Genomic DNA, 57,671 nt, shown 5'->3' with positions numbered 1-57,671 from the left:
GTTGGCGGAACAATCTGATCGCACAATGACAAAATGGTAAAAATTGACTCAATAGCACCCGCAGCACCAAGTAAGTGGCCTGTCATTGATTTGGTTGAGCTGACTAATACATCTGTGCCTTCACCAAATACATTAACAACCGCTTGTGCTTCTGCCAAATCACCGGCAGGAGTTGAAGTACCGTGAGCATTGATATACCCCACGTCACTGGCTTTAATGCCTGCATCTTTCAGTGCATTTTCCATCGCAAGTGCAGCACCCGCACCATTTTCAGGTGGTGATGTCATATGATAAGCATCACTGCTCATCCCAAACCCTGCAATTTCAGCATAAATTTTTGCACCGCGCGCTTTCGCATGTTCATATTCTTCAAGAATAATAATACCTGCGCCATCTCCCAGAACAAAACCATCACGGTCTTTATCCCATGGGCGACTTGCCGCATGCGGGTCATCGTTGCGAGTCGATAATGCACGCGCTGCACCAAAACCGGCCACACCGAGTGGTGTTGTCGCTTTTTCAGCACCGCCTGCAACCATTACATCGGCGTCACCGTAAGCAATCATACGTGCTGCATGGCCAATATTATGCACACCTGATGTACAGGCTGTTGCAATTGAAATACTTGGGCCACGAAAACCGTACATAATGCTTAAATGACCAGCCACCATATTAATGATGGTCGATGGTACGAAGAATGGGCTTACCTTGCGAGGTCCACCGTGCAGTAATGACTCACAGTTGTCCTGAATTAAGCCTAACCCACCAATACCAGAACCAATCGCTGCACCAATTCGAGTAGCATTGGCTTCTGTTACTTCCAATCCAGCATCTTTAAAGGCTTGAAAGCCAGCGGCGATACCATATTGGATAAATGGGTCCATTTTCTTAGCATCTTTACGGGAGATGCCAAATTCTTCGTAATTGAAATCTTTTACTAAGCCAGCAAATTTAGTTGCGTGGTTAGTAGTATCAAAATGATCGATTAGGCTGATACCACTCTGTCCGTCACAAACAGCTTTCCATGATGACTCAACTGTGTTGCCGACAGGAGATAACATGCCCAGTCCGGTTACGACTACACGACGCTTAGACACGTATTTCCTCCAAGGAGGGAAAAGTTACAAAAGGAACATAGGCGATCGAGTGATCGCCTAGATAAGTTTTTCGTACAATTATTTAGATGCGTTCTCGACGTAGTCAATCGCAGCCTGTACTGTTGTGATCTTTTCAGCTTCTTCGTCAGGGATTTCGCAATCGAACTCTTCTTCCAGAGCCATAACCAGCTCAACTGTGTCAAGAGAATCAGCGCCCAAGTCATCAACAAATGAAGCTGTATTTACAACTTCTTCCTCTTTAACACCCAGTTGTTCAACGATGATTTTCTTAACGCGTTCTTCGATAGTGCTCATACTATTAAAATTCCTATCAAAACTCGCTTTCGCGATGGTTTTCGTAGTTTATGAAATACAGGAAAAGATACAACCCAATCCCGGCTGTTGGAACTATTATTTTGCATTATTTAGCGTTAGATAACACTAATAATGCAAATAGTTCCATCATTTCTTTAGATCATGTACATGCCACCATTGACATGCAATGTTTCACCTGTGATGTAAGCAGCTTCATCAGAAGCTAAAAACGCTACAGCACTGGCAATTTCTTGTGCATCACCCAGTCTATCCGCAGGAACCTGAGATAAAATGCCTGCACGCTGTTCATCTGTCAATGCTTTAGTCATATCAGTTTCGATAAAACCAGGTGCAACGACGTTGACAGTGATACCACGAGAAGCGACTTCACGAGCCAATGATTTACTAAAACCAATTAACCCTGCTTTCGCTGCTGCATAGTTAGTTTGCCCCGCATTTCCCATCACACCAACAACGGATGCAATTGAAATAATACGTCCACAACGTTTTTTCATCATGGCACGCAAAACGGATTTAGACAAACGGTAAACGGATGAAAGATTAGTGTCAATAATATCTTGCCATTCATCTTCTTTCATACGCATCAATAGGTTATCACGAGTGATACCTGCATTATTAATCAAAATATCAATTTCACCAAATTCTTCGCGAATCTTGGTCAAAGTTTCTTCGATTGATGCTGCATCAGTCACGTTTAACGCTAAACCTTTACCTTTACCATCAAGATAAGCGGTAATGGCTTCTGCGCCTTTTTCGCTGGTTGCTGTTCCGATAACGGTAGCACCACGAGCGATTAATGTTAAAGCAATAGCTTTACCAATTCCACGACTCGCGCCTGTTACCAGTGCAATTTTTCCTTCAAAGCTCATGTCGTCCTCAGCTATTTTCTAAAGCAGTGCTTAATGATACAGGATCATTGACTGCGACGGCAGTTAAATTAGAGACAATTCGCTTGGTAAGACCAGTCAATACTTTTCCTGGACCTACTTCAATAAGATGTTCAACACCTTGATCTGCCATTAATTCTACTGTTTCCGTCCAGCGTACTGGATTATACAGTTGACGGACTAAAGCATCACGAATATTTTGTGCCGACTTCTCAATTTTAACATCAACATTGTTAATAACTGGATAGCCTGGCTCACAAAAATCAATTTTTTCTAACGCTTCGGCTAATTTATCAGCAGCAGGCTTCATTAATGCACAATGAGACGGGACGCTAACGGATAATGGCAACGCGCGTTTAGCACCCGCTTCTTTACATGCGATACCCGCACGTTCGACTGCTGCTTTTTCACCCGCAATCACAACTTGACCCGGTGAGTTAAAATTAACGGGTGAAACAACTTGGCCTTGAGAAGCTTCTTGGCAGGCTTTTTCAATTGATTCGTTATCTAAACCAATAATGGCATACATCGCACCAGTGCCTTCAGGAACAGCTTCTTGCATGAGTTTTCCACGCAATTCAACCAGTTTAATCGCTTGTTTAAAGTCGATAACACCCGCACAGACTAAAGCAGAATATTCACCAAGGCTGTGACCTGCCATAATCGTCGGCATCGCGCCATTTTGGTCTTTCCAAACACGGAAAATAGCCACAGAAGCTGCCAATAAAGCAGGCTGCGTTTGCCATGTTTTGTTTAATTCTTCTTCTGGCCCATTTTGTACTAACGCCCAGAGATCGTAACCCAATGCTTCCGATGCTTCAGCGAATGTTTGCTCAACCAGCTGATTTTCTTCAGCTAATGCCGCTAACATCCCTAAAGACTGAGAACCCTGTCCGGGAAATACCATAGCAAATTGTGTCATGTCTATTTTCTCAGTTAATTAAAAACGAACCAATGCAGAGCCCCAAGTGAAACCGCCACCGAAGGCTTCTAACAGCACAAGTTGACCACGCTGAATACGACCATCGCGCACCGCTTCATCCAACGCTGTAGGAACTGATGCTGCTGAAGTATTACCGTGACGGTCTAATGTGACAACGACTTTATCCATTGTCATATCTAATTTTTTCGCCGTCGCAGAGATAATTCTTAAATTTGCCTGATGTGGAACCAACCAATCAAGTTCTTCTTTGGCAATACCGCTTTGTGCCAGTGTCTCATCAACAATATGTGCTAATTCGCGCACTGCAACTTTAAATACTTCGTTACCTGTCATCGTTAAATATGCAGGGTCTTCAGAACAACGGCTACGATTAGGTAATGTGAGTAAATCCCCATAACGGCCATCAGCATGTAAATGCGTCGAAATAATACCCGGCTCTTCAGATTCGCCTATAACAACAGCCCCTGCTGCATCACCAAATAAAATAATCGTGCCACGGTCTGCTGGGTCTAATGTTTTAGACAAAGCATCAGCACCAATAATTAATGCTTTTTTGGTCATACCCGTTTTGACGAATTGATCAGCAATACTAATCGCATAGGTAAAACCTGCACATGCGGCTGCGACATCAAATGCCGCGCAATCTTGAATACCAAGCATCTGTTGAATTTGGCAAGCCGCGCTAGGAAAAGCGTGAGTTGCTGATGTGGTTGCAACGATAATCAAACCAATGTCAGTTGCATCGACTTGCGCCATGTCTAACGCATTTTTGGCAGCATGAAAACCCATCACTGAGACACTTTCATCTTCGTTAGCAATTCTTCTTTCATGTATGCCAGTGCGTGTCACAATCCACTCATCAGAAGTATCAACCATTTTTTCCAGATCAGCATTGGTACGTACTTGTGCTGGTAAGTAGCTGCCTGTTCCTAAGATTTTACTGTACATAGCCATAGGTTATTGATCACTCCTGGGTAAAACAATATTTAGTCGCGCTGTTATTCTTTCTGGGACTTGTTTTTCAACAGCTTGTACTGCGCGGTCAATAGCCGCTTTGAAAGCGCCTTCATTCGCTGCACCATGACTCTTGATGACAATACCTTTTAATCCTAACAGAGTCGCACCGTTATACTGGTCGGGGTTCATGTCCCCAAAACGTTTCATTAAACGTTTTTTTAACCATTTTTTCGCCAGTTGCATAAACCAACTGCTTTTTTTATGTTGATCACCGGTCGATTTTATCAATGAAAGGATGACGCGTATTACGCCTTCCATCGTCTTCAATGAGACATTACCTGCGAAGCCGTCACACACTAACACATCGGTTTTACCTGTCAGTAATTCGTTACCTTCTACATAACCAATGTAATTAATTGATGACGTTTCTTTTAATACTGAGGCGGCTTCGCGGATATTATCCAGACCTTTACTCTCTTCTTCGCCAATATTCAGTAACGCGACTCTCGGTTTAGAAATGTTAACCACTTCTTCGGCCATCACGGAACCCATTACTGCAAATTGGACTAGCATATCACTACTACAGTTAACATTAGCGCCTAAATCTAGCACAACTGTTTGGCTTTTTTGCTGATTAGGTAAGATGGTCATTAGCGCTGGGCGCTCAATCCCCTCTATAGATTTTAGCATTAATTTTGCTAGTCCCATCAGCGCACCCGTATTCCCTGCACTCACGCACGCTTGTGCCTGCCCTGTCTTCACTAACTCTAAGGCCACTCGCATCGAGGTTCCTTTGCTTTGTCTTATCGCATTTGATGGTTTTGCATCGTTTGCGATAACGCCGTCCGCAGGAATAATTTCGACACGCGAAATTTGCTCAGCACTTTGATGTGCAAGCAAAGGTTGAATGGCTTCGGGTTGACCGACAAGCAGTAATTTGAGTGCTGGATTAGATGCCAGTGCCTGCAATGCAGCAGGCACCGTGACGCGGGGACCAACATCCCCGCCCATAGCATCTAACGCAATGGTTAGATTAGCCAAGGTAACAACAAATTACTTGTTGATAACCTTACGGCCACGGTAGTAACCATCTGCTGTCACATGGTGACGCAGGTGAGTTTCACCGGAAGTTTTATCTACAGAAACTAGGGTAGCAGTCAGTGCATCATGTGAACGACGCATACCGCGTTTTGAACGAGTTGGTTTATTCTGTTGTACGGCCATTGACCTTACTCCTTAAGTACTTTTCTTTAAACTGGCTAATACGGCAAATGGGTTTGGTTTTTCTGCCTCGGGAGGCAGTTCACCAAACACCATGTCCGCTACGGACACTTCACAGTGTTCAGAATCATGAACCGGAACAACTGGTAAGGATAGAATTATTTCATCTTCTATCATTCCCAGCAAATCTATTTCACCAAATTCATCAATTTGAATCGGTTCGTAGAGCTCCGGTAATGCTTCGGCCTTTTCGTCATTGACGACAGGACTAAAACAATACGATACGTAGGCATGATGCTTGAAATTTTTTCCGCAACGTTGGCATTGGAGGGTGAGATCCACATCGGATTTCCCTTCGATAACCGTGAGACGTTGTTTATCAATATTAAATGATAATTCGGTTTCTACATCACTGTCTACACTGACTACTGATTCTGCAAGACGTGCAACTTGCTCAGGTGTATAACTCCCGACATAGTCGAGGTTTTTCTGAGCTGCACGCTGCGCATCGATAGTCAGGGGTAATTTTACCTTTTGCATAAGGCGCGCATATTAACTTTGTAATGAGCTATAGTCAAAGAAAAAGGCGGGGTAAACTCGCCTTTTCACCAAAAAATCGCAGGTTTTGCGTTTTATAGTTTAAAATGAGTTAACCCTTTTGGCTACGAGTTTCGAGAAAAATCATGAAATCGATTATTTTGGCGTCAACTTCTGAGTACCGACATGCCCTACTAAAAAAATTAGGCTTACCTTTTTTAGCTGCTGCCCCAAATATTGATGAGTCGCCTGTATTGAATGAATCTGCCCAAGCTTTAGTCATGCGTTTATCTCATGCGAAAGCACAAGCACTCGCCGCTCAATACCAGCAACATCTGGTCATCGGTTCTGACCAAGTTTGTGTTATCAACAATAAGATTGTCGGAAAACCGCATAATTTTGATAATGCTTTTCAACAATTAAAATCTGCGTCAGGCAATAAGGTTACTTTTTATACTGGATTGTGCTTGCTGGATACCGAAACGGGTAAATTTGATGTGCAATGTGAATTATTTCATGTGCATTTCAGACTACTATCTGATGCGGAAATAACGAATTACCTATTGAAAGATGAACCTTATCAATGCGCTGGGAGCTTTAAATCAGAAGGACTAGGAATTAGTTTATTTGAGCGATTAGAAGGGCGTGACCCCAATACGTTAGTTGGGCTTCCACTTATTTTATTACTCGAGATGTTACGTCCACATCAAGTTAGCCCATTATTTGATAATTAATCCTTCATACTGGCAGGGAAAACCTGCCAGTTAATCAAATGGCTTACTTTTCTGCTTTACGACTACGTAATATTTTTAGGCAGTGATTTAATTGGTTATCTAATGGAGCTTGCAAACGCATCTCTTCACCCGTTTTAGGGTGCGTAAATTTCAATGCACTCGCATGCAAAAATAAGCGGTTTAAACCTGTCCCTGCCAGTTGGCTATCAAATTGCTTGTCACCGTACCTGTCATCAAATGCAATAGGATGCCCTGCATAAAGTGTATGAACACGTATTTGATGTGTCCGCCCCGTGACAGGGCTCGCTTTTACCAAGGTTGCATTATCAAACCGTTCTTCCACTTTAAAACGCGTCTCTGACGGTTTTCCTTCACTGCTCACTTTAACGACTCGCTCGCCACTTTGTAGAATGTTTTTAAGTAAAGGGGCTTGAACAACTTTCATGTGCGACTGCCAGTTGCCTCTTACGAGAGCTAAATAATCCTTTTGCATTTGTTTCAAACGCAATTGTTCATGTAACGCTCGAAGTGCTGAGCGTTTTTTCGCCACCAATAAAATACCTGATGTGTCTCTGTCAAGACGATGAACCAATTCAAGGAAACGCGCTTCTGGTCGTAAGGCTCTTAAACCTTCGATAACACCAAAACTTAAACCACTTCCACCATGAACAGCAGTACCCGATGGTTTATTCAGCACTAAGAGAACGTCATCTTCAAATAAAATGCAATTCGCTAATGCAGCGACTTTATCCAGTTTGGCCGAAACCGGTGCGGTTTCACGCTCAGCAACCCTAACGGGAGGAACGCGTACTTGGTCCCCTTCGACCAATTTATATTCAGGCTTTATCCGCCCCTTGTTAACACGCACTTCCCCTTTGCGGATAATGCGATAAATCATACTTTTCGGCACACCTTTAAGTTTAGTGAGCAAAAAGTTATCGATACGTTGCCCAGCTTCGTCATCGCTGATGTCAATAAATTGAACTTGATTTTGTGTATTCATTCGAGAATGCGTTAACTCTAATTGATTAAAATATGCGCTTATTTGCTTTCCCTATCATACCGACTCCACAAAATTTTTTATGTTTTTTTTTAATTTGGTTATTTTCTGCATGATTTATCCTATTTCTAAATAAAATTTCCATATAACTTCCGTATCGACTTGCTATAATGGCTATGGCAATGGAATAATATGAAGTTGCTGAGATGTTTAAAAAACGAAAGTTAACGTTTTATAGGATTTCTTATTTGATGGCGTAACAATGCAGCAATGGCGTAAGACATTTAGCAACATCAAATAAATTAGCGAGCAACGAATTTTGGCTTATTGGGTTAGGAACTTCCGTTTTCTTTAATAACTTACGGCATCCTGATTAAGAACGCTGAATTTTTAATCTAAAAATCAGGTTCACCGAATACTGCGCGTCTCTATACGAACGACTGCCGCGAGGCAGACGGTTTTGTAAAAATCACGAGGCCATCGGTTTACAGTAGCTCTTTCTTTCGCTGCTCTTTATTTAAAAGAAAATAATGAGTAAGTAATAACATGAAAAGAATGCTAATAAACGCAACTCAACAGGAAGAGTTGCGTGTTGCCCTTGTTGACGGGCAACGTCTCTATGATTTGGATATTGAAAGTCCCGGTCATGAGCAAAAAAAGGCCAATATCTACAAAGGTAAAATCACTCGTATCGAACCTAGTCTTGAAGCCGCTTTTGTAGACTACGGCGCTGAAAGACACGGTTTCCTTCCTATCAAAGAAATCGCTCGTGAATACTTCCCAAGCAACTATCACTCTCAAGGTCGTCCTAACATCAAAGATGTGTTAAAAGAAGGCCAAGAAGTTATCGTTCAAGTGGATAAAGAAGAGCGTGGCAATAAAGGTGCGGCACTAACTACCTTCATTAGCTTGGCTGGAAGTTACCTCGTTTTAATGCCAAATAACCCACGTGCGGGGGGTATTTCACGTCGCATCGAAGGGGAAGATCGAACTGAACTAAAAGAAGCGCTGTCTTCTTTACAAATTCCTGACGGCATGGGCTTAATCGTTCGTACCGCAGGTGTGGGTAAATCTGCAGAATCGCTGCAACAAGATTTACTCTACCGTTTACGTCACTGGGAAGCTATCCAAAAAGCCGCTGAAAATCGCCCTGCACCTTTCTTGATTCACCAAGAAAGTAACGTTATTGTCCGCGCATTCCGCGATTATCTGCGCCCAGATATCGGCGAAATTCTGATCGACAACCCAAAAGTTGTCGAAATGGCACGCAACCATATCGAAGCTATCGGCCGTGGTGATTTTGCAAGCAAAATCAAACACTACAGTGGTGATGTTCCTCTGTTTAGCCACTACCAAATTGAATCACAAATCGAATCTGCGTTCCAACGTGAAGTTCGCTTGCCATCAGGCGGCGCATTAGTTATTGATACTACTGAAGCATTGACCGCTATCGATATCAACTCTTCACGTTCAACACGTGGTGGTGATATCGAAGAAACTGCATTCAACACTAACTTAGAAGCGGCTGATGAAATTGCACGTCAATTACGTCTACGCGACTTGGGTGGTTTGATTGTTATCGATTTTATCGACATGACACCCGTTAGGCACCAACGTGAAGTTGAAAACCGCCTACGTGAAGCAGTACGTCAAGACCGCGCACGCATTCAAATTGCACGCATCTCGCGCTTTGGGTTATTGGAAATGTCACGTCAACGTTTGAGCCCTTCTTTAGGTGAGTCAAGCCACCATGTGTGCCCTCGCTGTACAGGAACGGGAACTATTCGTGACAACGAATCACTTTCTCTGTCTGTTCTTCGTCTTATTGAAGAAGAAGCACTGAAAGAAAATACTCATGAAGTGCATGCCATTGTCCCCGTACAAATTGCCTCTTACCTGCTGAACGAAAAACGCAAAGCGGTCAGTGATATCGAACAACGCCAAAGCCATGTCCGTGTTGTTGTTGTTCCTAATGACCAAATGCAAACGCCTCACTTCCATGTGATCCGCATTCGTAAAGGTGAAGAAGTCAATACGTTAAGTTATAACTTAGCGCAATATCACGAAACAGAAACTTTAACGCAAAGTGATGAAACTACCGCTGAGCGTAAAGTCCCTGAGCAACCTGCAATTTCAGCTTTTGCGTTGCAAGACCCTGTAGATGTGTCTACGGCCGTTAAACCGAAAGAAACATCAACTAAAGCGCCTGTTAAACCAACAACCGCAGAACCGGCAACACCGGGCTTGTTCAGCAAAATTGCAGCTTTCTTCAAGAACCTATTCGGTGAAGAAGAAAAAGTGGTTGAGAAACCTGCACCAAAAAATCGTAATAATAATGATCGCCGCCGGAATAATGACCGTCGCAATAATAATCGCCGTAATAATAATCGTCGTGATCGCGATGAGAATGAAACACGCGATAACCGCGATAATCGCGACAATCGCAATAACCGTAATGCGCCATCGGATGATACGAACACTCGCAATAAAGGTCGCAACAATAAGAATGCGAACACGCAAGACGAGCAAACAACTGACAATGCGAATCGTGATAATCAGCAACAACGTCGCGAACAACGCGCTGAACGCCGCCGTCGCCAAGATGAAAAACGTCAACAGCAAGCGGTTAAAACTCAGCAAGATACTCAGCAAAGTCATGTCGAAGATGCGGTGGAAAAGGAAGAAGAACAACGTCCGGTTGCTCCACGTCGTCAGCGTCGTCAATTAGCACAAAAAATCCGAGTTACTGATAACGAGCAGGTTGTTACACCTGTTGAAACAGTACCTGAAATGACCTCTGAGCCAGTGGCTGCATTACCTGCACCAGCTGCACCTATGAGCCCAATTGAAGGTGAAGTACAAACTGAAGAGCGCCAAGAATCAGTAGCTCAAGTTGATGGCGAAGAAAAGCAAGACACCATCATTCCACGACGCTCACGTCGTTCACCACGTCACTTACGTGTCAGTGGGCAACGTCGTCGTCGTTATCGTGATGAGCGCCATTTAACTAAATCACCAATGCCATTAATCGCTGCCGTTGCCTCACCTGAGCTGGCGTCTGGCAAAGTATTTATTCATTACCCAATTGCCCAGCCTCAACAAGAAAGCATGGCAATCATCACTAATGAAGAAATGCTTGAACAACAAAGTATTAATGATGCTCCTGTAGCAGAAGCGACAAATGTTACCCCGTCACAAAGTAGCGTGATAGTCACTCCTGTCGTGGCTGAGGAAGTTAAACAAGAGTCGCATGACACTCCTGTGGAAACCGTTAATGCTGAAGCAACGTCTTTAGTTAACAAAGCAACCGCTGCCGAACACATTATTGAATCAACACCGATTGTCGCTGATGAAGCTAACGTTACGCAGGAAGTTGAAACCGTCGAAGTAGTAAAAGAGACTGTAGAAATAGTGGCTGAGGTTATTGAGCCACAAGTTGAAATAGCTCAAACAGAAACGGTTGAAAGCGTTACTATCGTAGACGAACAAACTGCACCTGTTATTGCCAATGACGTGGTTAATGACGTCGTTGAAGAAACGCAACTTCCTCAAGTTACTGTCACAGCTTCAACCGAGGCAGTCAGTGTCGAAGAAGTTATCGAGCCTGTTGCTGTAGCTGAACGCGCGACGGTAGCAAGCAGCCCAGCGGTCAGCTTACATAAACGTCATGCTTATTCTCCAATGACAAAAGCACCAGCCCCTGCAGTTGCTGCTGCGCCATTTGAAATAACAGAATTTCAGCGTGAAGCCTCTACCTTTGAAGGTAAAGGTGGCGCAGGTGGCCACGTAGCTTCAAACGTCGCAACCTCTGAAATGGCAAAACCTGCTGATTTCTAGCAACTCGCTAGCTGTAAACATAAAAGCCTTGATAGGAAACTATCAAGGCTTTTTTATTACAATACAATTCATGAATAATAAATTTTTTAATTAAAAAAATTCATCATCTCGCCAGTTTTTTACATTGAGCTCTCAATGAATTTATGCTTATATTACTGTGTTTTTATACAGCCATATTATAAAGAAAAGGGAAATATATGTTAAAAGTCATTGCGGAAGATTTCATTCAAAGTGAAGCGATTGAGATTGTTATGCCGTTATATCGTGAATTGGTCGCTGCGACTAAACTAGAACCATTGTGTATCAGTTATGACCTTTACGTTGACCAAAAAGATCCTGGGCACTTTATTTTTATCGAGGAGTGGCCAAATCAAGAAGCACTCGATATTCACTGTGCCAGCGAACACTTCAAACGCCTCGTCCCCCTAATCAACAGTTATAAGCGTTCTGACCCTATTATCAAACTGATGAATGGTGCTTTTGAATAAGCACATTAGCTAAACATGCCCCCAATCATATAACTAGAACCCGTGCACAACACTACAGGCCGAACTCTGATATCGACAAACCTACATAATCCTCTAAATAGTTCGACCTGTCGCTAGGCGGCGAGCTAAACAAGACCCTAGGAGCATACACAAGTATGTGACTAGGGCGAGTGTGCGACGCCAACAACGCGACAGGCCGAAATATGACGAGGATTTTTAGAACCAAGGAGCTTGGGTCATCACCGAACCATAAAACAAGGCTCTGCCAGCTAACTCTCCGCTAAACATCGCCAACATTATCAATACAAGTAAGACTGCGGATGGTCGCTCCTTGTATGCTTTTATCACCATAATGCAAGGCAATATCATACTCATCACTACTTGCCACCACAGCAAGTAGCTCCCGCCTTGGCTTGCAGGTAATTGTAAGCGAATAATCTGTGCAATTAATACCAATGCAACACCTATCAGCACGCCGACTTTAATTGTCGAGGGTAATAACTTGCCTTGCCCAATAACAAATAAGGCCACTAGACTAAAACCAAGGACAATTGCACTACCTATAAACGCAATTTGTGTTGCTGGTGTATGCCATAATGGGTGAGCAACCATTTGATAATAGACTTGTGCCGTGACAAGTATAGCGGCTAATCCACCAATCCCACTGATCCAGCCTAATATCGTGTTGCGTGTGTTTACTGTAGGTTGCAGCCAGCAAGATAGAGCCCACAAAGTGATAACACCATTTAATAATACAAATGTCACTGCTTCGCGACTTAGCCATGAATGACTTAACCCCAGAACGGAACGGTATGCTTCAAGAGGCACACCTAAATGCCCCATTGACATCGAAGAACCAATAACTTCAATCAGCCATATCAATAGCACTGCACGACGTAATACAGCGCCTGATAATAGGGATTCCTGACTAGCTTTCATTTGGTAAATGGTTAATGCGAGAACAGCACCAATCCCCCACTGGCTCATCACTGTAAAAAATACCAGAGGGAGTTCCATATGTTTAATATCCATGATTAGTCCTCCATCCCAATAATCACAATGTTTGGATTGCTGATCGTGTGGTCTGGCATATTATAACGCTGTTCCAGTACCGCCCAGTTTGTCGTGTGCTTCTTACGCAATTCGGTAATGTCGCCAAACTCAATGGCACCCGTAGGGCAAGACTCCACACACCTTGGCTGTAGGCCTTCATCTAACCGCTCCGCACACATATTACACTTGCTGGTTTTCCCTTCTGCGGGGTCAAACACAGGGGCATGATATGGGCAGGCCATAATACACATCTGGCAACCAATACATTTTTCATGATCTTGAACGACAATACCGTCCGCCCGTTTAGTATAGGTGTCTGCTGGGCAAACTTTTAAACATTGTGGGTCATCACAATGGTTACAAGACATCGTAATAAATGCTTGAGTATTCGGTGAATCATCGTTGAATTCGCGAACTCGACGCCACAAGACACCCGGCGGGGTCACATTCTCAGATTTACAAGCCATTGAACAAGTGCGGCAACCATAGCAATCTTTTGTATTTATTAAGAAACCATATTGCTTGACCATGATTAAGCCTCCCTTCTTACATCAACTAACGTACTATTACAGCAGTGCCCCGTTCCCAAATGTTCAACTTGGTCATTCGTGACATGACTGCTACTTCCCCCTTGTTGTTCCCACCAGCCGTTATCCAGTGAAATTACGCCTTTTTTAATATGCGTTGTCACAACAGCAATGGCTCGGTGTTCTCCTCGGTCATTAAAGGTGACTGCCCATTCCCCATTCTTAATACCTCTAGATTTGGCATCTTCTGGGTGAATCAAGACATTCGGCTGGTTTCGTTGTACTTCGAGGATCCATTCATTCATTCCATGACTTGAGTGCACACTACGCGCTAACTTGCGCTGAACTGCCATCAAAGGATACTTTTTGGCTAATTCAGGTGAACCTTTAACAGACTCGGTCACTTGGTAGTATGCGACGACAGGTGAGAAATTTTTCTTTTGCCAATCTTCAACAAACAAGTGTGCTTTTTTGGTTGATGTCCTAAAAATACCGTCTTTGAATGGTATCCAATCCCCTTCTACCGGCCGTACGGGGCCTTTTTCCAACATTTGGCGAGTAATACCAGAGCCGACTAAACAAGCATCAATATAGTGCTCTATTGGCTTATTAAATACGTCGCCAAAGCCGAAACGTTCTGCTAATCGAGCAAAAATCCAATAGTCTGGTTTTGCTTCACCTGCTGGCTCAACCGCCTTTTCCATTAATTGGACATATTGGCTACGAACGCCCGCCATCAAGCTGGTATCTTCAAAAATAGTGGTCACAGGTAAAACTAAATCAGCATATAAGGCGGTTGAGCTCATGAGATTATCTGCTACCACAACAAATGGAACTTTTTTTAGTGCTTCGCGAACCTTGTTGGTATTCGGCAATTGGGTCATAACCCCCATCGTCATAATCCACCAGAAATTAATCGGATGTGGCTTTTCATTGACGATAAAGTCGCCAACTTTCGCAACAGGAATGGGAGGAATATTTTTCACATTCGGTGCTGGTGGCACTATTGGGCTAAAGTTAGCCATTTGCCGAGCTCCACCAGCATCACAAACACCCGCCCCTCGTTTACCTATATTTCCAGTCAATAAGGCGAGATAGAACTGGCTTCCTGCAACATAAGCACCATGTTCGGTTCGTTGTGCTCCTGACATATTTTGCACAATCATTGACGGTGTTATTGAGGAGTAATCCCGAGCAAGACGTACAATAGTTTCCACTGGAATATCCGTTTCTTCACTGACTCGGGCAATATCCCAACCTTTTGCTTGTTGATAAATTTGTTCAAAAACAGTGGTATAACTCAAATCTTCAGGAAGTTCATGTTGGAAAAGTGCCGGTTTAATGCCCGGTGAATCATGGCGAACTAACTGTTTGCTTAATGTGTCGAAAACTAAATAGCTGTCCTTATCATCTTTGTTCTGCCTAACTTGTTTTTGGTCCGCATCAACCAAATAAACCGCGCCAGTATGAGCCCTCAAGAAATTTTCATCTATCCGGTTTTCTTCAATAATGATTTTAATCATCCCTAAAGCAAGCGCGGTATCTGTCCCTGGAATAATCGGTATCCATTCGTCTGCTTTTGCCGCAGTTTCACTAAAGCGCGGGTCGATAACCACTAATCGAGCGCCATTTTTTCTCGCTTGGTTATAATTTTTAAAATAGGCTTGCATCGTAACAGCTGGGTTATTGCCCCAACACAGGATATAACGGCTATCCGCTATCGTATCGCGGGTATCTGCATACCTCAGCCCGAGCATCGGGATCATCGCAGCTGTTACAGCAGAGCAACAAAGTGAACCCGCTTGTTTCGTTGACCCGCCTAAATAATCAAAGAAGGCCTTCCCCATATCATTTTTAATTGAGTCCATATTTCCAGCATGAGTGGAAATAAACAACCCTTCATTGCCATATTTATCAATGGTCTCTCTGATATTTTTTTCAATAAGATCCAGCGCCTCATCCCAACTTATCGGTTTGAATTCAGCTTTACCTTTTTCGCCTACTCGTAGTAATGGTGTTTTGATGCGTTGATCATGATAGACCCATTTAGTTCGGCTGATTCCTCGCAAGCAACATTTGACATTAAACCCTTCCGTCGCCTGAATTTTCATCAGCTTACCTTGGTAGGTATATGCGGTTAGGTTGCAATGCAAACACTCCATTGCACAGGTTGACCGAAATGTTTTGTAGTCCGACAGTTTGAGTCGCACTTTAGGTAAGGGTTGATTGCTGTTTCCTTGTGCATAAGAACAGGGTGCGATACTCGCCAACCCCACAACGCCAAGCCCTTTGAGTAGAGTTCGGCGTTTTAAACGTAGTGAATTTATCGTTTTCATTATAGTAAACCTCGACATTGCCTTTATAAGTACACTATATATATACTCCATTCACCAAAGATGAACTTGAGTGGCATCAATAATTCTATCTATTTATAGGTAATAACGTACTACTGCTTTCGGGTTACTTTTTTGCTTTGTCGGGTCGTTAGCAGCACAAGGCAACTCATGGTAAAATTTCAGGACTTGTTAAACTGAGGTTTATGTATGTCTACTCTGCAAGGTGTTAATTCTGTTGATATAGCCGTAAGCATTTTAAATTATATTGCTCAAAATGGGGGCATTGCTCGCGCAGCGGATATTTCAAAAGGTTGTGAGATATCAAAAAGCCGTCTACATAAATATCTGGTTTCACTGTGCCGTACACAAATGCTGTACCAAGATTCTCAAACTAGCCGTTATGGTTTAGGCCGCAATTTAACCTTCTTAGCTAATTTTGTTAAACCTGAAGACTCTTACATCGAAACCATTAACAATAGTTTGATTCAATTTCGTGATGAACAGAACGTCTCAACAGGTATAGCCACGCGTCTAGGGAAGGCTCTTTCTTTAGTGAAATATAATCGTAGCTTCAAAAATATTGAAATTGACTTTTTACCTAATACGCCATTACCTGTCGTAAAAAGTGCAGCTGGGTTGGTTTATTCCGCATTTGATAACCAATTTGGCTCGAATTCCTATTCGCAAGACGAAATTAATAAAGTTATCCAACAAGGTTATGCCATCCGTTACCAACCAACTGAAGGTATTCCCGGAGCGCAATCTATTGCGTGCCCTGTATTTAATGGTGAAGGCCAGCTTGTCGCAGCAGCAGTGACGATGGGATTTATTGCAGAAAATGAAATGGAAAGGTTAGCAACCGCATTAATCAAACAAGTTAATCGGTTAAATTTATAATAACTACGCGTGGTCAATGTTATCTATCGACTCAAGCCAAAAACAGTAAAGCCGAGATGACCTCGGCTTTACACGGTAATTATTTCACATCAATACGCGGTAATTCACCCATCTCTTTGAGCTTTTTCGATATTTCACGACGTTCTTTGGAGAGTTCAGCGTTCTTGATAATATAATCATCAACACGATCATCATAATCACTACGCATATTCGCAATAATTGCCTGAATATCTTCAATCGACATACCTGGTTTTATATATTCACTCAAGTTATCCAGCAGCAAAACACGCTTCTGGTTATCACGAATTTTTTTCTCATTGTCGGTGATTTCACGACGAATTTTATTTTTGCGACGAAACATACGCACAAATTCCAGAACATTTTGGAAAGACGGCTTGTTAGCGTTGTCCATGTTTAAAACCCTCTAGTCAATATTCAAAACGCATTATCTATTAACACAATACAATCTAATCCTATTGAGTTACAAGCCCGTTTCGCATATTTATCAAATTATTCCGCTGAAAATTGATTTCACTTTATACTTTAACGACCAAATTTTCGGAGTGATCTTCATTACATTTATTTGTTTGATCTTTTTCTCTGATTTCTTGATTGCCTGCCCCATCACCTCTGAGACAAAATGCAGATAATATCGTCGTAATAATAACAAATATCCCCATGACCAGATAGGTATCAGCAAAACCAATTTTATCATACCCCCAACCCGCTAATGGCGATAAAATACTTGCAACGACAGAGCTCATGCAACTAAAGCCAACCAAATAAAGTGTCGATGACAAACGTTTATCGAAATGAAGACTGTTATATTTAAAAATCGCGACTAACAGAATCGGGAGCTCAACGGCATGCAGTAATTTCATTATCGATATCATAATCGCGCCATCAACTAACCCTGAACCAATAATGCGTAGTGCCATTACAGAACTCGCAAACAACAATCCATTTTTAGCACCAATTCGGTTGACGACAAATGGCGCTAAAAACATGCCTCCTGCCTCCAAGAAAACCTGCAATGAATTTAGATAACCGTACATCTCATTACCTAATTGCTCACTTTGAAACTGATGGGCAAAATACACCATAAATTGCTGGTCATACACACTGTATATACAGGTTCCTAATACAAACAATATCAAAGCCCAAAAATGGGGTTGTACAAACAATTGCAAAGCATCTTTCACCGTGATGGCTGAAGGTTTACCATGTTCAAGGCTATTATACGCATCTGCGTTTGCCGTTTTTAAATTCAATAAAATAACTAAAAATAATAAGCCTGAAACGGTTGCCATGATAAAATTGTAATCAGGGTTCAGGTTAATATTACGCCCAGCAAAAAACGTTGCGCTTGCCCACCCCAATGAGCCCCACATCCTCGCTTTTCCATATTCAAAATTACGTAATCGGCTGACTCGCTCTGTATAAGATTCAAGAACACCAATGCCCGCATGAAAAGTCATGCCAATAAACAAGCCACCAATAACACTGCCTAAAAATACATTCCATCTTAGCAGCGTACCGAAAACCATAAAAAATGGGCCAGATGAAATCAGTAGTACTGCAATAAATAACAGTAAATTTTTTCGTAATCCTAATTTATCTTGCATAAACCCATAGAGTGGCTGTGCGCAAAGTGCCACAATCGAAATACAAGAGAAAATAAATCCTGTATCCGCACCATCCAAGCCAACATATTTACGCAGCCAGATTGCAATGACAGAAAACGTTGATGACCACGTGAAAAAGAAAAAAAACAATAATGCACTCAAAGAGGCATAGTACTTTCTTGAACCACGATTCATATTTCATCACCTATCAAAAATTATCCTGATGAAATGTTAAGGTTAACATTGATTTCAAACCACAAAATAGCCTGTTAATTGTGATGTTAATCACCGATGTTAACGTTAACAGTCAATATATGTGATATCAATCACGATATACTCTCACTAATTGATGACGAATGTCTGCTGGGTAAAATATTTCATCAAATCATCCAAGTTACGGGCTCTCAATCTCACCCGCTCAATATCAGATAGCCTTGGTTTAGCTTTTACGGTAGATAAGGTATCATTAATCAACAAGGTATAGTGAATAGCAATAAATTGACCACTATCAATCTACTATATAACCATCAAAATGGTGAAAACGTTGCAAGATAATAAAAAACAACCGACTTTTTTTATTCATGACTATGAAACCTTTGGTAAGCGCCCTGCTCTCGATAGACCTGCGCAATTTGCAGGGGTCCGTACTGACCTTGATTTTAATATCATTGAAGAACCCGAAGTTTTTTATTGTGCTCCGGCTGATGACTATTTACCGCAACCTGAAGCCGTCATGATCACTGGGATTACCCCGCAGGTAGCATTATCTCAAGGCATTAATGAAGCCGAGTTTGCTAAACGAATTCATGCGGCTTTTAGTGTCCCTAATACCTGTATTATGGGCTACAACAATATTCGTTTCGATGATGAAGTTACGCGTAATATTTTTTACCGAAATTTTTACGACCCATATGCTTATAGTTGGCAACAAGGAAATTCGCGTTGGGATTTACTCGACACTTTGCGTGCCTGTTTTGCGCTTCGCCCTGAAGGTATTCAATGGCCAGAAAATGAAGATGGCTTACCGAGTATGCGTTTAGAACATTTGACCAAAGCAAATGGGGTTGCTCATGAAAATGCGCACGATGCAATGTCTGACGTTTTAGCCACTATTAATATGGCAAAACTATTGAAAGCCGCTCAACCGCGAATGTTCGATTACTTTTATCAGCTAAGAAACAAAAACAAAATAAGCCAACTTATTGATATTGTAGAAATAACACCATTAGTTCATGTGTCTGGTATGTTTGGCGCATTGCGTTCTTATGTCAGTTTAGTCGCTCCGCTTGCTTGGCATCCTGATAACAAAAATGCCGTCATTATGTGCGATTTATCTGCCGATATCTCACCATTAATTGAGTTAGATGTTCAACAATTACGTACCCGATTATATACGCCTAAAGCTGAATTGGCGGGCGCTTCTCCCGTTCCTGTAAAATTAGTTCATATTAATAAATGCCCAATTCTAGCGCCAGAAAAAACACTGCGGCCAGAAGATGCACAGCGAACAGGTGTTGACCGTGACTTGTGTATGCGTAATCTGGAAACCTTACGCAAGCACCCTGAAATTCGTAATAAATTAATTGAGTTATTTAGCGAGCCTCAAATATTTGCCGAGTCAGACGATGTCGATACACAAATTTATAATGGTTTTTTCAGTCCTTCTGACCGCTCAACTATGGATATTATTCGTGAAACTTCCCCACAGAACTTACCTGCATTGGAATTAAGTTTTGAAGATAAGCGCATGAAAGAACTTTTCTTTCGCTACAAAGCACGTAATTACCCTGCAACCTTATCTTATGATGAACAGCAGCGCTGGTTACAGCACCGTAGAGACTACTTTAATGAAGAGCGTTTAACAGAATACATGCAACAAATACAACTATTACTTGTAGAGCATCAACATGATGAAAAGCGTTGTCAGCAATTAAAAGCATTGATTAATTATGCGAGAGATCTCGCCAGTTAATTTAGCAATAAAAAAGGCAGATATTGAAATGTTTACCAATACCTGCCTTTTTTCATTTATATGACATGTGCCTTAATGGTCATGAGAATGACCGCAACCACAATCCCCTTCCCAATTTTTACGTTTAGTTGTTTTACCTAAACCAGGGTTCATTGTGTTTGTTGGGTCAGATTGCTTGTAGAATGATTTCAATTGTTCAGGAGCTTTATACAAATGTCCTACGTTATGCTCTGCAGGATATTGAGCGCCTCGCTCATCTAACAAAGCTAACATTTTTTCTTTTAGCTCTTTCGGGTCTACGCCTTTTTTCAATACATAATCCTGATGCATAACATGGCACATAAAGTGGCCACAATATAATTTATGCACCAATAACTTTTCAATTTCTGGTGGTAACGTTTCAAACCAATTTCTATCATTACGGCGTAATGCGATATCAAGAGGTAAAACATCTTCCACATCTTTGTTATGAACAGCATGATAACGAACCGCAGAACCCGCAGCTGCAAAACGATGTAAAAACGCTTTTGCTCCCTCCTCGGGGGTACATTCAAAATAGCCGCCATCTGCGCTTGAAAAATAAGATTTTAGCCAAACTTTAGCTTCCTCAATGCCATCTCCGGCCATTTTCAACATTAAATGGTGTTCGTAACGATCACGGAATTCTTTCATACGAGGTGGTAAATGGGAGGGCCATAATTTACTGAGAACTTGCATAGTACGGTCAATCAGATTTGATGGCAGGAATGGAACTTTATTTAATACCGCATCAATTCTCCCTTTAATGGTGAAAAACATTGGCATTTTGTCAGTGCCGAATTTATCAATCATTAAAAAGGTATCTTTGCCATAAACTTCTGCAATATCGAAGCAACCACGGTGCATATATTCCCCCGCTACTGGCAGGTTTTTAAATTCACTCAAAATATAACGACGTATATCTTCCAAAACATCTGGATTATTAGAACCGATATAAAATACCTGTGTTTTTTTATCTGCTGGGAAGGTATCTAAACGAACAGCAAATACGGCTAATTTTCCTGCGCACCCTGATGCTTCAAATAGACGACGCTCATCTGCGTTAAAGCGTGATGGCGTATCTGCATCGACATCACGAACGCGTTCTGCATATTCGTGATCAGACGCTAATTTATCGCTAACTTGCACGTCTTCACTGCTATAACCGCGATTTTGCAGGTTTGTCAGAATTTCTTCTGGAGTGTTCCCTAAATCGATACCAAGATGATTTACCAATTCTACTTTGCCATCATCACTGACTCGGCCATAGAGAGCCAGCTCAGTATAAGCAGGACCTCGGCGTACTAGCGACCCTCCAGAACTGTTACAAATCCCCCCAACGACAGAGGCACCAATACACGAAGACCCAATCAAAGAGTGTGGTTCGCGCCCTAATGGTTTTAAGATTTTTTCCAGATCGTACAAAGTGCTTCCCGGCATCGCAACCACTTGGTTAAATTCCGGTAAAACTTGAATTTGGTTTAATTTCAACGTACTAATGATGACAATATCGCGGTCATAGTCATAACCGCTCGGTGTTGACCCTTCGGTTAACCCGGTATTCGCCGCTTGCATTAGGACAATTTTATCCGCTTCAACACACGCTTTGAAAACATACCATTGTTCTAGCAATGTTGTTGGAAATACAACCGCGATTGCATCCCCCATACCAGAGCGAAAGCCTTTGCGATAACGCTCTGTTTTATGCGGCTCTGTTAAAATATTTTTTTTGCCAACAATATTCCTAAGCGTCAGTAATAATCGTTGATTCTCAGGTTTCTTTGCATCATTCATTTGTGTGCCTTATTCATCGAATTCGTAATTATCATAGTTATACATTATGTGTTGTAACAACAATATCACATAATATTATGATGTTAATAGGCTACACGCTTTATCTTAAATAATTCTTAACGGGTAAAAAAATAGCGCCTCAAGGGCGCTATTTTATCAATTCTGATTTCAGTTCTAATTTCGGTTATATTCAAAATAGTTCGCGTTGTAGCAAGGCGCCGAGCAAAACGATCATGGGAAGCATACATAAGTATGTGACCCTTGTAGCTTTGTGAATACAACACCGCTACCGCATGAAATATGAAGTACGGCCTATCTATTTAAAAGCGAAATTTTAGGTATATTTAAAAACGAGATTTTAGATATATTCAAAATAGTTCGCGTTGTAGCAAGACGCCGAGCAAAACGATCATGGGGAGCATACATAAGTATGTGACCCATGTCGTTTTGAGAACGCAACGCAGCTACAGCCCGAAATATGAAGAATATAGTTACACGTCACTCATTTGCGGCATAGGCCGCTTAAACATACGCGTTAAAACAGCCATATACACTAAACCAACCGCAGTCCAGACTAGGCCATATACCATTGAATCTTCTTCAATATTTAGCCATAACACACAGACTGTTAATGTCCCGATGACAGGTAAAATCAAATAGTTAATGATATTTTTAGCCCCAGTCATACGGCGTTCACGAATAAAGAATTGGCTGATAACCGAAATATTCACGAAGGTAAACGCGATTAGAGCCCCAAAGTTAATTAACGCGGTTGCAAAATCCATTTCAAACCAGATAGCGCCTAGTGCTAAGAAACCAACCATTAATACGTTATATGCTGGAGTGCGCCACGTTGGGCTAACATAACCAAATACTTTTTCTGGGAATACCCCATCACGCCCCATGACATACATTAAGCGCGCACTACCCGCATGAGCCGCCATACCTGACGCTAATACCGTAACACATGAGAACACCAGAATGATTGACTGGAAGAATGCTCCAGCAACAAAACGCATAATATCTGGCTGTGTCTCGTTAATATTCTTAAAGCGTGATACATCAGGGAAGTATTGCTGTAAGAAGAAAGAAACGGTAATAAAGATAACACCACCAATTAACGCAGTTAAGAAAATAGCCCGCGGGATGACTTTACCCGCATTTGGCGTTTCTTCTGACAATGAGCTTAATCCGTCGAAACCTAAGAATGAGAAACAAAGAATTGTTGCCCCAGCTATCAGCGGGATCACTTCGGTTTTTTCATTCGCAAATGGGTTAAATGTCCAAATCTCACCTGAACCTTCACCATTCGAAACACCGTGAATAACTAAGCCCGTAAAGACCGCCATGACACCAACTTGGATAATCGCAATCACGGTACTTAAGTTCGCTATCACGTTGATACCGCGTAAGTTTGCTGCCGTCATCAATATGACTAGACCCACAACAAAAATCGCTGGTTCAACATTAGGGAAAATATCTTGTAAATAAATTTTAGCCAATAAGATGTTGATCATTGGCATAAAAATATAGGACAGCAAGGATGTCCAACCCACCAAGAAGCCAATATGAGGGCTCATTGATTTTTGGGCGTAAGTGTACGCTGAACCGGCTGATGGGAAACGTTTCACCAATTTACCGTAGCTCAGAGCAGTAAACAGTATCGCAGCAAGTGCAATAATGTATGAAGTTGGAACATGTCCACCGGTTTTATCTGACACCATTCCGAAGGTATCAAATATCGTCATTGGCTGGATATACGCAATACCGATCATCACTACTTGCACCAATGTTAAGGTTTTTGCAAGTTGTACGCGGTTATTCGCACCCGTTTGATTGTGACCGATGTCTAATGGAATTGGAGTATTATTTTGCACGTCTAAGCCCTCCCATAACTTTCGATTGCATACTACTTCGGCTTAATCGACAGTTACTGGGAAGACTTTGCATCTGCCTATAGGCAGAGAAAAACGAAGAGAGGGAGAAAGGCGTGTGAGCGAAGCCACCGAGAGCCCCATAGTCATCGATACGGCAGCCGCCAGTGCCTGGCCCTGCTGCGAATGCGAAAAAGTAAGCCATAAAAGCATTCCTCAAATCGGTAGCGAAAAATGTTTGCTACACGTAAATATTAAAATTATCTCTCCGGCTCTATGTCCGGCCCCGCTAGAATGAACGTTCCTAAAAACAAAAAAACCGATGCTTCATTTAATTAAGCATCAGTTATTTTTTAGTTCGCGCATTTTGCACGCCATAACTCGAAATAGCAAGTTAAATTGTTAACAAATCACCCTATTTTCCATGAGAAATTTTGATTATTTCTGACTTTTTGCCATATCTGCTTATAACCTCTTTTTCTTATGATTTTTATCAGGTTTTAATCAACAAAAAACCCTTTGGTAAAAGCCAAAGGGTTTGGATTAATCGAAATTATTTTTTCGATTAGAAGTTGTAGTTGATACCGATATTGTAGCGACGGCCTTCTAATTCAGCACCGTAGTTTGCAGTATCAATACGACGGTCTAAGACGTTATAGACACCACCAACTAAATTCGCATTTTTATTTAATTGATAGCTCGCGCCTAAATCAAATAATGCATATGATGGCGTACCTTTGCTCATTGCTTGTCGACGACCTTGGTAATCAGATGTCTTGCCCCTAAAGTTCATTCGAGTCCAAGTTTGTAAGTCTTCAGTCGTATCCCAAGTCAATGTCGAATTAACCATATGTTTAGGTTGTTTATTTAACGCTTTACCTTTATTTACACCGCTTTTTTGTTCAGTATCAGTGAAGGTATAGTTATTTGTGAACGCTAAATTATCCAGAATGTTCCAATTAAATGTAGCTTCAATCCCGCGCATATTTGCTTTGCCAATGTTAGTACGATCACTAACAAAATCATAATCACGATCAATTGGGTTACTTGAAGTACTACATTTATTACTACTATCTTTGTTATCACAACGTGTGATTTCAGTTATTTTATCTTTGAAATCAGTATTATAAATACTTAGACTTGCTGTTAAATTTTCTTGATTATTCCAAATAACCGCAATCTCTTCAGTTACACTTTTTTCTGGTTTCAAACTAGGGTTACCAAAAATGACGCCATTTGATTGGCCACCACCCGTACCTTGCCCCCAATTTGCAGACGATTGGCGTAAATCAGGTGCTTTATACCCAGTTGAAACCCCACCTTTAACCGTCCATTGTTCATCAAGATGCCACACACCATATAAGCGCGGAGTCCAATGGGTACCGTAGTTTTCGTCTTTATCCATACGAACACCACCTGTTAACGCAAAGTCATTGGTCATCAACCATTCGTCCTCTGCGAATAATGCCCAGCTGTATCTGTCTAGAGAACTAGCCTTTAGTTTATTCTGCTCATCTTCCAATTTTTCTTTACGGTATTGTCCACCAAGACTTAGACTATGATCACCCAGCAAAAATACGCTTTGATTACGCATAGTCGTATCTTTTGATTTCATTTTACGACCAATATTCTTAGCTTCATCATGCTGAATATAGGTATCTGTAGAAAAACCGTCGTATAAACCATAATGCGTTAAGGCAACGTGTGTATTTTCAAATTTCTCTTTATTCTCAGTTTTTGCAGTGCTACTTCTTGAATAACCATATCGTGAATCACGATGCTGATTATCTTTTTTGAAATCTAAATCAAAGGTATTTTTATCATCCGGTGTCCAAGACAATGTACCGCCACCACTTGTCATAATTTGACGATTAAAACCACCTTCATATTTGTCTTCACCACGCTGTGAATACTGACCTTGCAGCTTAGCCCCCAATAACCCATCAATTAATGGTCCAGAGGTATAGAAACTGCCTTGGCCTGTATTCCCTGAATTTTTACGTTCAGTGAGTGTAGTATCTGCACGTAAACTGGTCGTCCACTCTTGTTGTACGCGACGAGTGATTATATTGATTACCCCACCCATTGCATCTGAACCGTACAGCGATGACATAGGGCCACGTACCACTTCAATACGTTCAATCGCCGGTAATGGTGGTAACCAACCTTGTTCAATACCTGAATTATCACTATTTGGGCGAGTTGTACGTGTATCAACACGTTTACCATCGATTAAAATCATGGTGTATTTAGCATCCATACCTCGAATACTAATGTCAGAGCTACTGCCGCCGCCAGTCACTAAAACACCCGGTACATCTTTTAATGCGTCAGTCACATCACGGTAAGCTTTAGTTTCGAGTTGTTCGCGCGTCACAACAGAAATAGACGCAGGTGCATCTTCAATTTTCTGTTGGTAGCCTGATGCCGTTGTCACATAGATTTTATCTTTGCTGTCATCAGCAAATGCAGGCGCCGCAGCAATAGCCGCAATAATGCTAATTGCCACTTTTCTTTTATTAAAAACAACCATTCCCAACTCTCCAAGAGATATTTTGTTTTATATATGAATTGATTTGCTCACATTGATTTCATTGAATCAAAAAATATTTTTATTATTTAGGCATTTAAATACCCATAGGAAATTCATGGTAAAAAACCATTTTATAATTCAATTAAATTTCCTGTGGGTAATTACTATTAATTAATATTTAATTTTTTAATATTGCGCCCTCTATATTTTATTTAATGTGCTTGCCAAGTGCTGCAAGCACACTATTCTATTACTATATTAACTTGCTAATTTATCAACCAGCCCATCAATTAAAACTTGTGGCACACCTTGCGAACAACGTTCGATACGACCGCGCACACCATAAACCTCAGCAAGGCTTTCAGGGGTAATAACCTCAGCGGGCTCGCCTTGAGCAATTAAATTGCCTTGCTTCAACATTAATACATGCTCCGCATGTTTGAGCGCAATATTAATATCATGAACCACCACAACCGTTATTATATTTCGACGTTTCGTCTCTTTCGCAACTAAATCCATCACATGATATTGGTAATTTAAATCCAGCGCACTTAACGGTTCATCTAATAACAATAAGTTGGGTTGACGAATTAAAGATTGTGCCAAACCCACTAATTGTTTTTGACCACCTGAAAGTTGGTCTAAATAACTTAACGCCAAATGTTCAATACCCAATTGACGTAATAATCCCATTACTTCGTCTTTACTATTCTCATTGCTCAAACCGCCTGAAGCACGTTGAGCAACAATCACTGACTCTAAAACATACAGGTGCACACCAGCAGGTAATGTTTGCGGTAAATACACCACATTTTGTGCTCGCTGGGCAAAACTCTGTTGGGTTAAATCCTGACCATCCAGTAACAACTGCCCTGTTGCCTTATTTAACCCCGCCAACGAACGCAACAATGTGGATTTGCCACTACCATTTGGCCCAAGTAATACCGTGATCTTGCCGCGAGGCAAGATATCCGTCGATAGGTTCTCAATTACGAGGCGTTTAGGGTAACCTGCATTAAATTGGTTAATAATCAGGCCACTCATGATACGTTCCCTCTATGACGTAAAATAATACTTAGGAAGAACGGTACACCAACCAACGAGGTTACGATCCCAACAGGGATAATCACACCCGGAATAATATTCTTCGACGCTATTGAGGCCATGGATAAAATTAACGCCCCAATTAATGCACTTGCAGGCAGATAAAAACGGTGATCTTCACCAAAAATCAACCTTGCAATATGTGGCGCAACTAAACCAATAAAGGCAATAGGGCCGACAAATGCCACTGCTAGCGCCGATAAAATACTGATGCGTAATAATGTTGTTAACCTTAAACGTCGCACATCAATACCGAAACTGATCGCCCTATCCTCACCCAATCTTAAAGCCGTTAGCTTCCATGAACTCATCATGGCAATTGGGAAAATAAGTGCGAAAACTAATGCCATCACCCCAAGTTTCACCCAAGTCGCTTTTGATAAACTGCCCATTGTCCAAAAGACTAAACCTTGCAAGGTATCTTCTGTTGCGATGAATTGCATCATGGAAACCAATGCATTAAAGGTGAACACAAGCGCAATACCAAACAGTACGACACCTGAAGTTGCTACGCGCGTCCAACGAGTTACTGCATCTAACATCAGCGCGGCTAACAGGGCAAAAATAAAGGCATTGGCTGATATCACCCATTGGTCAGGTACACCTGGAATTGCAATGCCAGAAACAATCGCTAATGCGGCACCGAATGCCGCGGCATTAGATACCCCTAACGTAAATGGGCTCGCTAATGGGTTATTGAGGATTGTTTGCATTTCAGCGCCAGCAAGCCCTAATGACATGCCAATCACGACTGCCATCAATGCGTAAGGCAAACGAATATCCCAAACAATGACACGTGTTCCTGCATCAACCGCCTCTGGAGTCATCAACGTTTGCCATAAACGCTCGAGAGATAACCCTGATGGCCCCAAGGTAAAATCTATAACCAGTGATAATAAAATTGCCGCGATGATAACAGCTATCCATGTCAATCGACGGCGTAACATATTTTGATAATGTTGTTTTACATTATCGTCAGCCTGAATTGCAGATTTTTCAGCCGTAACCATTGGCTCGCTCGTAATACTCATCAATTCTTACCCGTTTTCATTACTTTTCGCTGACCCAATATACACCGGTTGGTTCAATGGCGAGAAACTCTCTATGTAATTCTTCTAGTGTTTTTTGCGGTTCTAGATCGGCAAATTGTTCTGGATAGAACCATTTGGCGAAAACTTGCGTCGCAATCACATTGTATGGAGAGTTATAGTAATTGTGCCAAATAGCATAATCTTGTTTATCTTTTATGGCTGATAACGAGCTAATCCCTTTACGTTCAGTAATTTTTTTCAGGCTTTCTTGTGCATCAGCTAATGTGCTTTGTGCGCCTAATTGAACGCCTGCATCTTTACTACCTGGCGCTTTTGCACCAGATGCAATGTAAATATTTGGGTCTGCAGCAATGATTTTCTCTAAGTTCATCGTACCAAGCGCGCCCGGCAAAACGTCTTTAGCGATATTTTTACCACCAGCTAAATCAATAAAGTTCCCCATATTTCCATCACCAGCGGTACCACAGCAATCTTCAAAAGCACCAGCGCGTAATTCAATAAAAACACTTGGTTTTTTATCTTCTGGTATTTTCGAGGTAATATCAGTGACTAATTTTTGGTTTCTTTCATAAAAATCGACATACTTATTTGCTGCCTGTTCGCGGTTCAACGCTTTACCAAGTAAACGCATACTTGGTAATGTGTTTTCCAGTGGTTTATCACGGAAATCCACAAATACGACAGGTACACCAGCTTTTTCGAGCTGGTTAACTAGTTCACTATTTTTACCCGGCCCATGGCCTGACAAACCAAAAATTGCAATATCTGGGTTTAAGGTTAATACTTTTTCTGAACTGACACTATCTGCACTGGTATTACCAATTAATGGAATGTTATCAATTTCAGGAAATTTAGCTTTATAAACAGCATAGGTTTGCGGGTCTAGTTTTCGAAGGTCACCTTGCCACCCTACAATACGCTCAATGGGTTTATCGCCTTCTAGCAGAGCTATTGCACTAAATAGGCGCCCTTCGCCTAATAAAATGCGATTAACATTATCAGGAACCTCAACAGTACGACCTGCAATATCAGTCACCGTTGCGGCCCAAGCGCTCATACTGGCACTTGCTAATAACGCTAAACTTATTCCTTTTACTACCGACCTAGCTACAGACTTCTTGGCTACCGACGACATAGTATTGAGCTCCACTCTTAACCTCATTGACTTACTTTTTTATGCGGTAACAATAAAGCAAATAAGAATACTTATCAATACGATTATTAGTTTAATCATGGCTTTCATCAATGGAATTCTGTGACCATCATCGTAAACCCAAACATTTAGCCTATTTTACCGCCTAAATGCAGGTTTATTGCGCTATATATAAAAAACAGCACCCTAATAAGGGTGCTGTTATTGATGATAGATATTTTAAAAAACTATTTATCTAAATTTTCGCGGTAACTTGGAAAGCTCATGTCTTTATAACGGATAAACGTCGTTTTCTTCGCTATCTTATAACCAAACCAAATTGCTAAAAATAACGGAATTCCAATATAAGTTGCGGTAACCCCTACCCAATCAATTTTATCTTCTAAAAAAGCTTGGTAGTTTTGGCCTAACGTGATTGTTAAGCACAAAATAAAGGCAAAAATAGGGCCGATTGGGAAAAAGCCTGAACGATAAGGTAAGTCATTAAGATCTCTCCCTTGAGCAATATAGCCCCTACGGAAACGATAATGGCTAATAGCAATACCTAACCAAGCAATAAACCCTGTCATCCCCGATGTATTTAATAACCACAAGTACACCGTTTGGTTGCCAAACATGGAACTTAAGAAACATAGCCCTGCAACAACCGTCGTTGCTAACAGCGCATAACGAGGTACGCCGCCTTTAGATAAACGGGCGAAAATACGCGGGGCCTTACCTTCTCGGGCTAAGGTATACAACATACGCGTTGATGCGTACATACCGGAGTTACCTGCCGATAATACCGCCGTCAAAATAACCGCATTCATTACCGCAGCCGCAGATAATAAGCCTGCATTTTCAAATACTAAAGTGAATGGGCTTACACTAATATCTTTGACATCATTACGCAGTAAGCTTGGATCAGTATAAGGGATGATCAAACTAATAATTAAGATTGCAAAGATATAGAATAACAAGATACGCCAAAATACTTTGCGCACTGCTTTTGGAATATTTTTAGCGGGGTCTTTCGATTCACCCGCAGCAATACCGATTAATTCAGTTCCTTGGAATGAGAACCCAACAATCATTGCTACACCAATCATGGCTGAAAAACCACCAGCAAAAGGCGCATCACCAATTTCCCAATTATGCCACCCGGCATTTTCCGCACCGCTCATGATGCCAAAAATCATTAATACGCCGACAACAATAAAAATGACGACTGTAGTGACTTTTATTAATGAGAACCAGTATTCAGCCTCACCAAACCCTTTAACCGAAATGAAATTCAGTAAGAAAATAATGGCAAGGAAAATGGCGCTCCAAATCCAACCCGGGGTATCTGGGAACCAGTAAGTCATCACTAATTGAGCGGCAACTAAGTCAACAGCAATAGTCACAGCCCAGTTGTACCAATAGTTCCACCCAAGTGCAAAGCCAAAGCCTTCATCGACATATTTTGCACCATAGGTTGCAAATGAGCCTGAAACAGGCATATAAGCGGCTAACTCACCTAAACTGGTCATCAAAAAATAGACCATTAAACCAATGATAGCATAAGAAAGGAGTGCTCCACCGGGGCCTGCTTGTGCAACCGTTGCCCCAGAGGCAACAAATAAACCTGTACCGATGGACCCACCGATAGCAATCATCGCAAGATGGCGTGCCTTTAACTCACGGCGTAGTCTTTGTGGGCCGCCCTGCGAGATAGTATTGGTATGTTGTTCTGACATTTGTTCCCTGCATTTTATTATTCAGCTAATATCGCAGGGATTCTAGCAAAATAGACTGTGAGAACTAAGCAACTCTTCACTGTTATAAGATACCTTCATAATTCACACAAAATTATAAGTAAAATGCGTTATTGCCAAAAGTTGAATATTGTTTCTTTAACATCTAAGGAAAACTTGGCGTATTTATCCCTCTGAATACTTAGTCCGTCGCGAGGCATCAAATGATTAATATGTGACTTGTGTAATCGAATGCAGCCAACAACGCGACGGGCGAAAAGATAATGAGAGTTTTTAGTTACAATATGACAGTAGGTTAGTAATCGCATTCGAAAGATGCTTTTGGCGGTGATAAATCAAATATAGCGTTCTTTCTAAATGAAGTTCATCTATTTTTAGTTCAACTAGAGAGCCATTTTCTAATTGTTCTTCGATCACTCGACGAGATAAACAACTTATGCCTATTCCATAACGAACTGCATGTTTGATCGCTTCTGAATTTCCTAGCTCCATTAAAATATGAAAGCCAGGAAGATGTGCAAATAATAATTGGTCGAGCACATCCCGCGTACCTGAACCTCTTTCACGCAAAATCCAAGGTGCATCACGTAAATCTTTTAAAGAAACTTTTTTATTCGCCAATGGATTTTGGGGTGAAACAAAAATAACGAGTTCATCTTTTAACCATGCTTTAGAAATTAATTCAGGGCTATGACAAACACCTTCGATTAACCCAACATCAGCTCTAAACTCCATGACTGCTTTAATAATTTCTTCTGTGTTACTGATAAAAAGCTCTAAAGGAATATCCGGGTGGTCATGACGGTAACCCGCTAAGACTTCTGGTAAAATATAATTACCAATCGTTGTACTTGCTGCAAGACGTACGGCGCCCATCTCTTTTTTAAATAGTTGCTCGACTTCTAACCCTTGCTCCAATAAAGCTAAAGCTTTGGGATATAGCAGCCTTCCGTGCTCATTCGTAACAAGTCGTTTACCCACACGGTCAAATAATTGAACGCCTAATTGACCTTCTAAATCCGTTAGCGACGCGCTGACAGCCGATTGTGAAAGCGCTAATAACTGAGATGCCTGCGTCGTGGAGCCACTTTTTAATACTTCCGTAAAAACCTCAAGTTGCCTAAGTGTAATTCGCATAAAGGTAAGCCCCAACGTGATTTTTAGTATTTGTAATAATAATGTTAATATTAACGATTTATTCGCAATATTCCAGAAGAAACTTATAATCTATTTTGGTGGTAGATTATATAAAGATAATCAATTTAAATTATTATTACTTTTGTTATATCCTTATTACTAAATCTTATAAGCGGTAATAAAGAGTATTATCATGAATAAAAGTGACACCAACACCCTTGAGCAGAATAGCCTAAACCCTATATTTAAACTCATACCAGGTATTATTCTAGCGGGTATTCTAACTGCTATTGCAATTTACCTCGGTGACCAACCCTGGTTTATGGAGATCGGTTTAGGTGCATTAACCCTCGCAATATTGTTAGGAATTATTGTCGGGAATACTTTTTACCCCGTAGCCAGTCAATCTTGTGATGCTGGCATTAAATTTGCCAAACACTATTTCTTACGCGCTGGAATTATCTTGTATGGCTTTCGCCTTACTTTCCAACAAATCACTGACGTAGGCGCTACTGGTGTAATTATTGATGCTTTAACATTAACATCGACATTTTTATTAGCGTATTGGCTAGGTAAAAAAGTGTTCGGTCTTGATGAAGAAACAACATTATTAATTGGCGCAGGTAGTAGTATCTGTGGTGCAGCCGCGGTCATGGCAACTGAGCCTGTCGTTAAAGCTTCTGCGAGTAAAGTCGCTGTTGCCGTTTCAACCGTTGTTATTTTTGGTACGATTTGTATTTTTGTTTACCCTTGGATTTACCAATTAAACGCGCACTTTGGTTGGTTTCCAGCAACAGAAGAAACCTTTGGGATTTACATTGGTTCAACGGTACATGAAGTTGCGCAGGTTGTTGCAGCAGGCCATACGATTGGTACAGACGCAGAAAATGCCTCTGTCATTGCCAAAATGATCCGTGTCATGATGCTTGCGCCATTTTTAATTATTTTATCTGCGTTTTTAAGCCGTAAAACGGTCGCTAACCAAACAACAAAGACCCAAAAAAGTAAAATTACTATTCCTTGGTTTGCTGTATTTTTTATTGTGGTCGCAGGTTTTAACTCACTCAATTTACTGCCTCAGGCATTAGTACAGCAAGTTATTGCTTTGGATACCATTTTACTTGCTATGGCAATGGTTGCTTTAGGGTTGACTACCCATGTTAGCGCTATTCGCCAAGCGGGGATTAAACCATTACTAATGGCGTTGATACTGTTTGTTTGGTTGATAGTTGGCGGACTATTAATTAACTTACTGATTCAAAACATTTTTTAATCTACATTCTCCTCGTTTTTAGCCACCTTAACCGGTGGCTTTTTTGTTGATTTCATTTATTCGCTTATTAATGGCATACTCCAATAAAAAGGAGTCAAAAATGAAATATATTGGAGCACATGTCAGCGCCTCTGGTGGCGTTGACCAAGCCGTTATTCGCGCACATGAAATCAACGCAACCGCTTTTGCATTGTTCACCAAAAATCAGCGCCAGTGGAAAGCCGCACCACTGAGCGAAGAAGTGATTAAAAAATTTAAAGATAACTGCAAAAAATATGGATACGGTAAGCACCAGATCCTGCCCCATGACAGCTATTTGATCAATTTAGGTCATCCTGAATTTGAAGCTCTAGAAAAATCTCGGGTCGCTTTTATCGATGAAATGCAACGCTGTGAACAATTAGGTATTGATTTACTTAACTTCCACCCGGGCAGTCATTTAAACAAAATTGAAATTGACGACTGTTTAGCGCGGATTGCTGAATCTATTAATATCGCGCTTGCTGAAACCGAGGGGGTGACTGCTGTCATTGAAAATACGGCTGGGCAAGGTACTAACTTAGGTTTTGACTTTACACATCTCGCAAAAATTATTGATGGGGTGAAAGATAAAAACCGTGTAGGTGTGTGTATCGATACTTGTCATGCTTTTGCCGCAGGTTATGACCTACGCACTGCCGAAGATTGTGACAAAACATTTGGCCAATTTGCAGAGATTGTCGGGTTTGAATTTCTAAAAGGAATGCACCTTAATGATGCGAAAAGTGAATTTGCCAGCCGTGTCGACCGCCACCATAGTTTAGGTGAAGGGAATATTGGTTTTGTACCATTTACTTACATTATGCAAGATAGCCGCTTCGATGGTATCCCTTTGATTTTAGAAACCGTAAACCCTGATATTTGGCCACAAGAAATTGCGTGGTTAAAAGCACAGCAAAATAATTAGCGATTTAGACTATTTTCTAATAATAAAACCCCCACATTTATCATGTGAGGGTTTTATTTGAACTGAATGAACTATAACGATTTCATTTCAATTTTTGCCATCATATCCGCTAATTTATTTCTATTTTTTAAGCCAACATCTGGCTGGGAAACTGAGAGTGCAGAAATTGCGGTCGCCATACGTAAGGTATGCTCACTAGACTCACCATTGAGTAACCCATAAGCTAGCCCTGCAACCATCGAGTCACCAGCTCCAACCGTGCTTATCACTTCACAATGTGGTGGTTTAGCTAGCCAAGAACCTGACGCATTAACCCACAGCGCCCCTTCTTCCCCTAACGATATAACAACATGGGAAATGCCTTTATCTCTTAATTCATGGGCAGCAGCTACAACATCTTGTAAGTCTGGCAGTTTTCGACCAACCCAACTTTCTAGCTCATGACGATTAGGTTTTACTAGCCATGGTGAGGCTTTTAAACCTGCCTTTAAGGCTTCTCGGCTGCTATCAAAAATAATACATGGGCATAATTGACGAAGGCGAGTCATCCAACGAGTAAATTCTTCTGGATCAATACCACTTGGCAAACTTCCGCTGACCACAACCATATCGAAATGGCCTAGCCAATTGAGTGATTCAGTCGAGAAACGGTTCCAATCTTCTTTGCTGACCTCAAAACCTGAAAAGTTGAAATCCGTCGATTCCCCATTGTTTTCAGTAAGTTTTACGTTAATTCGTGTTCGTCCTGGCACCATACTGAAGCGGTTAGCCATGCCATTTTCACTGAAAAAATGTTGGAATTCTTCTTGGTTATCCTTTCCCATAAAACCACTAACAGTGATATCAATACCTAAGTCACGGAGTACTTTTGCGACATTGACCCCTTTACCACCCGCATTGAGGCTAGCGGTTTTGACTAAATTGACTTCACCAACTTCGATTGTAGAGCATAAGCCCACAAGGTCGTAAGCAGGATTTAATGTAATTGTAGCAACCCGGCGAGTCATAACCACTAATCTCCCTTATCATGATTATCGTGTCTTTAAATTTAAGTATAGTTATAACATTAAAGCATATTGTTTTCAGTGATATTTGTACTTTTTCCTGCTTGTTTTTCTATAAGATCATGTCAGGATCAGCACGCTAAAATATAAAATAATAAGGAGAATATATGTCTGAGCCTGCTTACGTCGTCGTTGGTGTCGGTGTGCTAATCACTAACAAGCATGGGCAAATTTTGGTCGGTAAACGCAGCAGTAAACATGCGCCCTATTGGTCCATTTTCGGCGGACATGTCGACCCTGGTGAATCTTTTGAAACCTGTGCAATTCGCGAAATAAAAGAAGAGATAGGTATTGATATCCAAGCCCCCATAGTGTTTGGTATCAGCAATAATTTACAAACTCACCAACAAGAAGGTAAACATACCGTTTCTGTTTGCATGCATGTTGAATATGACGGTGTTGTGGAACCTCAAATTATGGAAGCAGATAAATGTGAAAGCTTAATGTGGGTTTCACCAGACAAACTTCCAGAACCTCATTTTGAAGCTAGTCGCAACGCGGTTGACCTCTGGCTAACACAACGCTTCTATCGCCAAAACACCTAATTAATCGTAAGCGTACAAACATCCTCGCGTTGTACGTTTATTACTCATCTCCTTCTAATTACTCATTTTTCCCTATTTTATTCTATTTACTATATTTACAATACTTCATGCTTACCGTATCATTTAGCTAGTACAGTGAAACAACATATTTAGGAGCCACCATGGCTATTGATGGAACAACACAACAAAAAAATCCTTCTATATTAGGGGGTGCTATGATCATTGCCGGTACCGCAGTGGGTGCTGGTATGTTTTCTATTCCTATGGTGACTTCTGGCGTATGGTTCACAGGCTCCGTCATACTGTTAATATATACCTTTATTTGCATGTTACTTTCTGGGTTAATGATTTTAGAAGCAAATATGAATTACCCAGCAGGCGCCAGTTTCCATACGATGGTTAAAGATTTATTGGGTTCGACATGGAATTCAATTAATAGTTTATCCGTCACCTTTGTGCTTTACATACTAACTTATGCCTATATTTCTGCAGGTAGCTCTATCATCGCAGCGAATTTGTCAGAAAAAATACAGATACCACAAGCAGGTGCTGGCTTTATTTTTGCCTTCATAGTGGCTTTTTTTGTGTGGCTTTCTACGCGTGCTGTCGATAGGTTAAGTACCATTTTAATTGGTGGGATGGTAATCACCTTTATTATGTCAATCGGTGGAATGGTTTCAACTGCATCTCCAGCTATCTTATTTAACCAAACTGAGCAAGGTGAAAGCCAATATCTTCCATATGCCTTAGCCGCATTACCTTATTTATTAACTTCATTTGGTTATCACGGTAATGTGCCGGGATTAGTAAAATATTATAATAAAGATAGCCGCAGTGTTGTTAAGAGCCTCGTCTATGGCGCAACCATTACCGTGGTTATCTATATTTTGTGGCAGTATGCGATTCAAGGAAATATTCCAAGAACGTCATTTATTGAGATCAGAGAAAATGGCAATAATATTGATGCATTACTGACCCAAATGAATATTTCTACTCAAAGCAGTTTTATTTCTCAGTTTTTAAACCTGTTCTCCTATATGGCTTTAGCGAGTTCTTTCTTAGGTGTGTCTTTAGGGCTATTTGATTTTATCGCTGATTTTTTCAAATTTGAAGATAACAAATTTGGCCGCCTTAAATCCATATTAGTCACCTTTTTACCACCAACAATACTCGCTTTAATTTTTCCTAATGGGTTTATTTATGCGATTGGTTTTGCAGGGTTAGCAGCGACTATTTGGGCTGTTATTGTCCCTGCCCTGATGGCGAAAGCAAGTCGTAAACGCTACCCTAACAACAGTTATAAAGCACCAGGAGGGACCTTTATCATTGGCTTCGTGATCCTCTTTGGGTTAATTAATGCGGTTGCTCATTTATTATCACTATCTGGTTTACTTCCTATCTATTAACCATTCGAGTGTGAATATAGCCTACGAGTTATATTCACACTGATATTTATCTAAAAATTTTTCACTGAAAATTGACTTCAGCATCTTGCCTAATTCCTTATCTGCGAGTAATTTTGTCGCACTCTTTTTGACAACCCCAAAGAAGGTTATTTATGGCCAAGGCCAACGAAATTAAACGTGGTTTAGCAATTAACTACAATGGCAAACTATTACTTGTAAAAGACATTGATATTCAAGCACCTAGTGCTCGTGGTGCGAGTACGCTATATAAAATGCGCTTTACTGATATCAAAACTGGCCAGAAAGTTGAAGAGCGTTTCAAAGGCGATGATATTTTAGAAACCATTTCGCTAACACGTCGCGGAGTGAGTTTTTCTTATATTGATGGTGATGAGTACGTTTTCATGGACAATGAAGATTACACACCCTATCTTTTCAAAAAAGCAGATATTGAAGAAGAATTACTTTTTATCCCTGAAGAAGGGTTACCAGGAATGCAAGTATTAACAATGGATGGGCAAGTTCTTGCATTAGAGCTACCACAAACGGTTGATATGGTGATTGTTGAAACAACACCTGCAATTAAAGGGGCATCAGCTAGCGCACGGACTAAACCCGCAACTATGGCTACAGGGCTAACAGTCCAAGTCCCTGAATATTTAACCAGCGGAGAGAAAATTCGTATTCATATCGCTGAGCGTCGTTATATGGGCCGTTGTGACTAATTTTTGTTTTTAATTTGATAGAAACAATTTCTTATATGCCTATGAACAATAACTTCATAGGCATATGTCATTGAAATTAAACATTGCATACCCTTCTCATATTAGTTTGCTACATTCAATTCTTATTCAACTCAAGATTAATCGTATTTTATTGTATAAATACCTAAGGTTTTATCTTTATTAATCCAATTAAATTGTTGAGTACCTTTTTGATTCGGAAGCAACATTTCTTTATTTTTTAATTTACGAATATCTGCAGATGCCGTTTCTAATTTACCATTATCATTCCAGCATTTAGTTTCAACTTTATTAGCATTCGCTTCGACAACACAAGGTGATGCAACGATGGCACCTGTAAATCGGATAACGCCTGTACTACTGCGTTTCGTCTCACTATTTTCTGACGCAACGATTGAAAAACTTGTGCTTAATGATGTTACTACCAGAAAAGCCATTACCATTTTTTTTACTGAGCTATTCATAATGAAATCCCCTTTTAAAATTATGTTATCGTCACTTTCTGTAATTTATTTACAGTTAAAGTATTTAATTTGGCTGAATTGCCTGAGAACGACATACTAATTCCAAAGGGATATTAATAATTTCATTTATGGTCGTAGTTTTTTATTTTTTATTTAATTTTTTATCAAAACAAAATAAAGGACTTACATCACACTTAATTAACCACACAAAATGCAACACTTTATAAATAATATCTATTAGCATTAGCCCTATAATTTATGAAAATCGTCGCAATGCTACTTAAAGCTCACCTATACATCAAAAACTTTAAAATCGTTAAAGATAGTGTTAATCATCATGCATAAGAATTTAAATAAAAAAATCTCATTACCTTCTACCAATTTGATCGCATCAGGCCGACAGCGTGCTTGTTATCAGCACCCTGAATATGATGACCTATGTGTAAAAGTTCATTTAAGTGGAAGAGATGATAAAGAAACATTAAGGGAGGTTCGTTATTACAAGCGCTTATACAAAAAAAATTTCACCACAAAAACCATATCTCATTACTATGGTTTCCAGCAAACTGATCGCGGATTAGGATATGTGTTCCAGTTAATTAAAGATAAAACTGGAAATGTTTCACATACTTTAGATTATTACCTAAAAAACAAACAATTTTTTTTAAAACATAAAAAAAATATGAAAATTGCCTATGAGCAATTTAAAAAGAATATTTATAAAGAGGCTATCTCCACGATGGCACTTAAGACTTACAACATTGTTTACCAATTAGGTTATAAACCTCACGGCCAATTTCTGATTATTGATAACCTTGGGTCATCTAATTTCATTCCCATGGATTATTTTTCAGCTAGAATCGCTCGTGCCACCCTCAATCGCCGGTTTAGCGATTTCGAGCAACGGCTTTATCGTGACTACAATATCAAGATATAGCACTTACACTCGTGGTTCATTTGCATTATTACCGTTTGGTGATCAACATAAATTACCACACACTCGCCAGTATCTATTTCATGTAGAAAACCCGAACAACAAAATACCCTGATAAACATACAGTGAATTTACTTTCTTCATTATTCTCTGTGTGTTTTTTACTCTACTCATCTTTTTTAAAGTCTATTAAACTATTCGTTTTGCTCACAAATAAACCGTCATTAAATATAAATTTAAACTTCTTTACATTTCAAACTTAAAAAGCACATATTTATGTAATTACACTGAAATAATAACCAATAAAATGTGACTTAGATCATATTTCATTGACTGTAATTACCTGTGTTATAAGTAAATATCCTTCATATTAGGCAACTATCACATAAACCAATGGCAAATAGGCACTTTTATCTAATGTTTTGTAAATTTCACCTCTATTAACTCGCCATTTTGCTTTTGTTTATGTATGCTCTTAAAGGTTTGATTTGGGACTATTGCGATACCAAATCTTCTAACTAAAAAAATGTAAAGAATGTTTTAGTAAATTTAGTAAATATTGATATATATCCTATACTCAATAAGTCATTAAATATGACTAGCACATTCGAACTTTAGTCGTGCTGCGATAAACACTTTCTGCGAAAAACACAGTTTTGGCATCTATAATGCGTTTTTCACAGGGATAAGTTTAGTTTTTTTGTGTCTTTTTACACAATAAAGTACTAGAAAAATGGTAAGGGATATATATAAGAATGCTAACTTCTGAAAAACTTAAGCGCTATGCTTGGCGCATTGTTCCGGCAATTGCAATCGCCGTAACGCTCACAGCATGTACCAACCCAAAGTCAGCTAAAAATACGCAATATACTGCCAAATCAGATGCACGTATGCTAAATGGTTCTGCTGGCGACTCCTTGACGATGGCATCTCAAGATGAATTCGAAGAATTAGTACAAAGTGTTGATACTAAATCTAAAATAATGGATCAATACGCAAGCTGGAAAGGCGTGGCTTATCGTCTTGGCGGTACAACAAAGAAAGGTGTTGATTGTTCAAGCTTCGTACAACGCACATTCTTTGAACAATTTGGTGTTGAACTCCCCCGCACCACTTCTGAACAAGAATCCTCAGGCAAAAGCGTAAAACGTAATAACCTAAAAGTCGGTGATATTGTTTTATTTAAAACTGGCCGAACTATGAAGCATGTTGGTATCTATATTGGCGACCAAAAATTTGTTCATGCATCAACCAGTAGTGGTGTTATCGTTTCTGAAATGACTAACTCGTACTGGAGCAAAAGATATTATGCCGGTAGACGTATTATTAATGGCTCATAAGTTTTTTTAACATTCTATATCCCCTCCCAATAAAAAAGCTTCCATACAATGGAAGCTTTTTTATTGGGAATTTTTATTAACTAAATTTAGTATAGCTATTTGATTCTTTTTGATAAAAATAGCTTAAATACCAAACCCACCTCACGATAACGCTCATCCAAAAACAAGTTATAAATACATAGCTGAACTAAACCTGTAACTAAACTTGCAACTAAAATAATAATGAATCATCAAGCCAATGTAGCTAAACAAATATACTCAAAACTAAGCACTATAAAAACCAGAAGACAGTTCTGCAATCGCGACGCCAGAGGCTTTTAAACGACACATAGCAGCTAACTCATCATTAGCATGAATGAATAGGCAAATTTCTTTTTGCCACTCTAAGATTGCGTTAGCGATCTGCATGTCTGACAATGATTCGGACAATTGCTGCATTGCAATACAATCTGTTGCACAGTCATGGCTAAGTAGCTTCAGCCCCACAAGCTTATCGCTATCGGCATCATTCATAGGCACGACTTCAACATCCGTACCTATTTTGCCTGATAACCAGCGGTAGCTTTGCGGTAGCCTGTGCACCACCGAAAGACCTAATTTTTCCACAAAGATATCCTATTGAAACATTTTAGTGTTTTGCCAAGTATTAATACTTGCATTCTTACTCAACCTAACACGGGCTTAAGCTAATCATTCATCGTTCAAACCGAACTTTTAGTTATCCCAAAAGTAACATTAATGTTAAATATCGAACTTTAAATATAACATTAAAAAAACAAAATGTCGTTAAATTTTTGTGACACAAATCATTGCACAATCATTTTAATAGCAAATATATTAAAAATTAAACTAATTTTGATCTTTAAGATCAACATTTAGCTAAAAATACTTAACTTTTTTTTACATTTATGAAATGAAAATAGTAAAAAATAGTTTATTTTTGAAGTTAAACCAAATTTTTATTAATGAATAATGTTGCAATAAGCATTAATTCATAAAACATAAATTTAACAAATTTAGCTCGAATGATAATTGATTTAGATCATTTTTCATTAAAAATTTTAATACCCCTGCATTACTACTCGCTTTTATCGAGCAATATTCCTTTATCTCTAATAGATAAAATGAATGATATGGAGAAGTAACTAGAAAAAATTCTATTTAAAGAAAGGAGAATTGTGTGTTCTCAGTTTCATCCATGAAACATGAAAACATATGGCTTACTTTGCTTTTTTCGCTAATAAAACAAATAACATTGATAATGCTACACAAGCAACCATAGAACCGACCATTGGCCATGCGCTCTGAGCGGGTATGAGTGATAATAAAGTCCCAACGAGTGCGCCAATTGAAAACCTTATTGTTCCTGCCAATGAAGAGACGGTTCCTGCAATATGTGGATAATTATCCAAGATCACTGCCATTGCATTAGAAGTAATCATCGCTATGCCACTAACATAGATTGCAACACCGATAACCAATGTCCAAAAATCTAATGCAAATGCCGTTGTAACAAGCAACCACACGCCCATCACAAATTGGATAATGATGCCAAAGTAAAGCATTTTTTCTGCGCCAAAATGCCTTACATAGCGGCTATTTATTGTTGTCATAATAAACAGGAAGATAATGTTGATACCAAAATAGTAGCCAAAATTCTGTGGAGACACCCCGTTTAAATCGATATAGACAAAAGCGCCTGCATTTAAGAACGAAAACATCCCTGCAAAAGAGAATGAACTCGCTAATATGTAGAACAGAACCTGTCTTGCTCTAAATAAAGTCGCAAATTGCCTTAATGTTGTACCAATATGAAACTTTTGCCTTTTAGCAACGGGCAATGTTTCCCGCACAAAACAGCTCACTAAAATAACGGCAACAACCGCTGCAATGGCGATACTCCAGAAAATGGCATGCCATGAAAACCAACGCATTAGCTCTCCCCCTAAAATAGGGGCTAATAACGGTGCCACCGTCATCACTAATACAACAAAAGACATACTTCTTGAGAATTCATCACGAGTAAACATATCTCGCATAAGTGCGTTAATCACAACACTTGCAGCTGCGGCGGCAAAACCATGTAAAAAACGTAACCAAATCAATGAATCAATCGATTCAGTGATGGCACAAGCCGCTGAAGCGATGGCAAAAACGACGACCCCACCCAAAATAACAGGTTTACGCCCAATGCTATCTGCCATCGGGCCATAAAATAATTGTCCTATAGCAAAACCAAAAATGTAGCTATTGAGCGTCATTTGAATGCGCCCTTCATCTACATTAAAATAATGCATCATCGTCGGAAAGCTTGGTAGGTACATGTCGATAGCCAATGGCATTAGCATCGATAATAAACCTAGAATTAATATCAGCCCCAAATAGGATGAACGCTGCTGTTGCACTCTTTAAACTCCTGCTGTTTTTTTACGTGGTACATTAATGCTGTTGATCTCTTCTTCCGTCAGTGGGCGGTACTCTCCTGGCTCAAGAGCATCATCGAGCCAAATTTCCCCAACACGTTCACGGTGTAACCCACAAACGTGGTTTCCTACCGCTGCAAACATACGTTTTACTTGATGATAACGCCCTTCGCTAATCGTCAGCCTGACATCTCTAGGGCTAATAATTTCCAGTTTCGCTGGTTTAGTTGGATGTTTTTCCCCATTGAGCATAACGCCCTGAGCAAACTGCTCAGCAACATCTTGAGCAATATCATCACTCAATTGAACTCGGTACGTTTTTTCACAATGATGCTTGGGTGAAGTAATGCGATGTGACCATTGACCATCGTCCGTCAATAATACAAGGCCGGTTGTATCGATATCTAAACGCCCTGCTGAATGCAGTTTTTGTGCAAGAGGCTCATCAATAAAAAAAAGAATTGTTGGATGTGTTGGGTCATCTGTTGAGCAAATATAACCTTGTGGTTTATGTAACATAAAATAACGTGGCCCAGTAACTTGCACGAGGACATTGCCATCATAAGCGACTTCATGGTCAATCGTAACTTGAAAAGCCCCTGATTTAACGATTTCCTCATCAACCGTTACAAGCCCTGCGCGCAGTTCTCGCGCTACCAAACTTCGGCTTATCCCTAATTGCTGGGACAAAAATTTATCCAGTCGCATAGATTCTCTTAACTTGATGGAATGCCAGTGAAGCGTACAATAACGCTCAGCTGTCAGAATATAGAGTGAAAGGTTGTTGTGATTGCTATCACATAATTCATTATAACAATAACCCCTGTGAAGTGATAGTTTCACCGAAACAACTCACATCTTTAGACAGAGTCATCGTTTTAAATTAAATTTAACGTCATTCACCTGATTTAATTACATAATGCTGAATAATATGCCTTTTGTTTTACGCCCATACCAACAAGAAGCTGTCGATGCGACGGTCGATTATTTCCGTAAGCAGACTCACCCTGCCGTAATTGTCCTACCAACTGGCGCAGGAAAAAGCTTAGTGATCGCTGAATTGGCACGGCTTGCTCGTGGGCGAGTTCTGGTATTAGCGCATGTAAAAGAATTAGTTGAGCAGAATCATGCTAAGTACCTCGCATATGGCCTACAAGCCGATATATTTGCCGCAGGCCTAAATCGCAAAGAATCTCAAAGCAAAGTCGTTTTCGGCAGTGTGCAATCTGTTGCTCGTAATCTTAAGGAGTTTGACGCACATTTTTCGCTAGTAATTATTGATGAGTGCCATCGCATAAGCCTGAATGATAAAAGCCAATATCAACAAATCATCCAAGCTTTACAGGCCAATAACCCTTCATTACGTATTTTAGGGTTAACCGCCACGCCCTACCGTCTCAACAGTGGTTGGATTTACCAATACCATTACCATGGTATGGTACGTGGCGATGAAAACTGTTTTTTCCATGAGTGTATTTATGAACTACCTCTACACTATATGATTAAAAATAAATTCTTAGTACCACCTGAACGCTTAGACATGCCTGTCCTTCAATATGATTTTAGCCAAGTTTCACTGACATCATCAGGTATTTTTAATGAACAAGAACTTAATTTGTCATTAAAAAAGCAACAACGCATTACACCTAAAATTATTGAGCAAGTTATTGAATATGCAGCACCATTACAAGGCTGTATGATTTTTGCGGCAACGGTCGAGCATGCAAAAGAAATTTTGGGCTATTTACCCCAAAACAGTGCGGCACTAGTGACAGCTGAAACCCCTGCTGCTGATAGGCAAGCAATAATTAAACAATTTAAAAACAAAGAATTACATTATCTAGTTAACGTTTCAGTATTAACAACTGGGTTTGATGCACCTCATGTTGATGTGATTGCAATTTTACGACCAACAGAGTCAGTGAGCTTATACCAACAAATTGTTGGCAGAGGATTACGCCTCTCTGAAGGAAAAACCCGCTGCTTAATCTTAGATTATGCAGGAAACCCACACGATTTGTTTCGGCCTGAAGTGGGTTCTAGTAGACCCAATTCAACCAGTGTTCCCGTGCAAGTTTTCTGTCCATTGTGCCAATTTGCGAATATTTTTTGGGGCAAATGTACCTCTGATGGGCAAATTATTGAACATTACGGCCGGCGCTGCCAAGGCTGGGAAGAAGATGAAAATAAGCAGAAAAAACAATGTGAATTTCGTTTTCGCTTCAAGCAATGTCCACATTGTGGTGCAGAAAATGATATTGCTGCTCGTCGCTGCCAAAAATGCCTAGAGGTGCTTACTGACCCTGACGATATGCTAAAAGCCGCATTAAAACTTAAAGATGCATTAATCATTCGTTGCGGTGGCATGCAATTCATTACTGGGAGTGATACCAAAGGTGAATGGATTAAAATAAATTATTTTGATGAAGACGGAACTCGCGTTGCAGAACGTTTTCGCCTAGCAACGCCCGCACAAAAACGCGTATTCGAATATCGTTTTTTACGAGAGCATCAGCGTGCTCCTGGTGTTCCATTTAAATGGAATAATGCAAATGATATATTATTGCAGCAATCATTATTACGTTATCCCCAATTTATAGTTGCACGCAAAAAAGAGCGTTTTTGGGAAATTAGAGAGAAAATCTTCGATTATCAAGGGCGTTTTCGCGTTGCAGATTCCCTATCATAAAGTGAAAACGATCATAATGATTGCCGGATGACGGATTTTTCGTTAAAATGCCGCCCGCCTTCCGATATCTTATTCACTGAATGAAGTATCCATTGGCCAAATCTCGAACCTGCTGCTGGGTCGCCTGTAGCAGGAATTTATATTTTCTTTTTATAGAGAAATAGTAATGTTAACTATCAATGCAATTGAACGTAAAGAGCAGGGTAAGGGTGCGAGCCGCCGCCTGCGCAGAGATAACCAGCTTCCAGCTATCGTTTACGGTGGCAACCAAGAAGCTATCTCTGTAACTCTTAACCACGATGAAATCATCAACCAAGAAAGCAAAGCAGAATTTTACGAAGTTCTGAATCTGGTTATCGATGGTAAAGAAACAAAAGTAAAAGTTCAGGCTGTTCAACGTCACCCATTTAAGCCAAAAGTGACGCACATTGACTTCCTGCGCGCTTAATTAAAGCCCACAGCCGAGCTTTAGAATTTTCGGGACGCCGAGTAAATAACGCCGCAATTGCGGCGTTATTTATTTCTATCTATTCAACATCACGGCCTATTTAGCACCCCGGCGTTGTAATTGGTCACGCAAATTAGGTGGTGTACCGCGAATGGTCAACGTATCAGTTACAGGGTCCCAAAAGATACGCTCTCCCATAAGCATCGCATCAAAGCTAATCGTGATCCCTCCGCCACTTCCAGAGAACTTCGTTAATTGCTTCAACGTTCCTCTATCGGCTGGGAAACTTTCTTCAAGTTGATAATCATTTTGGCGAGCGAAATCGTCAAAGCTTTGTTCTTCAACCATTGGCAACTCTTTTGCCAGCGCCTGTAGCTCAATTTCCTCTCCAGATTGTAATTGTTCTGTACAATAACTATGCACTTGCTGGCGATAAGCTTGACGCGTATTTTTGTCCATTTGTGCATTATCACAAAAATCGTCGAGTGCCTGTACCAAGCCTTTATTCTGAACTTTTGCGTTTAATCCCTCTGATGCAGCCAAAAAGTCCATAAAGAAATCAGACACTTTTCGGCCTACTCTGCCTTTTAAGAAAGTTAAATAGCGTTTTGATTCCGGATTGGTCTCCCATTCGGTTAAATCAATACGAGCAACAATATCTGCATGAGGGATGTCTAAATAATGTGTGGTGCCTAAATCCAATGATTCCGTGACAAACATGCTGTCACAACTATTGAGCACCGCAATTAATAAATATTCGACCGCGAGGTAACGGTATTGACAAAAAAGAACCACGCCCCCTTCAGCAAAAGGATATTTGGCTAATTCATCTTTCAAGCGAACGGTCATCGCACGGCTGAACCCTAAAAACTCCTCCTCGCCTTTACGCAATAACTTTAACGCGTCAGCAAGTTCACTTTCTTCGTTAAATTCACCAAAAGCTTTACTTTTTGCACTATAGACGCGATGTAATTCGGCCATCATGTCTTGTACGACACCATCTGCTGTCAATAAAGAATCCCGCAACATCACCTCTAGCGTTTGCTCATCTCTTTTAATTAACTGGTGTAAAGCTATCTGGTTAATTTCCAGACTCATTGTTGGCTCCTTCGTTATAGCGAAAATAATGTTGCGCGTATTCAAACATTGATATTATTCCTCTGCAACAGAAACCATCATTTGTTCTATTTTCAGCCTAATTACGCTGAACTAATACGCACTTTACGAATCTGAATTAGCATTATTATCACTTAAACAAAAATTTGTTGCGAAGAAAGAAGAAAAACCAGCTGTGATACGCTATGATATGTAGCTTTCATTAATTTAGGATGTCTCAATTTATGCCACAATCATCTCGCTATAGTGATGAAAAAGTTGAAGGTTTACTTTCTGACCTCGTGAGCGTGTTAGAAAAAAACCACACCCCTGTTGACCTTTCCCTCATGGTGTTAGGTAATATGGTAACGAATCTGCTGAACACGTCGGTTGCGCCTGCGCAACGTAAAATGATTGCAGAATCATTCGCAAATGCATTACTTTCTTCTGTTAAAGAAGATCAATCACACTAATTGATTAATGAAATAAACAGTATGGTCACCCACCTGCGCTACCGTGACAAAGTCTCTAACATGATTGGTTGGGGGCACTGGTTTGCACTATTCAATATACTGCTTAGCCTCGTGTTAAGTAGTAGCTATCTGTTTATTTTTGATTGGCCAGATACCCTAACTGGCCGAATTTATGCTTTCGTCAGTTGGATTGGTCACTTTAGTTTTGTGGTTTTTGCTACTTACTTACTAATTGTTTTTCCACTGACCTTTATTGTTATGTCTCAGCGGCTTCTAAGGGTACTTTGTGTTGCCCTCGCAACGGCTGGTACAACGCTATTAATTTTTGATATCCGTGTTTTTAGCCAATTTGGTTTGCATTTAACACCGCAAGTTTGGGACTTGGTCATCAACCCAACTAAGGGCGAGATGGCTCGTGAATGGCAACTGATGTTTATCAGCATTCCGATTATCTTTCTTGTTGAAATGTTATTTGCGACTTGGAGTTGGCAAAAACTACGTAGTTTAAACCGCCAAACATTTGGAAAACCGCTTGCGGGTATTTTTATTGTGACCTTTATTATGTCACACCTGATGTATGCATGGGCCGATGCTAATTTTTATCGCCCTATCACCATGCAACGCTACAATTATCCATTGTCACAACCCATGACAGCCCGGAAGCTCCTTGATAGGTATGGTCTGTTAGACTTAACCGAACATCAAAACCGTGTATTCCAGCAAGGTAGCCCGACAGCACTTAAATTAAACTACCCATTGAAACCTTTAAGTTATTATGACCAAGGCGCCGATTACAACTTATTATTGTTGGTCATTGATGATCTTGGAGATAAATCTCAACAAGATTCTATGGGTGCGTTAAACGAATTTAAAGAAATCAGTACACAGTTTACGAATCACTACACTGCTGGCCTACGTAATGATACCGCGCTATTTGGCTTATTCTATGGTATTTCATCAACTTATTTCGATAATATTCTCAATGGTCGCCATCCATCAGCGCTAATCGAAGCCTTACAACATCAAGGGTATCAGTTTGGTTTGTTCTCAACAGATGGCTTTAATTCTCCATTATTTAGGCAAGCTATTTTAGCGGATTACTCATTACCTGCCAAAACAGCAGATAACGATAATTTAACGGTCACACAATGGAATAATTGGCTAGATAACCTTAAAAATGGCTCGCCTTGGTTCTCTTTCCTCAATATTAAAGGAACGCCTGGAAGTGCGAAAACCAATGAACAAATCAATCGCGTAATGGCTGTATTACAGCGTGATAATCGCTTGCAAAACACCATTGTTATTGTAACCGCAAATTACAATAACCAAGGAAAAGCAGAAAACGAGTGGTTAGATGGCAAACACTTCAATCGTAATAATATGCAAGTGCCACTATTCATTTATTGGCCAAACACACCAGCGCAGCAAATAGATAAGCTAACAAGCCATCAAGATGTCATGACAACATTGATGCAGCGTTTATTACATGTCAGTAATCCACCCGATGATTACAGCCAAGGTGAAGATTTATTTAGTGTTAAGCGTACTTACCCATGGGTGATCACCGGTGATAACGACGATGTTGTTATTACCACTGATAATGCCACTCTCTACATGGATCAAAATGGTCAGTTTAATATCTATGATAAACAAGGTGCTATAGAACGAAATGAAAAGCCTGATTTAGCTGAGTTGTTGAAGATCTTTACTGAGCTAAAACGTTTTAATGAAAATTAATGCTTAAATATCAACCAGTCGTGTCGTCAGTCTATTGCTTTTAAAAGCAAATTGAGTAGTATTAATCAAAGTTCGGCATGTAGCGCAGCTTGGTAGCGCACCGTCATGGGGTGTCGGGGGTCGTAGGTTCAAATCCTATCATGCCGACCAAAATTCCCTAAAAAAACCAACCTATTACGGTTGGTTTTTTTGTACTTTAATTTTGCTTGGTGTAAAACTGGTGTAACTCTGGTGTAAAACCCCGTCATGATTAAACAGGCTTTTATCCCCGATTACAGCAATGCACTATTATCATCAAGGCCATATTGTTTACGTTCAGCAGCTTCCTGCTCTGCCCTTTCCGCTTCTTCAGCAATACGTTTAGCTTCTTCTTGCGCTAATCGCTCTGCTTCTAGCTTAGCGAGTCTCTCAGCTTCAACTTGCTTTTGATTGCAGAGGGAGTTAGGTGGCATTTCGACACGCATGTCTATCCAGCGCGATTCAGGTACGTCACAAGGTTCGTAGTTTTTGAAGTAAACAGGTACGCCTTCTTCATCAAAGTGCTTAATGCGCTTATTCTGGAAACGTTCTGGCATGTCCGCGTTTTGTTGGTGGAAAACAAAGATTTCAATATCGCCGTCGGGTCTCACCTCATAATCAATGAGAACCATGTTTTTACCGTTATGGTCTTGAGGAATGACAAAGCCGTTATTGATACCCCATGCACCATCTGCATTAAAGCCCACAACGCCTTTAATGAGGTAATGGCCAATACCAAGGTGCTCCATTTCAACGCCTTCAGATTCTTCGTTTAACTCAATGTTATCAGCAAAGAGTTTAACAATTGGAGATGCGGCTTTTAAGTTACCGTTCGAGTCTTTAGTTGTGTTCAGTGTGCTGTAAATTGTCGTCCAAGGGTTAACTACATTATTAGATATCGTACGCAATCCCAATTTACCCGCCAGTGTAACTGCAAGTTGCGCACCATAATTGTTATTAGTATAGCCAAATAAATTCAGCAACAAGTGGTTTGTGCCATCAAATGAGTCTGCAGATACGCTACCATATGCATAGCCAATTGAATTCACCCTGTAATCTGATAGCTTTTGATAGGTTCCTAGTGATACGCCAACTTCACGCATCCAACCACCATCACCAACATGCATTAATGTGCCACTTTTTTCTTGAAGAGTGTGAATATTAAACCTCTCATAGTCCTTTGATGATACTATTGAGGTTTTATTTCCACGGGTCTCAAGCTTAACTAAGTACGTCCCCATTTTGGAAGCAACATCACCTTCAGCAGTAACATTCCCTTTAATATCCCCACCATTCTTATCAAACTTCCCATCTAGCTGATTATCCATTTCTTTTGTAGTGCGTAGCTGTTGAGTCGTTTGGTCTGGCAATGTCACAGTGATAATGCCCTGCTCTGTCATCCAGCGCGTTAATATGTCGCTGAACTGCACGTTCGCCCCATTCATGGACACAATCTTATTCATGGCATCGGAAACAGAATGAACCATCGTCGTGAGAATGACGTACTTCGCCCCTGTTGCTGCAGTTGGTAATGGGAAATTTAATGTGAGTTCAGTATCTGATTGAATCGACTGAATACTGTTATTGTGAACCGTGGTACCAATTTGAATTTGAATTGCTTGCTCTGCTGAAACACGATTAATGTTATTGAGCCATTTAGTGCCGATACCGACTAATTTAGTGCTGTTTGCTGTTGTGGTAACTGTGCCTGTGCTGTACATATTATTCTCCGAAATTTAGATACAAAAAAACCGCAATTAAGCGGCCTGTAGGTGTTCATTTGCTTATTTCATACAGTGGTGTTGCTTGAATTCATTTGTGTCAGATTGCGTGACCACAAATAGCCCCTCACACACTTCATGAGTCACTATTACGGGGGATTTGCACGCAGCAATAAGCACGACGATCCCTGCGAATATCGCATATTTAATTTTTTTCATATGGTTACCTATGGAAAAGGAAAATAATCTGCAGCGTCTAGAAAAATAGCCGGTGTTGCGGTTCGGGCTATCGTTTGATTGCCGTGATAACCACGCTGTTGAGAGGTACTGGTTTGAAATAAACTGATTTGAGACTCTCCTAAATTACCGATATTTAAGTCTCGCCACCAGCCTAAACCACCATCACTGCTGAATATCTCCCCGACTTTTGTCGGTGTGTACATGGGCCGACGAATGGGATCAACGTTAATACCCGAGCCTAGCGGTATTTGATTGCCGGGAACGGTAATAGGCCGTGTCATTACGCCCATTTGAGAATTAAATGTGACTTTCCCTTCTAGGTTGCGGATTTTTAAGCCAAAGCCGGGTGTATCCAGTTGGGCGGGCTGCACATTCGTAAAAGCAACAACCCAATACCACGCGGGTGAATAGGCGGTAATATTGGTGCTGTTTCGATTTCGACTAACATAACGCCACCATTTTAACGTCTCCCAGCTTTGGACGTTCGAAGGCTCTAAGCGAATAAAGGACTTATTATCATCGGTATAAAAGAAAAATACCGCATTCTCAATCGTTAAGCCTGGGAAGGTCTCTCCGATGTTAAATCCCTCTGTAATATAGACCTTTGCTTTGTGAGTCGCGTAGGCATAACCAAGAGGTGGTGTATTTTCCAGAAAGATAGAGCTCCCCATCACTTTTAACCCAAAACCACGAGTAACCTTTTGGGATTCAATAGTTGGAAATGCAATAATTTTCACATAATTTAAGTCATAATCCATCATTCCCATCACTGTGACTTTTCTACCATTTGAGCTATACGCAATTTTATCCTTTGTGCCTGATACATAGCGCCTATCGCCACTTTGCGTAAACGTCACCTCTGCTGCACTCAAAGAAACCACTTGGAACCCATACCCTTCTGGAATTTCATTGGGACAATTCCATTTGTATGTTAGCCAACCACCATCTGGAGATAGTCCATCGCTTCTTTTGACATAACGAGTCCAAAGGTTTGTCGCTGGGGCAGTGTGCTCATTAAACACAAACTCACTGCCGTCTAAATTCCGAATTTTCAAGCCATACAAACTATCAATCATAAGAACCACCCCAATTCAATAATGTAGGTGTTTTTATACTTAAAGTAGTCGCCTTTACTGTTTCGAATAACGGAGTAATCCCCCTCATTACTGTTTGTCTCAAACACACTGTTTTGCATATCAATACGCATTCCAGATTTGCCCGGCACATAGTTAGGTGAGCGCATATCCGTTTGAACAACAATACTGCCAATCATCGCTTTGTTAATCAGTGCTTCGCTAATAACCACTTGCCCGTTAACGACGACAAATGCCGGATCTAACTTGCCGCTGGATGGATTGAAAATACCGAAGGTGTCCGCACTGAAACCAATTTGCGTGGTCACCTTTCCATTTTTGACAATAGCACTCATCATCATTTGGGCTTCATAGTATTGCCCATTTACCATCACGGCGTTTTTAATGCCAAAAATCGAAGAGGCATTACCGTTGTGATCAACTGATGTTTCAGCTCGTTTCTCAATTGCCGCCTTGTTATCACCTATTTCTGATTTAATGAGTTCGTTAACTTCCGCTTGTGACTTCTGGTTATCAGCGACAACCTTCTGTAATGAGTTGATACTTGAATTCATATCGCCATATTGAGCATCAAGTTGTTCCACTTTTTGCGCCAAGGCATGGGTTTCAGTTGCAACAACAGTTTCCACACGTCGAATAGAAGCTTTCACACTCAACACTTCTATGCCTTGAATATCATGCTGAACTTGCAATTGACCAACTGCCTCAACGGTCGCCCCTTCAATATTGGCTACCGTTTGCTGCAAGCTCGAAATTGAGGCTTCGGTTTCTTCGAAACGGGATTCTGTTAACGCTTTCTCCGTTGTCATCGCTTCATCAAGGCTTGTCGTCGTTTCTGATAACTCATTGATGCTCGCTTTGGTTTCGTTGTATTGGCTCTGCTGAGTTTGCTTAACCTGTGTGACAGTTTTATCTAAATCAGCAATTGCACTCTTGTGCTCAGTTACAACGCTGCTAATTTCAGATAGCTCACGGCCTTGCTCGGTTAACTGACCTTGTAGCGCCTCATCGCCGAGGTTAATTTCAGCGCGTAGTTGTTCTTCAGACTTTGCAATCGCTTCACCCTGTTGAGCCTGAACCTCCTTAATCGTGGTAATCGCGCCTTCTGCGTCATTGAAACGTGCATCAATTTGTACTTTATCTTCCGCTCGCGCTTCTGTTTCAGTGGCTAAGGCTATCTCAGTACGGATAATACGGGAACGCGAGACTAGGCTTTCATTATGCAGCGAAAGAAACTGTGCTTGAGTCTGCCCTATGGCCTCCACTAAGGCTTTGTTATCATCCGTTGTAACTTGCCCTAGGTGCGTTAGATACCCTCTCATTTCACCAAATTCAGCGGCAACAGATTGTTCTTGCTTCGCTTGTGCTTGCTTTAAGTCGACTGTTGCAGTTTCAACCGTGGTCACTCGTCCTTTAATAGTACCGACTTCATCGTTGGTCTCACCTAAATCAGCACGAACTTGCCTAATATCCTCGGCAAAAGCTTCATTTGATTTTGCTAGCGCATTTTGAACATTCAAAACATCAGCAGCCGTATGCTCAAATTGAGCCGCAACTTCTTGCTGGTATTTTGCTTGAGAGGCCGTAAAATCAGCTTGAACTTGTTGTAACTGCTTAATTGACGCCTTACCTTTAGCGGATTCTTCCTTGAGCTCATAGTAATTTTCAGTGGAAAAGTGAACAACTTCCATGACCGCTTCATTCACCGCCTCTAATTCGCGATCAATACTGATAACCTTCTGCCTAAAATCGTCACTATCAATTTTTAAATCAGTGAGATTGTCCTTGTTGAAGTCGATTTGCTCCTGCATTTGCTGTCCAGCTTCAGTGCTGAGAAACTTATCACCGATAACCTCCAATATTTCATCAGCCCGATCCTCTGGCTGGCCGTTGGCTTCAACAAACTGCGATTTGCCTACAGGGTTCACGGTTCTGACATAAACATAATATGTCTGGCCAGCTTTAAGCTTTCTTCCTTGGATAACCCACATCGTGCCGTTGCCAAGATATTCAGCTAATAGCTCAACTTCATTGATATTGGCGATCTGCTTTTCAGAAAACCAGAATTCATACTGCAGGCGTAGGGCATTTTGCCCACCCACATGAGGGATAATCCCTAAACTGAAAAAGCCCGGCTCAACATCGATATAAGACGGCGGTGGCGGTGGATTAATATCAAATGAGACCGAGGCTTGTTCGCCCTTTTGCCCATCTTTATTTTGCGGTGCGACAGAGAGTAGGTAATTACCTTGCGGTAAATTACCAATACGATAACGGTTTTCTTGGGTTTTAGCGGTACCAACAATACGCCCTGCTTGGGTTAATTTGAGAATAAAATCAACACCACGAAGCGCCGTTGCAGTTGTCCAGTTGGCTTCCACTTGCCAGTTATCACTATCAGCGCTGATCTCTACGGAAAGGTTTTCAACCGGAGGGATGTAACCGCCCAGCGGTGTATCAGGCAATGGCTCAAATTTTACGCCCTGATCAACCATAGCCTCTTTTTCGGGAACATGCTGAACTGCAATAACACCGTAGGTGCCATCACCCTTATCAGAAATCGTAATCGCCCTAAATAAACGACGAGCCAAATCGGGCTGGCTAATACCCCATACCGATTTTGTGGCGACACCTTTTGGTACCGATTCAACTTTAATTCGATGGTTGCCTAAGTACCCTGTCACTTTAACGCGCTCATAACGGCCAGTGGCATTCATTAATGAAATAAAAGCGGTACCAGATTTAGGTTTTGTGACTTCTCTATCAAGCGTTAAAATCTTTTGAGTGGCATCGATGGCAATGAGCCTACCGCCAATAGGGTCCTCGCCACCCACCCAGTCGTTATCCATAATTTCGATAATGTCACCAGGAGTATGCCGTAGCCCTTCCGCGCCCACTTCAAACTCAACAGTTTGGGTCTCTAATTTTTCCGTCAATAATATCCACAAACCATAACGCCGAGCTTGTCCACGGCTTGTGCAGCCAAATGCATCAACTCGAAGCACGTTAAGGCCAAACTGAGCAACCAACGCATCATCAGAGACTTGCTCAACACTGGTTTTCCAGCCGTTTTGCGGATCAATAAAGCGTACTTCAATAACGGTATGACGAGCCTTTAATGGGCTAAAACTGTAATGGAAACGACCATTAACCACGTTTGCATTTGTGTAAGGCCAAACAACATCACTAGGACGATCTTGAACAAATGTCATTTGTAGCCCGTTCCACACAGGCATGATGCGCATTATTGAGCACAGATCACTAAAGTAATCATAAGCTTTGCGAATATCAGTAATATAAGCATTGCAGGTGACTCGAGGCTCTTTATTGCCGAAGCCATCAGGCACCAGTTGATCACAATATTGACCAATAACGTAAAGCGCAAACTTATCAACCTCAGCTATTTTCAGTCTTTTACCTAGCCCAAATCGCTTCGTTGTTAATAAGCTATACAATACCCACGCAGGATTATTGGTATACGCAGGCTTAAACGTTCCATCCCAAATGCCACTGTATACGCGAGTTTCAGGATTATAATTGTTCGGCACTTGAACAATCAGCCCCCGAACTAAATAGTTACGTGTAGGATATTGATTGCCAAACTGTTCACTTTCAAACGTTAGACCCGCGACTGCTGATCCCGGATAGGTTTGATTAATATCGGTGATTTCGGTGTAACTTGACCAAATAGTATTATTTTGTAATTTATCGCTATTGCTATCTGGCGTTAGGCGAACCATGCGAATGCTAAAAGGTGGTGGTGGTAACTTATCGATAATCACTGCCATTAGGTATGGGGAATTACTCCTTTTACCACGGATAGTGATATTTTTTTCAGTTACCCACGCTCCGTTACGCTGCACCTGAATTTGTAACTCAACCGATGTGCCAACACGATCCCCATTATCCTTCACTTCAACCAATGCTTGGGTACCAAACGTTAACCGTAAGCGGTCAATATTTCGTGAGGTTATTGTGCGAGTTACAGGTGTGCTTTTTTTGATTTCAATGCTGACAGGCGTTTCACTTGATGACGATGAAAACCCCTCCAGTGCTGGTTGCTCTAAAGTTCCTGACACCCACTGAGCGGTCATACCGTTTACATTGCTGTTACCAGAGGAGTCAATAACGGGAGTATTATTAAGATAAACCCCCTTTAAATCGCCAACT

At 40.7% G+C, this 57,671-nt stretch carries 49 protein-coding genes and 1 tRNA gene (1 of these 50 running past the window's edge); 17 read left to right on the top strand and 33 right to left on the bottom strand.

Annotated features, from left to right (window positions below):
• The 8 genes from fabF to yceD all read right to left on the bottom strand — a co-directional run.
• Nucleotides 1-1,097 carry the 5' portion of a beta-ketoacyl-ACP synthase II gene (gene fabF, locus PSF09_RS18645; protein ID WP_272664683.1) on the bottom strand. The gene continues 154 nt to the left of window position 1, outside the view, so 1,097 of the gene's 1,251 nt are visible here — the first part of the coding sequence; its start codon is at nucleotides 1,095-1,097; its stop codon lies off the left edge, out of view.
• Between the two features lie 78 nt (nucleotides 1,098-1,175).
• A complete protein-coding gene (gene acpP, locus PSF09_RS18640; protein ID WP_004253236.1) occupies nucleotides 1,176-1,412 on the bottom strand; it encodes an acyl carrier protein in 237 nt (78 codons plus the stop codon).
• A gap of 155 nt (nucleotides 1,413-1,567) precedes the next feature.
• Nucleotides 1,568-2,302 (bottom strand): 3-oxoacyl-ACP reductase FabG, encoded by a 735-nt coding sequence (gene fabG, locus PSF09_RS18635; protein ID WP_004253233.1) that lies wholly within the window; start codon nucleotides 2,300-2,302, stop codon nucleotides 1,568-1,570.
• A gap of 7 nt (nucleotides 2,303-2,309) precedes the next feature.
• Entirely contained in the window at nucleotides 2,310-3,242 is a 933-nt protein-coding gene (gene fabD, locus PSF09_RS18630) for an ACP S-malonyltransferase (protein WP_210836229.1), read from the bottom strand.
• Between the two features lie 18 nt (nucleotides 3,243-3,260).
• The gene (locus PSF09_RS18625; protein ID WP_210836289.1) at nucleotides 3,261-4,211 is read right to left on the bottom strand and encodes a beta-ketoacyl-ACP synthase III; all 951 of its coding nucleotides are present in this window, start codon (nucleotides 4,209-4,211) and stop codon (nucleotides 3,261-3,263) included.
• Nucleotides 4,212-4,220: 9 nt separating this feature from the next.
• Nucleotides 4,221-5,261, bottom strand: a complete 1,041-nt coding sequence (gene plsX, locus PSF09_RS18620; RefSeq protein WP_210836231.1) for a phosphate acyltransferase PlsX — start codon at nucleotides 5,259-5,261, stop codon at nucleotides 4,221-4,223.
• A 12-nt stretch (nucleotides 5,262-5,273) separates the two neighbouring features.
• Nucleotides 5,274-5,444 carry a 50S ribosomal protein L32 gene (gene rpmF / locus PSF09_RS18615; protein WP_004253223.1) on the bottom strand — a complete coding sequence of 57 codons (171 nt, stop codon included), beginning with the start codon at nucleotides 5,442-5,444 and terminating at the stop codon, nucleotides 5,274-5,276.
• 12 nt (nucleotides 5,445-5,456) lie between these two features.
• Entirely contained in the window at nucleotides 5,457-5,981 is a 525-nt protein-coding gene (gene yceD, locus PSF09_RS18610; protein ID WP_210836234.1) for a 23S rRNA accumulation protein YceD, read from the bottom strand.
• A gap of 143 nt (nucleotides 5,982-6,124) precedes the next feature.
• On the opposite strand from yceD, the gene PSF09_RS18605 reads away from it, so the two are divergent.
• On the top strand, nucleotides 6,125-6,712 hold the full coding sequence (locus tag PSF09_RS18605; protein WP_210836236.1) for a Maf family protein: 588 nt from the start codon (nucleotides 6,125-6,127) through the stop codon (nucleotides 6,710-6,712).
• Nucleotides 6,713-6,755: 43 nt separating this feature from the next.
• Here PSF09_RS18605 and rluC read toward each other — a convergent pair whose 3' ends face one another.
• Complete coding sequence (rluC, locus tag PSF09_RS18600; RefSeq protein WP_210836238.1) at nucleotides 6,756-7,715, bottom strand: 23S rRNA pseudouridine(955/2504/2580) synthase RluC; 960 nt, start codon at nucleotides 7,713-7,715, stop codon at nucleotides 6,756-6,758.
• A 543-nt stretch (nucleotides 7,716-8,258) separates the two neighbouring features.
• Here rluC and rne point away from each other — a divergent pair.
• A complete protein-coding gene (rne, locus tag PSF09_RS18595) occupies nucleotides 8,259-11,549 on the top strand; it encodes a ribonuclease E (protein WP_272684297.1) in 3,291 nt (1,096 codons plus the stop codon).
• A 197-nt stretch (nucleotides 11,550-11,746) separates the two neighbouring features.
• Nucleotides 11,747-12,037 (top strand): putative quinol monooxygenase, encoded by a 291-nt coding sequence (locus PSF09_RS18590; protein ID WP_272664680.1) that lies wholly within the window; start codon nucleotides 11,747-11,749, stop codon nucleotides 12,035-12,037.
• Between the two features lie 216 nt (nucleotides 12,038-12,253).
• Here the strand turns inward: PSF09_RS18590 and PSF09_RS18585 are convergent, their stop codons facing one another.
• From PSF09_RS18585 to PSF09_RS18575, 3 genes are read right to left on the bottom strand one after another with little or no spacing between them, the layout of a single operon-like run.
• Nucleotides 12,254-13,069 (bottom strand): dimethyl sulfoxide reductase anchor subunit family protein, encoded by an 816-nt coding sequence (locus PSF09_RS18585; RefSeq protein WP_272664679.1) that lies wholly within the window; start codon nucleotides 13,067-13,069, stop codon nucleotides 12,254-12,256.
• Nucleotides 13,070-13,071: 2 nt separating this feature from the next.
• On the bottom strand, nucleotides 13,072-13,620 hold the full coding sequence (locus PSF09_RS18580; protein WP_272664678.1) for a 4Fe-4S dicluster domain-containing protein: 549 nt from the start codon (nucleotides 13,618-13,620) through the stop codon (nucleotides 13,072-13,074).
• A 2-nt stretch (nucleotides 13,621-13,622) separates the two neighbouring features.
• Nucleotides 13,623-15,953, bottom strand: coding sequence for a molybdopterin-containing oxidoreductase family protein (locus PSF09_RS18575; protein ID WP_272684296.1), 2,331 nt, complete (start codon nucleotides 15,951-15,953; stop codon nucleotides 13,623-13,625).
• A gap of 207 nt (nucleotides 15,954-16,160) precedes the next feature.
• Here PSF09_RS18575 and PSF09_RS18570 point away from each other — a divergent pair, with 207 nt between their 5' ends.
• On the top strand, nucleotides 16,161-16,850 hold the full coding sequence (locus PSF09_RS18570; RefSeq protein ID WP_272664676.1) for a helix-turn-helix domain-containing protein: 690 nt from the start codon (nucleotides 16,161-16,163) through the stop codon (nucleotides 16,848-16,850).
• Nucleotides 16,851-16,929: 79 nt separating this feature from the next.
• Here PSF09_RS18570 and tmaR read toward each other — a convergent pair whose 3' ends face one another.
• Nucleotides 16,930-17,262 carry a PTS system regulator TmaR gene (gene tmaR / locus PSF09_RS18565; protein WP_004253179.1) on the bottom strand — a complete coding sequence of 111 codons (333 nt, stop codon included), beginning with the start codon at nucleotides 17,260-17,262 and terminating at the stop codon, nucleotides 16,930-16,932.
• 124 nt (nucleotides 17,263-17,386) lie between these two features.
• The gene (locus tag PSF09_RS18560) at nucleotides 17,387-18,670 is read right to left on the bottom strand and encodes an MFS transporter (RefSeq protein WP_272664675.1); all 1,284 of its coding nucleotides are present in this window, start codon (nucleotides 18,668-18,670) and stop codon (nucleotides 17,387-17,389) included.
• A gap of 349 nt (nucleotides 18,671-19,019) precedes the next feature.
• Here PSF09_RS18560 and sbcB point away from each other — a divergent pair, with 349 nt between their 5' ends.
• Nucleotides 19,020-20,447 carry an exodeoxyribonuclease I gene (sbcB, locus tag PSF09_RS18555; protein ID WP_109911592.1) on the top strand — a complete coding sequence of 476 codons (1,428 nt, stop codon included), beginning with the start codon at nucleotides 19,020-19,022 and terminating at the stop codon, nucleotides 20,445-20,447.
• Between the two features lie 72 nt (nucleotides 20,448-20,519).
• Here sbcB and dld read toward each other — a convergent pair whose 3' ends face one another.
• From dld to yieE, 9 genes are all read right to left on the bottom strand, one after another.
• Nucleotides 20,520-22,259: a D-lactate dehydrogenase gene (dld, locus tag PSF09_RS18550; protein WP_272664674.1), complete on the bottom strand. Its 1,740-nt coding sequence runs from the start codon at nucleotides 22,257-22,259 to the stop codon at nucleotides 20,520-20,522.
• A 491-nt stretch (nucleotides 22,260-22,750) separates the two neighbouring features.
• Entirely contained in the window at nucleotides 22,751-24,136 is a 1,386-nt protein-coding gene (locus PSF09_RS18545) for an APC family permease (RefSeq protein ID WP_210836272.1), read from the bottom strand.
• Nucleotides 24,126-24,338: a hypothetical protein gene (locus PSF09_RS18540; RefSeq protein ID WP_272664673.1), complete on the bottom strand. Its 213-nt coding sequence runs from the start codon at nucleotides 24,336-24,338 to the stop codon at nucleotides 24,126-24,128. The genes PSF09_RS18545 and PSF09_RS18540 overlap by 11 nt, the downstream gene beginning before the upstream one ends.
• Before the next feature lie 360 nt (nucleotides 24,339-24,698).
• Nucleotides 24,699-26,666 carry a ligand-gated channel protein gene (locus tag PSF09_RS18535; protein ID WP_272684295.1) on the bottom strand — a complete coding sequence of 656 codons (1,968 nt, stop codon included), beginning with the start codon at nucleotides 26,664-26,666 and terminating at the stop codon, nucleotides 24,699-24,701.
• Nucleotides 26,667-26,924: 258 nt separating this feature from the next.
• The gene (locus PSF09_RS18530) at nucleotides 26,925-27,713 is read right to left on the bottom strand and encodes an ABC transporter ATP-binding protein (protein WP_272664797.1); all 789 of its coding nucleotides are present in this window, start codon (nucleotides 27,711-27,713) and stop codon (nucleotides 26,925-26,927) included.
• A complete protein-coding gene (locus PSF09_RS18525; RefSeq protein WP_210836275.1) occupies nucleotides 27,707-28,801 on the bottom strand; it encodes a FecCD family ABC transporter permease in 1,095 nt (364 codons plus the stop codon). The genes PSF09_RS18530 and PSF09_RS18525 overlap by 7 nt, the downstream gene beginning before the upstream one ends.
• 19 nt (nucleotides 28,802-28,820) lie before the next feature.
• Nucleotides 28,821-29,957, bottom strand: a complete 1,137-nt coding sequence (locus PSF09_RS18520) for an ABC transporter substrate-binding protein (RefSeq protein WP_272684294.1) — start codon at nucleotides 29,955-29,957, stop codon at nucleotides 28,821-28,823.
• A gap of 245 nt (nucleotides 29,958-30,202) precedes the next feature.
• Entirely contained in the window at nucleotides 30,203-31,693 is a 1,491-nt protein-coding gene (locus PSF09_RS18515; RefSeq protein WP_210836279.1) for an amino acid permease, read from the bottom strand.
• A gap of 291 nt (nucleotides 31,694-31,984) precedes the next feature.
• Nucleotides 31,985-32,848, bottom strand: coding sequence for a DNA-binding transcriptional regulator YeiE (gene yieE, locus PSF09_RS18510; protein WP_004911888.1), 864 nt, complete (start codon nucleotides 32,846-32,848; stop codon nucleotides 31,985-31,987).
• 193 nt (nucleotides 32,849-33,041) lie between these two features.
• On the opposite strand from yieE, the gene PSF09_RS18505 reads away from it, so the two are divergent.
• The gene (locus PSF09_RS18505; protein ID WP_272684293.1) at nucleotides 33,042-34,121 is read left to right on the top strand and encodes a YeiH family protein; all 1,080 of its coding nucleotides are present in this window, start codon (nucleotides 33,042-33,044) and stop codon (nucleotides 34,119-34,121) included.
• A gap of 100 nt (nucleotides 34,122-34,221) precedes the next feature.
• On the top strand, nucleotides 34,222-35,067 hold the full coding sequence (nfo, locus tag PSF09_RS18500; protein WP_196719444.1) for a deoxyribonuclease IV: 846 nt from the start codon (nucleotides 34,222-34,224) through the stop codon (nucleotides 35,065-35,067).
• A 71-nt stretch (nucleotides 35,068-35,138) separates the two neighbouring features.
• Here nfo and fruK read toward each other — a convergent pair whose 3' ends face one another.
• On the bottom strand, nucleotides 35,139-36,074 hold the full coding sequence (gene fruK / locus PSF09_RS18495; RefSeq protein WP_004253135.1) for a 1-phosphofructokinase: 936 nt from the start codon (nucleotides 36,072-36,074) through the stop codon (nucleotides 35,139-35,141).
• Nucleotides 36,075-36,238: 164 nt separating this feature from the next.
• Between fruK and PSF09_RS18490 the strand changes: the two genes are divergently transcribed.
• The 3 genes from PSF09_RS18490 (at nucleotide 36,239) to yeiP (ending at nucleotide 38,807) form a co-directional block, all read left to right on the top strand.
• Nucleotides 36,239-36,676: a nucleotide triphosphate diphosphatase NUDT15 gene (locus tag PSF09_RS18490; RefSeq protein WP_272664669.1), complete on the top strand. Its 438-nt coding sequence runs from the start codon at nucleotides 36,239-36,241 to the stop codon at nucleotides 36,674-36,676.
• A gap of 161 nt (nucleotides 36,677-36,837) precedes the next feature.
• Entirely contained in the window at nucleotides 36,838-38,082 is a 1,245-nt protein-coding gene (mtr, locus tag PSF09_RS18485; protein WP_004911904.1) for a tryptophan permease, read from the top strand.
• Nucleotides 38,083-38,234: 152 nt separating this feature from the next.
• Nucleotides 38,235-38,807, top strand: coding sequence for an elongation factor P-like protein YeiP (gene yeiP, locus PSF09_RS18480; RefSeq protein ID WP_210836285.1), 573 nt, complete (start codon nucleotides 38,235-38,237; stop codon nucleotides 38,805-38,807).
• 137 nt (nucleotides 38,808-38,944) lie between these two features.
• Here the strand turns inward: yeiP and PSF09_RS18475 are convergent, their stop codons facing one another.
• Nucleotides 38,945-39,289 carry a hypothetical protein gene (locus tag PSF09_RS18475; protein ID WP_272664668.1) on the bottom strand — a complete coding sequence of 115 codons (345 nt, stop codon included), beginning with the start codon at nucleotides 39,287-39,289 and terminating at the stop codon, nucleotides 38,945-38,947.
• Between the two features lie 337 nt (nucleotides 39,290-39,626).
• On the opposite strand from PSF09_RS18475, the gene PSF09_RS18470 reads away from it, so the two are divergent.
• Together PSF09_RS18470 and mepS are read left to right on the top strand one after the other, a co-directional pair.
• The gene (locus tag PSF09_RS18470; RefSeq protein WP_210840433.1) at nucleotides 39,627-40,226 is read left to right on the top strand and encodes a YrbL family protein; all 600 of its coding nucleotides are present in this window, start codon (nucleotides 39,627-39,629) and stop codon (nucleotides 40,224-40,226) included.
• A gap of 752 nt (nucleotides 40,227-40,978) precedes the next feature.
• Nucleotides 40,979-41,563 (top strand): bifunctional murein DD-endopeptidase/murein LD-carboxypeptidase, encoded by a 585-nt coding sequence (gene mepS, locus PSF09_RS18465; RefSeq protein WP_210840432.1) that lies wholly within the window; start codon nucleotides 40,979-40,981, stop codon nucleotides 41,561-41,563.
• A 264-nt stretch (nucleotides 41,564-41,827) separates the two neighbouring features.
• On the opposite strand, the gene PSF09_RS18460 is transcribed toward mepS, so the two are convergent.
• The 3 genes from PSF09_RS18460 to rsuA all read right to left on the bottom strand — a co-directional run bounded on the left by PSF09_RS18460 (nucleotide 41,828) and on the right by rsuA (nucleotide 44,694).
• Nucleotides 41,828-42,169 carry a hypothetical protein gene (locus tag PSF09_RS18460; protein ID WP_004260080.1) on the bottom strand — a complete coding sequence of 114 codons (342 nt, stop codon included), beginning with the start codon at nucleotides 42,167-42,169 and terminating at the stop codon, nucleotides 41,828-41,830.
• Nucleotides 42,170-42,783: 614 nt separating this feature from the next.
• The gene (locus PSF09_RS18455) at nucleotides 42,784-43,968 is read right to left on the bottom strand and encodes a Bcr/CflA family multidrug efflux MFS transporter (RefSeq protein WP_109911581.1); all 1,185 of its coding nucleotides are present in this window, start codon (nucleotides 43,966-43,968) and stop codon (nucleotides 42,784-42,786) included.
• Between the two features lie 3 nt (nucleotides 43,969-43,971).
• Complete coding sequence (rsuA, locus tag PSF09_RS18450) at nucleotides 43,972-44,694, bottom strand: 16S rRNA pseudouridine(516) synthase RsuA (protein WP_210840136.1); 723 nt, start codon at nucleotides 44,692-44,694, stop codon at nucleotides 43,972-43,974.
• 223 nt (nucleotides 44,695-44,917) lie between these two features.
• Between rsuA and PSF09_RS18445 the strand changes: the two genes are divergently transcribed.
• The gene (locus PSF09_RS18445; protein ID WP_272684292.1) at nucleotides 44,918-46,675 is read left to right on the top strand and encodes a DEAD/DEAH box helicase; all 1,758 of its coding nucleotides are present in this window, start codon (nucleotides 44,918-44,920) and stop codon (nucleotides 46,673-46,675) included.
• A gap of 166 nt (nucleotides 46,676-46,841) precedes the next feature.
• Nucleotides 46,842-47,123 (top strand): 50S ribosomal protein L25, encoded by a 282-nt coding sequence (rplY, locus tag PSF09_RS18440; protein WP_004260060.1) that lies wholly within the window; start codon nucleotides 46,842-46,844, stop codon nucleotides 47,121-47,123.
• Nucleotides 47,124-47,219: 96 nt separating this feature from the next.
• Here rplY and yejK read toward each other — a convergent pair whose 3' ends face one another.
• Complete coding sequence (gene yejK / locus PSF09_RS18435) at nucleotides 47,220-48,221, bottom strand: nucleoid-associated protein YejK (protein ID WP_004911936.1); 1,002 nt, start codon at nucleotides 48,219-48,221, stop codon at nucleotides 47,220-47,222.
• A gap of 242 nt (nucleotides 48,222-48,463) precedes the next feature.
• On the opposite strand from yejK, the gene PSF09_RS18430 reads away from it, so the two are divergent.
• From PSF09_RS18430 to PSF09_RS18420, 3 genes are all read left to right on the top strand, one after another.
• A complete protein-coding gene (locus PSF09_RS18430; protein WP_004911940.1) occupies nucleotides 48,464-48,691 on the top strand; it encodes a YejL family protein in 228 nt (75 codons plus the stop codon).
• A gap of 21 nt (nucleotides 48,692-48,712) precedes the next feature.
• Complete coding sequence (gene yejM, locus PSF09_RS18425; protein ID WP_210840134.1) at nucleotides 48,713-50,428, top strand: LPS biosynthesis-modulating metalloenzyme YejM; 1,716 nt, start codon at nucleotides 48,713-48,715, stop codon at nucleotides 50,426-50,428.
• A gap of 73 nt (nucleotides 50,429-50,501) precedes the next feature.
• A tRNA-Pro gene (locus PSF09_RS18420) sits at nucleotides 50,502-50,578 on the top strand.
• A 122-nt stretch (nucleotides 50,579-50,700) separates the two neighbouring features.
• On the opposite strand, the gene PSF09_RS18415 is transcribed toward PSF09_RS18420, so the two are convergent.
• From PSF09_RS18415 to gpJ, 4 genes are all read right to left on the bottom strand, one after another.
• Nucleotides 50,701-52,167, bottom strand: a complete 1,467-nt coding sequence (locus PSF09_RS18415) for a phage tail fiber protein (protein WP_257468746.1) — start codon at nucleotides 52,165-52,167, stop codon at nucleotides 50,701-50,703.
• A 63-nt stretch (nucleotides 52,168-52,230) separates the two neighbouring features.
• Nucleotides 52,231-52,386 (bottom strand): hypothetical protein, encoded by a 156-nt coding sequence (locus PSF09_RS18410; protein ID WP_180312615.1) that lies wholly within the window; start codon nucleotides 52,384-52,386, stop codon nucleotides 52,231-52,233.
• An 8-nt stretch (nucleotides 52,387-52,394) separates the two neighbouring features.
• A complete protein-coding gene (locus tag PSF09_RS18405; RefSeq protein ID WP_272684291.1) occupies nucleotides 52,395-53,483 on the bottom strand; it encodes a hypothetical protein in 1,089 nt (362 codons plus the stop codon).
• Nucleotides 53,480-57,671, bottom strand: a 4,192-nt coding sequence (gene gpJ, locus PSF09_RS18400) for a TipJ family phage tail tip protein (protein WP_272684290.1), incomplete at its 5' end; no start/stop codon positions are given. The genes PSF09_RS18405 and gpJ, both read right to left, overlap by 4 nt.

Source organism: Providencia sp. PROV141, from assembly GCF_028481645.1.
Taxonomy (GTDB): Bacteria; Pseudomonadota; Gammaproteobacteria; order Enterobacterales; family Enterobacteriaceae; genus Providencia; species Providencia rettgeri.
The sequence above is the reverse complement of the archived record's forward strand: the minus strand, read 5'-3'. Positions and strand labels throughout refer to the sequence as shown.

Excerpts from the sequence above, each read along its gene's own strand:
- acpP (WP_004253236.1), bottom strand. The coding sequence starts at position 1,412 with ATGAGCACTATCGAAGAACGCGTTAAGAAAATCATCGTTGAACAACTG.
- fabG (WP_004253233.1), bottom strand. The coding sequence starts at position 2,302 with ATGAGCTTTGAAGGAAAAATTGCACTGGTAACAGGCGCGAGTCGTGGA.
- fabD (WP_210836229.1), bottom strand. The coding sequence starts at position 3,242 with ATGACACAATTTGCTATGGTATTTCCCGGACAGGGTTCTCAGTCTTTA.
- PSF09_RS18625 (WP_210836289.1), bottom strand. The coding sequence starts at position 4,211 with ATGTACAGTAAAATCTTAGGAACAGGCAGCTACTTACCAGCACAAGTA.
- rpmF (WP_004253223.1), bottom strand. The coding sequence starts at position 5,444 with ATGGCCGTACAACAGAATAAACCAACTCGTTCAAAACGCGGTATGCGT.
- yceD (WP_210836234.1), bottom strand. The coding sequence starts at position 5,981 with ATGCAAAAGGTAAAATTACCCCTGACTATCGATGCGCAGCGTGCAGCT.
- PSF09_RS18605 (WP_210836236.1), top strand. The coding sequence starts at position 6,125 with ATGAAATCGATTATTTTGGCGTCAACTTCTGAGTACCGACATGCCCTA.
- rluC (WP_210836238.1), bottom strand. The coding sequence starts at position 7,715 with ATGAATACACAAAATCAAGTTCAATTTATTGACATCAGCGATGACGAA.
- rne (WP_272684297.1), top strand. The coding sequence starts at position 8,259 with ATGAAAAGAATGCTAATAAACGCAACTCAACAGGAAGAGTTGCGTGTT.
- PSF09_RS18590 (WP_272664680.1), top strand. The coding sequence starts at position 11,747 with ATGTTAAAAGTCATTGCGGAAGATTTCATTCAAAGTGAAGCGATTGAG.
- PSF09_RS18585 (WP_272664679.1), bottom strand. The coding sequence starts at position 13,069 with ATGGATATTAAACATATGGAACTCCCTCTGGTATTTTTTACAGTGATG.
- PSF09_RS18580 (WP_272664678.1), bottom strand. The coding sequence starts at position 13,620 with ATGGTCAAGCAATATGGTTTCTTAATAAATACAAAAGATTGCTATGGT.
- PSF09_RS18575 (WP_272684296.1), bottom strand. The coding sequence starts at position 15,953 with ATGAAAACGATAAATTCACTACGTTTAAAACGCCGAACTCTACTCAAA.
- PSF09_RS18570 (WP_272664676.1), top strand. The coding sequence starts at position 16,161 with ATGTCTACTCTGCAAGGTGTTAATTCTGTTGATATAGCCGTAAGCATT.
- tmaR (WP_004253179.1), bottom strand. The coding sequence starts at position 17,262 with ATGGACAACGCTAACAAGCCGTCTTTCCAAAATGTTCTGGAATTTGTG.
- PSF09_RS18560 (WP_272664675.1), bottom strand. The coding sequence starts at position 18,670 with ATGAATCGTGGTTCAAGAAAGTACTATGCCTCTTTGAGTGCATTATTG.
- dld (WP_272664674.1), bottom strand. The coding sequence starts at position 22,259 with ATGAATGATGCAAAGAAACCTGAGAATCAACGATTATTACTGACGCTT.
- PSF09_RS18540 (WP_272664673.1), bottom strand. The coding sequence starts at position 24,338 with ATGGCTTACTTTTTCGCATTCGCAGCAGGGCCAGGCACTGGCGGCTGC.
- PSF09_RS18535 (WP_272684295.1), bottom strand. The coding sequence starts at position 26,666 with ATGGTTGTTTTTAATAAAAGAAAAGTGGCAATTAGCATTATTGCGGCT.
- PSF09_RS18525 (WP_210836275.1), bottom strand. The coding sequence starts at position 28,801 with ATGAGTATTACGAGCGAGCCAATGGTTACGGCTGAAAAATCTGCAATT.
- PSF09_RS18520 (WP_272684294.1), bottom strand. The coding sequence starts at position 29,957 with ATGTCGTCGGTAGCCAAGAAGTCTGTAGCTAGGTCGGTAGTAAAAGGA.
- PSF09_RS18515 (WP_210836279.1), bottom strand. The coding sequence starts at position 31,693 with ATGTCAGAACAACATACCAATACTATCTCGCAGGGCGGCCCACAAAGA.
- yieE (WP_004911888.1), bottom strand. The coding sequence starts at position 32,848 with ATGCGAATTACACTTAGGCAACTTGAGGTTTTTACGGAAGTATTAAAA.
- PSF09_RS18505 (WP_272684293.1), top strand. The coding sequence starts at position 33,042 with ATGAATAAAAGTGACACCAACACCCTTGAGCAGAATAGCCTAAACCCT.
- nfo (WP_196719444.1), top strand. The coding sequence starts at position 34,222 with ATGAAATATATTGGAGCACATGTCAGCGCCTCTGGTGGCGTTGACCAA.
- fruK (WP_004253135.1), bottom strand. The coding sequence starts at position 36,074 with ATGACTCGCCGGGTTGCTACAATTACATTAAATCCTGCTTACGACCTT.
- PSF09_RS18490 (WP_272664669.1), top strand. The coding sequence starts at position 36,239 with ATGTCTGAGCCTGCTTACGTCGTCGTTGGTGTCGGTGTGCTAATCACT.
- mtr (WP_004911904.1), top strand. The coding sequence starts at position 36,838 with ATGGCTATTGATGGAACAACACAACAAAAAAATCCTTCTATATTAGGG.
- yeiP (WP_210836285.1), top strand. The coding sequence starts at position 38,235 with ATGGCCAAGGCCAACGAAATTAAACGTGGTTTAGCAATTAACTACAAT.
- PSF09_RS18475 (WP_272664668.1), bottom strand. The coding sequence starts at position 39,289 with ATGAATAGCTCAGTAAAAAAAATGGTAATGGCTTTTCTGGTAGTAACA.
- PSF09_RS18470 (WP_210840433.1), top strand. The coding sequence starts at position 39,627 with ATGCATAAGAATTTAAATAAAAAAATCTCATTACCTTCTACCAATTTG.
- mepS (WP_210840432.1), top strand. The coding sequence starts at position 40,979 with ATGCTAACTTCTGAAAAACTTAAGCGCTATGCTTGGCGCATTGTTCCG.
- rsuA (WP_210840136.1), bottom strand. The coding sequence starts at position 44,694 with ATGCGACTGGATAAATTTTTGTCCCAGCAATTAGGGATAAGCCGAAGT.
- PSF09_RS18445 (WP_272684292.1), top strand. The coding sequence starts at position 44,918 with ATGCCTTTTGTTTTACGCCCATACCAACAAGAAGCTGTCGATGCGACG.
- rplY (WP_004260060.1), top strand. The coding sequence starts at position 46,842 with ATGTTAACTATCAATGCAATTGAACGTAAAGAGCAGGGTAAGGGTGCG.
- yejK (WP_004911936.1), bottom strand. The coding sequence starts at position 48,221 with ATGAGTCTGGAAATTAACCAGATAGCTTTACACCAGTTAATTAAAAGA.
- PSF09_RS18430 (WP_004911940.1), top strand. The coding sequence starts at position 48,464 with ATGCCACAATCATCTCGCTATAGTGATGAAAAAGTTGAAGGTTTACTT.
- yejM (WP_210840134.1), top strand. The coding sequence starts at position 48,713 with ATGGTCACCCACCTGCGCTACCGTGACAAAGTCTCTAACATGATTGGT.
- PSF09_RS18415 (WP_257468746.1), bottom strand. The coding sequence starts at position 52,167 with ATGTACAGCACAGGCACAGTTACCACAACAGCAAACAGCACTAAATTA.
- PSF09_RS18410 (WP_180312615.1), bottom strand. The coding sequence starts at position 52,386 with ATGAAAAAAATTAAATATGCGATATTCGCAGGGATCGTCGTGCTTATT.
- PSF09_RS18405 (WP_272684291.1), bottom strand. The coding sequence starts at position 53,483 with ATGATTGATAGTTTGTATGGCTTGAAAATTCGGAATTTAGACGGCAGT.